At 71.0% G+C, this 57,285-nt stretch carries 50 protein-coding genes and 1 tRNA gene (1 of these 51 only partly in view); 18 read left to right on the top strand and 33 right to left on the bottom strand.

The genetic code is table 11. The features are described from left to right. The first annotated feature begins 286 nt into the window (after window positions 1-286). Window positions 287-1,615 (top strand): protein kinase, encoded by a 1,329-nt coding sequence (locus AB0I10_RS08460; RefSeq protein WP_363151565.1) that lies wholly within the window; start codon window positions 287-289, stop codon window positions 1,613-1,615. A gap of 248 nt (window positions 1,616-1,863) precedes the next feature. Here AB0I10_RS08460 and AB0I10_RS08455 read toward each other — a convergent pair whose 3' ends face one another. The 9 genes from AB0I10_RS08455 to AB0I10_RS08415 all read right to left on the bottom strand — a co-directional run bounded on the left by AB0I10_RS08455 (window position 1,864) and on the right by AB0I10_RS08415 (window position 14,735). Further along, a complete protein-coding gene (locus AB0I10_RS08455) occupies window positions 1,864-2,679 on the bottom strand; it encodes an RNA methyltransferase (protein WP_363151564.1) in 816 nt (271 codons plus the stop codon). A 53-nt stretch (window positions 2,680-2,732) separates the two neighbouring features. Then, entirely contained in the window at window positions 2,733-3,968 is a 1,236-nt protein-coding gene (cobA, locus tag AB0I10_RS08450; protein WP_363151563.1) for a uroporphyrinogen-III C-methyltransferase, read from the bottom strand. 194 nt (window positions 3,969-4,162) lie between these two features. Beyond that, window positions 4,163-8,473, bottom strand: a complete 4,311-nt coding sequence (cobT, locus tag AB0I10_RS08445; protein WP_363151562.1) for a nicotinate-nucleotide--dimethylbenzimidazole phosphoribosyltransferase — start codon at window positions 8,471-8,473, stop codon at window positions 4,163-4,165. A 238-nt stretch (window positions 8,474-8,711) separates the two neighbouring features. After that, entirely contained in the window at window positions 8,712-9,941 is a 1,230-nt protein-coding gene (gene cbiE, locus AB0I10_RS08440; protein WP_363151561.1) for a precorrin-6y C5,15-methyltransferase (decarboxylating) subunit CbiE, read from the bottom strand. 140 nt (window positions 9,942-10,081) lie between these two features. Beyond that, window positions 10,082-10,717, bottom strand: coding sequence for a GNAT family N-acetyltransferase (locus tag AB0I10_RS08435; RefSeq protein ID WP_363151560.1), 636 nt, complete (start codon window positions 10,715-10,717; stop codon window positions 10,082-10,084). 185 nt (window positions 10,718-10,902) lie between these two features. After that, the gene (locus AB0I10_RS08430; protein ID WP_363151559.1) at window positions 10,903-11,784 is read right to left on the bottom strand and encodes a MetQ/NlpA family ABC transporter substrate-binding protein; all 882 of its coding nucleotides are present in this window, start codon (window positions 11,782-11,784) and stop codon (window positions 10,903-10,905) included. 76 nt (window positions 11,785-11,860) lie between these two features. Next, complete coding sequence (locus AB0I10_RS08425) at window positions 11,861-12,604, bottom strand: methionine ABC transporter permease (RefSeq protein ID WP_363151558.1); 744 nt, start codon at window positions 12,602-12,604, stop codon at window positions 11,861-11,863. Then, window positions 12,601-13,713 (bottom strand): ATP-binding cassette domain-containing protein, encoded by a 1,113-nt coding sequence (locus tag AB0I10_RS08420; protein ID WP_363151557.1) that lies wholly within the window; start codon window positions 13,711-13,713, stop codon window positions 12,601-12,603. Before AB0I10_RS08420 ends, AB0I10_RS08425 begins: the two co-directional genes overlap by 4 nt. A 374-nt stretch (window positions 13,714-14,087) precedes the next feature. Beyond that, window positions 14,088-14,735: an HAD family hydrolase gene (locus tag AB0I10_RS08415; RefSeq protein WP_363151556.1), complete on the bottom strand. Its 648-nt coding sequence runs from the start codon at window positions 14,733-14,735 to the stop codon at window positions 14,088-14,090. A gap of 117 nt (window positions 14,736-14,852) precedes the next feature. Here AB0I10_RS08415 and AB0I10_RS08410 point away from each other — a divergent pair, with 117 nt between their 5' ends. After that, window positions 14,853-15,221, top strand: a complete 369-nt coding sequence (locus AB0I10_RS08410; protein WP_363151555.1) for a hypothetical protein — start codon at window positions 14,853-14,855, stop codon at window positions 15,219-15,221. 85 nt (window positions 15,222-15,306) lie between these two features. Continuing rightward, a complete protein-coding gene (locus AB0I10_RS08405) occupies window positions 15,307-15,711 on the top strand; it encodes a hypothetical protein (RefSeq protein ID WP_363151587.1) in 405 nt (134 codons plus the stop codon). A gap of 56 nt (window positions 15,712-15,767) precedes the next feature. On the opposite strand, the gene AB0I10_RS08400 is transcribed toward AB0I10_RS08405, so the two are convergent. Together AB0I10_RS08400 and AB0I10_RS08395 are read right to left on the bottom strand one after the other, a co-directional pair. Further along, window positions 15,768-16,286 (bottom strand): GNAT family N-acetyltransferase, encoded by a 519-nt coding sequence (locus AB0I10_RS08400; RefSeq protein WP_363151554.1) that lies wholly within the window; start codon window positions 16,284-16,286, stop codon window positions 15,768-15,770. Between the two features lie 206 nt (window positions 16,287-16,492). Further along, on the bottom strand, window positions 16,493-17,647 hold the full coding sequence (locus AB0I10_RS08395; RefSeq protein ID WP_363151553.1) for a glycerophosphodiester phosphodiesterase: 1,155 nt from the start codon (window positions 17,645-17,647) through the stop codon (window positions 16,493-16,495). A 349-nt stretch (window positions 17,648-17,996) separates the two neighbouring features. Between AB0I10_RS08395 and AB0I10_RS08390 the strand changes: the two genes are divergently transcribed. Beyond that, window positions 17,997-18,665 (top strand): lysophospholipid acyltransferase family protein, encoded by a 669-nt coding sequence (locus AB0I10_RS08390; RefSeq protein WP_363151586.1) that lies wholly within the window; start codon window positions 17,997-17,999, stop codon window positions 18,663-18,665. 64 nt (window positions 18,666-18,729) lie between these two features. Here the strand turns inward: AB0I10_RS08390 and AB0I10_RS08385 are convergent, their stop codons facing one another. The 6 genes from AB0I10_RS08385 to AB0I10_RS08360 form a co-directional block, all read right to left on the bottom strand. Continuing rightward, window positions 18,730-20,700, bottom strand: a complete 1,971-nt coding sequence (locus AB0I10_RS08385) for a bifunctional metallophosphatase/5'-nucleotidase (protein WP_363151552.1) — start codon at window positions 20,698-20,700, stop codon at window positions 18,730-18,732. Window positions 20,701-20,874: 174 nt separating this feature from the next. Further along, the gene (locus AB0I10_RS08380; RefSeq protein WP_363151551.1) at window positions 20,875-22,476 is read right to left on the bottom strand and encodes an MFS transporter; all 1,602 of its coding nucleotides are present in this window, start codon (window positions 22,474-22,476) and stop codon (window positions 20,875-20,877) included. Beyond that, window positions 22,473-23,024 (bottom strand): helix-turn-helix domain-containing protein, encoded by a 552-nt coding sequence (locus tag AB0I10_RS08375; protein WP_363151550.1) that lies wholly within the window; start codon window positions 23,022-23,024, stop codon window positions 22,473-22,475. Before AB0I10_RS08375 ends, AB0I10_RS08380 begins: the two co-directional genes overlap by 4 nt. 162 nt (window positions 23,025-23,186) lie before the next feature. Further along, window positions 23,187-24,617: an argininosuccinate lyase gene (argH, locus tag AB0I10_RS08370; RefSeq protein ID WP_363151549.1), complete on the bottom strand. Its 1,431-nt coding sequence runs from the start codon at window positions 24,615-24,617 to the stop codon at window positions 23,187-23,189. Between the two features lie 121 nt (window positions 24,618-24,738). Further along, window positions 24,739-25,932: an argininosuccinate synthase gene (locus AB0I10_RS08365; RefSeq protein WP_363151548.1), complete on the bottom strand. Its 1,194-nt coding sequence runs from the start codon at window positions 25,930-25,932 to the stop codon at window positions 24,739-24,741. Window positions 25,933-26,048: 116 nt separating this feature from the next. Next, on the bottom strand, window positions 26,049-26,426 hold the full coding sequence (locus AB0I10_RS08360; RefSeq protein ID WP_363151547.1) for a DUF488 family protein: 378 nt from the start codon (window positions 26,424-26,426) through the stop codon (window positions 26,049-26,051). 176 nt (window positions 26,427-26,602) lie between these two features. Here AB0I10_RS08360 and AB0I10_RS08355 point away from each other — a divergent pair. Further along, window positions 26,603-26,676: transfer RNA gene (locus tag AB0I10_RS08355), tRNA-Pro, on the top strand. A gap of 86 nt (window positions 26,677-26,762) precedes the next feature. On the opposite strand, the gene AB0I10_RS08350 is transcribed toward AB0I10_RS08355, so the two are convergent. Next, window positions 26,763-27,053, bottom strand: a complete 291-nt coding sequence (locus AB0I10_RS08350; RefSeq protein ID WP_363151546.1) for a hypothetical protein — start codon at window positions 27,051-27,053, stop codon at window positions 26,763-26,765. A 455-nt stretch (window positions 27,054-27,508) separates the two neighbouring features. Between AB0I10_RS08350 and AB0I10_RS08345 the strand changes: the two genes are divergently transcribed. After that, the gene (locus AB0I10_RS08345; protein WP_363151545.1) at window positions 27,509-28,237 is read left to right on the top strand and encodes a hypothetical protein; all 729 of its coding nucleotides are present in this window, start codon (window positions 27,509-27,511) and stop codon (window positions 28,235-28,237) included. Window positions 28,238-28,487: 250 nt separating this feature from the next. Here AB0I10_RS08345 and secD read toward each other — a convergent pair whose 3' ends face one another. The 7 genes from secD to argC all read right to left on the bottom strand — a co-directional run bounded on the left by secD (window position 28,488) and on the right by argC (window position 36,588). Beyond that, a complete protein-coding gene (secD, locus tag AB0I10_RS08340; protein WP_363151544.1) occupies window positions 28,488-30,887 on the bottom strand; it encodes a protein translocase subunit SecD in 2,400 nt (799 codons plus the stop codon). Between the two features lie 73 nt (window positions 30,888-30,960). After that, window positions 30,961-31,386 (bottom strand): hypothetical protein, encoded by a 426-nt coding sequence (locus AB0I10_RS08335; protein WP_363151543.1) that lies wholly within the window; start codon window positions 31,384-31,386, stop codon window positions 30,961-30,963. A 129-nt stretch (window positions 31,387-31,515) separates the two neighbouring features. Further along, entirely contained in the window at window positions 31,516-32,058 is a 543-nt protein-coding gene (locus AB0I10_RS08330) for an arginine repressor (RefSeq protein WP_363151542.1), read from the bottom strand. An 8-nt stretch (window positions 32,059-32,066) separates the two neighbouring features. Then, window positions 32,067-33,284 (bottom strand): acetylornithine transaminase, encoded by a 1,218-nt coding sequence (locus AB0I10_RS08325; protein WP_363151541.1) that lies wholly within the window; start codon window positions 33,282-33,284, stop codon window positions 32,067-32,069. Continuing rightward, window positions 33,281-34,210, bottom strand: a complete 930-nt coding sequence (gene argB, locus AB0I10_RS08320) for an acetylglutamate kinase (protein ID WP_363151540.1) — start codon at window positions 34,208-34,210, stop codon at window positions 33,281-33,283. Before argB ends, AB0I10_RS08325 begins: the two co-directional genes overlap by 4 nt. Window positions 34,211-34,283: 73 nt before the next feature. Further along, the gene (gene argJ, locus AB0I10_RS08315) at window positions 34,284-35,483 is read right to left on the bottom strand and encodes a bifunctional glutamate N-acetyltransferase/amino-acid acetyltransferase ArgJ (RefSeq protein WP_363151539.1); all 1,200 of its coding nucleotides are present in this window, start codon (window positions 35,481-35,483) and stop codon (window positions 34,284-34,286) included. A 76-nt stretch (window positions 35,484-35,559) separates the two neighbouring features. Beyond that, a complete protein-coding gene (gene argC / locus AB0I10_RS08310; protein WP_363151538.1) occupies window positions 35,560-36,588 on the bottom strand; it encodes an N-acetyl-gamma-glutamyl-phosphate reductase in 1,029 nt (342 codons plus the stop codon). 91 nt (window positions 36,589-36,679) lie between these two features. Between argC and AB0I10_RS08305 the strand changes: the two genes are divergently transcribed. The 3 genes from AB0I10_RS08305 to AB0I10_RS08295 all read left to right on the top strand — a co-directional run bounded on the left by AB0I10_RS08305 (window position 36,680) and on the right by AB0I10_RS08295 (window position 39,195). Next, complete coding sequence (locus AB0I10_RS08305; protein WP_363151537.1) at window positions 36,680-36,901, top strand: hypothetical protein; 222 nt, start codon at window positions 36,680-36,682, stop codon at window positions 36,899-36,901. Between the two features lie 304 nt (window positions 36,902-37,205). Continuing rightward, window positions 37,206-38,294, top strand: a complete 1,089-nt coding sequence (locus AB0I10_RS08300; protein WP_363151536.1) for a class I SAM-dependent methyltransferase — start codon at window positions 37,206-37,208, stop codon at window positions 38,292-38,294. Window positions 38,295-38,439: 145 nt separating this feature from the next. Then, window positions 38,440-39,195, top strand: a complete 756-nt coding sequence (locus tag AB0I10_RS08295; protein ID WP_363151535.1) for a helix-turn-helix transcriptional regulator — start codon at window positions 38,440-38,442, stop codon at window positions 39,193-39,195. Between the two features lie 12 nt (window positions 39,196-39,207). Here the strand turns inward: AB0I10_RS08295 and AB0I10_RS08290 are convergent, their stop codons facing one another. Further along, a complete protein-coding gene (locus AB0I10_RS08290; RefSeq protein ID WP_363151534.1) occupies window positions 39,208-39,753 on the bottom strand; it encodes a PadR family transcriptional regulator in 546 nt (181 codons plus the stop codon). Between the two features lie 127 nt (window positions 39,754-39,880). Between AB0I10_RS08290 and AB0I10_RS08285 the strand changes: the two genes are divergently transcribed. Then, window positions 39,881-40,834, top strand: coding sequence for an alpha/beta hydrolase (locus tag AB0I10_RS08285; RefSeq protein ID WP_363151533.1), 954 nt, complete (start codon window positions 39,881-39,883; stop codon window positions 40,832-40,834). 94 nt (window positions 40,835-40,928) lie between these two features. Continuing rightward, entirely contained in the window at window positions 40,929-41,381 is a 453-nt protein-coding gene (locus AB0I10_RS08280; RefSeq protein WP_363151532.1) for an SgcJ/EcaC family oxidoreductase, read from the top strand. A 559-nt stretch (window positions 41,382-41,940) separates the two neighbouring features. Here AB0I10_RS08280 and AB0I10_RS08275 read toward each other — a convergent pair. The 4 genes from AB0I10_RS08275 to AB0I10_RS08260 form a co-directional block, all read right to left on the bottom strand. Beyond that, window positions 41,941-42,720, bottom strand: coding sequence for a hypothetical protein (locus AB0I10_RS08275; RefSeq protein WP_363151531.1), 780 nt, complete (start codon window positions 42,718-42,720; stop codon window positions 41,941-41,943). Window positions 42,721-42,818: 98 nt separating this feature from the next. Further along, entirely contained in the window at window positions 42,819-43,388 is a 570-nt protein-coding gene (locus tag AB0I10_RS08270) for a histidine phosphatase family protein (RefSeq protein ID WP_363151530.1), read from the bottom strand. A 100-nt stretch (window positions 43,389-43,488) separates the two neighbouring features. After that, window positions 43,489-43,941, bottom strand: a complete 453-nt coding sequence (locus AB0I10_RS08265; RefSeq protein WP_363151529.1) for a GNAT family N-acetyltransferase — start codon at window positions 43,939-43,941, stop codon at window positions 43,489-43,491. 198 nt (window positions 43,942-44,139) lie between these two features. Beyond that, window positions 44,140-45,648 (bottom strand): PLP-dependent aminotransferase family protein, encoded by a 1,509-nt coding sequence (locus AB0I10_RS08260; protein ID WP_363151528.1) that lies wholly within the window; start codon window positions 45,646-45,648, stop codon window positions 44,140-44,142. Between AB0I10_RS08260 and AB0I10_RS08255 the strand changes: the two genes are divergently transcribed. Beyond that, on the top strand, window positions 45,647-46,609 hold the full coding sequence (locus tag AB0I10_RS08255) for a DMT family transporter (RefSeq protein WP_363151527.1): 963 nt from the start codon (window positions 45,647-45,649) through the stop codon (window positions 46,607-46,609). The genes AB0I10_RS08260 and AB0I10_RS08255 overlap by 2 nt on opposite strands. Before the next feature lie 258 nt (window positions 46,610-46,867). Next, complete coding sequence (locus AB0I10_RS08250; RefSeq protein ID WP_363151526.1) at window positions 46,868-47,077, top strand: DUF1918 domain-containing protein; 210 nt, start codon at window positions 46,868-46,870, stop codon at window positions 47,075-47,077. Window positions 47,078-47,134: 57 nt separating this feature from the next. Here AB0I10_RS08250 and AB0I10_RS08245 read toward each other — a convergent pair whose 3' ends face one another. Further along, window positions 47,135-48,385 carry a family 10 glycosylhydrolase gene (locus tag AB0I10_RS08245; protein WP_363151525.1) on the bottom strand — a complete coding sequence of 417 codons (1,251 nt, stop codon included), beginning with the start codon at window positions 48,383-48,385 and terminating at the stop codon, window positions 47,135-47,137. A 171-nt stretch (window positions 48,386-48,556) separates the two neighbouring features. Here AB0I10_RS08245 and AB0I10_RS08240 point away from each other — a divergent pair, with 171 nt between their 5' ends. From AB0I10_RS08240 to AB0I10_RS08225, 4 genes are all read left to right on the top strand, one after another. Next, window positions 48,557-49,414 (top strand): 3-hydroxybutyryl-CoA dehydrogenase, encoded by an 858-nt coding sequence (locus AB0I10_RS08240; protein WP_363151585.1) that lies wholly within the window; start codon window positions 48,557-48,559, stop codon window positions 49,412-49,414. A gap of 1,440 nt (window positions 49,415-50,854) precedes the next feature. Continuing rightward, complete coding sequence (locus tag AB0I10_RS08235) at window positions 50,855-51,286, top strand: hypothetical protein (RefSeq protein WP_363151524.1); 432 nt, start codon at window positions 50,855-50,857, stop codon at window positions 51,284-51,286. A gap of 351 nt (window positions 51,287-51,637) precedes the next feature. Next, a complete protein-coding gene (locus AB0I10_RS08230) occupies window positions 51,638-52,108 on the top strand; it encodes a hypothetical protein (protein WP_363151523.1) in 471 nt (156 codons plus the stop codon). 259 nt (window positions 52,109-52,367) lie between these two features. Further along, window positions 52,368-52,679, top strand: a complete 312-nt coding sequence (locus AB0I10_RS08225; protein ID WP_363151522.1) for a hypothetical protein — start codon at window positions 52,368-52,370, stop codon at window positions 52,677-52,679. Between the two features lie 298 nt (window positions 52,680-52,977). On the opposite strand, the gene AB0I10_RS08220 is transcribed toward AB0I10_RS08225, so the two are convergent. Together AB0I10_RS08220 and AB0I10_RS08215 are read right to left on the bottom strand one after the other, a co-directional pair. Then, entirely contained in the window at window positions 52,978-53,433 is a 456-nt protein-coding gene (locus AB0I10_RS08220; RefSeq protein ID WP_363151521.1) for a hypothetical protein, read from the bottom strand. Between the two features lie 146 nt (window positions 53,434-53,579). After that, the gene (locus AB0I10_RS08215) at window positions 53,580-54,269 is read right to left on the bottom strand and encodes a hypothetical protein (protein WP_363151520.1); all 690 of its coding nucleotides are present in this window, start codon (window positions 54,267-54,269) and stop codon (window positions 53,580-53,582) included. On the opposite strand from AB0I10_RS08215, the gene AB0I10_RS08210 reads away from it, so the two are divergent. Continuing rightward, window positions 54,262-57,285: the 5' end (the start) of a toxin glutamine deamidase domain-containing protein gene (locus AB0I10_RS08210; RefSeq protein WP_363151519.1), read on the top strand. 3,081 nt of this gene lie beyond the right edge of the window; the window shows 3,024 of its 6,105 coding nt (coding positions 1-3,024); the start codon lies at window positions 54,262-54,264; the stop codon falls past the right edge of the window. The two genes, AB0I10_RS08215 and AB0I10_RS08210, sit on opposite strands and share 8 nt — an antisense overlap.

The following is a 57,285-nucleotide window of genomic DNA, read 5'->3' as shown; positions in this document are numbered from 1 at the left end:
GCCTTAAGGTTCGGCCATTTCCCCGGCATCCATGACTATCCCTCCCCGATCATCTTTCATCGCGTCAATCTCCCTTCTGCGATGGTTCCTTGGGATCCCCCGCGGGAACTCGGGCCGCACGGCGGCCGATTCCCGTCCGCTCTTCGAGGGTGCCACCCGCCACTGACAATCCGGTCGGCGACGCATGCGCGGCCTATCAGCACAGCGAGCCGTCAATCCGTAAGCTGTGGCACGTCAGACGGTTGGCAGCGGAGTGGGGCCTCCCCACCGCAGGTAGGGGACGGACATGGCGATGATGCGGCTCCGGCGCGAGGACCCGCGTGTCGTCGGGTCGTTCCGGCTGCACCGCCGGCTCGGCGCGGGCGGGATGGGCGTGGTCTATCTCGGCTCGGACAAGCGCGGCCAGCGGGTGGCCCTCAAGGTGATCCGGCCGGATCTGGCGGAGGATCAGGAATTCCGCTCGCGGTTCGCACGCGAGGTGTCGGCGGCCCGGCGGATCCGCGGCGGCTGTACGGCCCGGCTGGTCGCGGCCGATCTCGACGCGGACCGCCCGTGGTTCGCCACCCAGTATGTTCCCGGCCCCTCGCTGCACGACAAGGTGAACGACGAAGGGCCGCTGTCCCCGGCGCAGGTCGCCTCCATCGGTGCCGCGCTCTCCGAAGGGCTGCTGGCCGTCCATGACGCAGGCGTCGTCCACCGCGACCTGAAGCCGTCCAACATCCTGCTGTCCCCCAAGGGGCCGCGGATCATCGACTTCGGTATCGCGTGGGCCACCGGCGCCAGCACGCTGACGCATGTCGGTACGGCCGTCGGCTCGCCGGGCTTTCTCGCGCCGGAGCAGGTGCGCGGGGCCGCGGTGACGCCGGCGACGGACATCTTCGCGCTGGGGGCCACCCTCGCCTACACCTGCACCGCGGACTCGCCGTTCGGGCAGGGAAGTTCGGAGGTCATGCTCTACCGGGTGGTGCACGAGGAGGCGCAGCTGGCCGGGGTGCCGGACGCGCTGGCGCCACTGCTCGCGTCGTGTCTGGCCAAGGACCCGGCGGACCGCCCGAGCACCCTGTCGCTGTCCTTGCGGCTCAAGGAGATCGCGGCCCGGGAGGCGCACGGCCTGTCCGGCGGCCCGCTGGAGAACGGCCCGGGCTCCGAGCCCGGTTGGGGGCGCGCGGAGCGCCGTCCGGTGGACCGACCGACCGGGCAGCGGGCCGAGGAGTACGCGCGGCAGCACACCGAGCGGCGGGCCACGGGCACTCCCGTGCCGCGTCCGCAGCCGGCCCGGCCCTCGTCGCCCCGGGAGGCGACGTCCCGGCCGGGCGGGCCCGCGTCGGCGCCGGGCACGAACTCACGGACCGGCGGGCGCAATTCGGGACGGGTCCCTGGGGCGCGGCCCGGCGGGCGGAACGGTTCGCGCTCCCCGGTGCGTACGACATCGGGCGGGCGCCGCCCCGGCCCCGACCGCCGGCTGCTGCGGCAGCGGGTCATCGTGTTCGTGGTGGTGACGCTGCTGGTGGCGCTGGGTATCGCGGCGGCCCAGGGCTGCCAGGGGCCGGCGCGGGGGCTGGGCGCGGAACGGCCGGTGCCCATCGCGCCGTACGGGAGCGTTTCTACGCCTTAGGGGGCGGGCGAACACATCCCGTAGGGGATGCACGCGCCCCCTGCGGGGCCACAACGCGGCGGTGCCGGGACGGTATTCCCGTGACTCACGACGCGAGCTCACAACGTTCGGCTCGCGACGTTGGCCTCACGACGTGAGCTCACAACGTTGGGCTCGCGACGTTGGGCTCACAACGTTCGGCTCGCGACTTTGGGCCTACGACGCTGGGCTCACGACGTGACCGACAAGATGCTGCCTGCAGTCCCTACCTAGGCGGGCCGGCCGGTTGCCACCGCGTAGAAGGCGACCGCGGCGGCCGCCCCCACGTTGAGCGAGTCCACGCCGTGCGCCATCGGGATACGGACCCATTCGTCGGCGGCCCGCAGGGCCCCGGTGGTCAGGCCGTCGCCCTCCGCGCCGAGCATCAGGGCGGCGCGCTCCAGGGTGTGCGGGGCCGCCTCGTCGATGGCGGTGGCCTTCTCCGACGGGGTCAGCGCGAGCAGCTTGAAGCCCGCCTCCCGTACGGCCGCCAGGTCCCGGGGCCAGCTCTCCAGGCGGGCGTACGGTACCGAGAACACCGCTCCCATGGAAACCTTCACCGAGCGGCGGTAGAGCGGGTCGGCGCAGTCCGGGGAGAGCAGTACCGCGTCCATGCCGAGGGCCGCGGCGCTGCGGAAGATCGCCCCGATGTTGGTGTGGTCGTTGACCGCTTCCATGACGACGATGCGGCGGGCGGTGGCGAGCAGCTCGGTGGGGTCGGGCAGCGGTTTGCGCTGCATGGAGGCCAGGGCGCCGCGGTGGACGTGGTAGCCCGTCACCCGCTCGGCGAGGTCCGGGCTGACCGCGTAGACCGGTGCCGGGACCTCGTCGATGACATCGCGCATGACGTCGACCCACTTGGCCGAGAGCAGCATGGAGCGCATCTCGTAGCCGGCCTGCCCGGCGCGCCGGATGACCTTCTCGCCCTCGGCGATGAAGAGCCCTTCGGCGGGCTCGCGGCGGCGCCGCAGCTCGACGTCGGTGAGGCCGGTGTAGTCGCGCAGGCGCGGGTCGTCCGGGTCATCGACGGTGATGATTTCTGCCACGGGGAGATAGTGCCTTGTCGGTGTCGAGGTTCCAATGCCGCGTACGGGATCGGCTACTTGGCGGTATCGGGGGCGGCGAGGCCGACGACGTCGCCGATGACGATGACCGCCGGGGGACGGACGCCCTCGGCCCGTACGGTCTCGCCAAGGGTCGCCAGGGTGGCGTCGACGCGGCGCTGGGCCGCGGTGGTGCCTTCCTGGATGACGGCGGCGGGGGTGTCGGCGGGGCGGCCGTGCTCGATGAGCTTGGCGGCGATGGCGGCGCTGTTCTCGACGCCCATCAGCACGACGAGGGTGCCGCGCAACTTGGCGAGCGACGGCCAGTCGACCAGCGAGCGCTCGTCGTCGGGGGCGACATGGCCGCTGACCACGGTGAACTCATGGGCGACGCCGCGGTGGGTGACGGGGATGCCCGCGGCGCCGGGGACCGAGATGGTGCTGGAGATGCCGGGGACGACGGTGCAGGGGATGCCGGCTTCGGCGAGCGCCTGGGCCTCTTCCATGCCGCGCCCGAACACGAACGGGTCGCCGCCCTTGAGGCGGACCACGGCCTTGCCGGCCTTGGCGTGCTCGATCAGGGCGTTGTTGATGGCTTCCTGCGCCATGAAGCGGCCGTAGGGGATCTTCGCGGCGTCGATGACCTCGACATGCGGCGGGAGTTCGGCGAGCAGATCGCGGGGGCCGAGCCGGTCCGCGATGACGACGTCCGCCTCGGCGAGGAGGCGGCGGCCGCGGACGGTGATCAGGTCGGGGTCGCCGGGGCCGCCGCCGACCAGGGCCACGCCCTTGGCCCGTGTGCGGTGGTGCGGGGCGGCGATGCTGCCGTCCCGCAGGCCCTCGACGATCGCATCCCGTACGGCGGCGGAGCGGCGCGGGTCACGGCCGGTGAGCACCGCGACGGTGACGCCCTCGCTGTGGCCGGTGGCCGGGGTCCAGGCGGTGGCCGCCTCGGCGTCGTCGGAGCGGACGCACCACACCCGGCGGTCCTCGGCCTCCTGGGACGCGGCGGCGTTGGCCTCCGGGTCGTCGGTGGAGATCAGCGCGTACCAGGCGTCGGCGAGGTCGCCCGGCTGGTAGCGGCGGCGCTCCCAGCGGATCTCGCCGGTGTCGGCCATCGCCTCGACGGAGGGGGTGGCGGACGGGGAGATCAGCAGGACGTCGGCGCCGGCGGCGATGAGCGCGGGGAGCCGGCGCTGGGCGACCTGGCCCGCCCCGAGGACGACCACGCGGCGGCCGGACAGCCGCAGTCCGACGGGGTAGGCGGCGTGTTCGGCAACGTGCTCAGCCATGGTGATACGGCTCCTTGTGCGGGTGGTGCGATTTCGGCGACGAGCTCAGCCGCTGCGGCTCTGGAGCGGCTGATGAGAGGTGGTACGCCCCGGGGCCCCTGGTGAGGGTTATGGCCCCGGCCCACAGCCTATGGGGCTGCGGGCCGGTGGTCATGTGGGGACGGCCACGTCCTGGCAGTCCCCGGTCAGCTCCGTCAGCTCTTCTCCGTCACTCCGGCGGAGTCGAAGGTGGCGACCTCGTGCATGGCGCGGGCGGCGCTCTGCACCACGGGGAGAGCGAGCAGCGCGCCGGTGCCCTCGCCCAGGCGCAGATCGAGGTCGACGAGAGGGCGCAGGCCCAGCTTGGTCAGCGCCGCGACATGGCCGGGCTCCGCGCTGCGGTGGCCGGCGATGCAGGCGGCCAGCGCCTCGGGGGCGATGGCGCGGGCCACCAGGGCGGCGGCACCGGCGCTGACGCCGTCGAGGATGACCGGTGTACGCAGCGAGGCGCCGCCGAGGATCAGGCCGACGAGCGCGGCGTGCTCCAGGCCGCCGACCGCGGCGAGCACGCCGACGGGGTCCGCCGGGTCGGGCTGGTGGAGTTCCAGGGCGCGGCGGACGACATCGACCTTGCGGGCGTGCGTCTCGTCGTTGATGCCGGTGCCGCGGCCGGTGACCTCGGTCGGGTCGGCGCCGGTGTAGACGGCGATCAGGGCGGCCGAGGTGGTGGTGTTGGCGATACCCATCTCGCCGGTGAGGAGCACCTTGTTGCCGGCTGCGACCAGGTCGCGGGCGGTCTCGATGCCGACCTCGATGGCCTTCAGCACGTCCTCTTGGGTCATCGCCGGGCCCGCGGTGAAGTCGTCGGTCCCGGGACGGACCTTGCGCGGCAGCAGACCCGGGGTGGCCGGGAGCTCGCCCGCCACGCCGACGTCCACGACGCAGACCTCTGCGCCGACCTGGTTGGCGAAGGCGTTGCAGACCGCTCCGCCGCCCAGGAAGTTGGCGACCATCTGGCCGGTGACCTCCTGGGGCCACGGGGTCACGCCCTGGGCGTGCACACCGTGGTCGCCCGCGAAGATCGCGACAGCGGCCGGCTCCGGGATCGGCGGCGGGCACTTGCGGGACAGCCCGGACAGCTGCGCGGAGATGATCTCCAGCATGCCCAGTGCCCCGGCGGGCTTGGTCATCCGCTTCTGCCGCTCCCAGGCTTCGCCGAGCGCCTTGGCGTCCAGCGGGCGGATGCCCTGGAGGGTCTCCTGGAGCAGGTCGTGCGGGTCCTCGCCGGGCAGCGCGCGGCGGCCGTACGTCTCCTCGTGGACGACCCAGGACAGCGGGCGCCGCTTGGACCAGCCGGCCTGCAGCAGCTCTGGCTCGTCCGGGAACTCGTCGACGTAGCCGACGCAGAGGTACGCCACGACCTCCAGGTGGTCGGGCAGGCCCAGCTCGCGGACCATCTCCCGCTCGTCGAAGAAGCTGACCCAGCCGACGCCCAGGCCCTCGGCGCGCGCGGCGAGCCAGAGGTTCTCGACCGCCAGCGCGGAGGAGTACGGGGCCATCTGCGGCTGGGTGTGGCGGCCGAGGGTGTGCCGGCCGCCACGGGTGGAGTCCGCGGTGACGACGATGTTCACCGGCGTTTCGAGGATCGCCTCGATCTTCAGCTCGCGGAACTGCTTGGCCCGCGCCTTGGGCAGCGACTTGGCGTACGCCTCGCGCTGCTGCATGGCGAGCTGGTGCATCTTCTCGCGGGTCTCGGCCGAGCGGATGACGACGAAGTCCCAGGGCTGGGAGTGGCCGACGCTGGGGGCGGTGTGTGCTGCCTCCAGGACGCGCAGCAGCACGTCGTGGGGGATCGGGTCGCCGCGGAAGCCGTTGCGGATGTCGCGGCGCTCGCGCATCACGCGGTGCACGGCGGCGCGCTCGGAGTCGTCGTATCCGGCGGCCGGGGCCTGGATCGGGACTCCGTCGGAGTCCGTGACGTTGTCCGCCATGGGGCCGTCCTGGTGCTGGGGGGTGGGGAGCACGGCGTGGACGGGGGCGCCGGCCTCGTCGGGTACGGCAGGGCCGGGTACGGCAGGGCCTGCGTCGTCGGCGCCGTCCTGCTGGGGAGCGGACTCCGGGCCGTGCTGGGGCGCTGCCTGGCGCTGATCATGCTCCTGGCCTGCGGCTTCTTGTCCCTCGGCGGCGTGGGCTACGGCCTCGGGGCTGTGGAGTTCAGGACCGTGGAGTTCAGGACCGTCGACTTCGTGACCGTCGGCATCGTGGCCGTCGGTCTCATGGCCTTCGCCGAGCTGGACGAGTTCCGCGCCGTCCTGCTGGGCGGCCGCCTCGGTGGATGCATCGTCGGTGGGGGCGCCTTCGGCCGGGGTCCCCGCCTGGAGCTGGTCGCTTCCGGTGGCCTGGTCGGCGTCGGGCCCGGCGGCCGCGGTCACGGTGACCGCCTGCTGGGAGTCGTCGTCCGCGGGGGGCTGCTCACCGTTGACGGCCTGGTCCGGGACGGGAGCGGGCACCGGCTGCGGTTCGGCGGCTGGTTCGGCCGCTGCGACGGTTTCGACGGCTTCGACGGCTTCGACGGGCGCGGCTTCCGCGGCGGGGGCGGTGCCCTGGGGTGCCTCGGCCGCTGCGTCGGCCGGGCCGGGCGGGTTGTCCGCCTCACCGGCTTCGTTGGGGCCGGACGGTACGGGCTGCTGCTCGGCCGGGGCGACCTGGTCCTGGGGAGCGGTCTCCGGGGCTGGGACCTCGCCGGTTGCGGCGGTCTGCTGCACGGCGGCGTCCACGGGGGCACCGGGCTGCGGCTGCCCGGCGTCCGGAACCTGCACCTCGGGGTGCTCTATGGCGGCCTGCGCCTCGGGGGCGTCGCCCTCGGCCGAGGGCATCGCGATGGGGCCCTGGGGTGCGGCGGCAGGCATCGGGATGGCGGCCGCCGGGACGCCCTCGGGTGCGGACGGTGCACCGCCCTGCGCCGCCGGGAGCTGCTGGCCTTCGACGGCCTCCAAGGGCTGGGCGGGCGGAACGGCCTCGGTGCCGGTCGGGGTGGCGTCGGCCGGGACGGGCTGAGCGGGGGCGACGAGCTGGGCGGCGGGGTCGACAGGCTGCGCCGGCTCCACGGCCTGCGGCGCCTGGTCGGCGACGACGAACGGCTCCGCCTGCGCTTCCGCGGGGGCCTCGGCAAGCTGGGCCTCGGCGGCCAGGACCTGATCCGCGAGCTGCTGCGGGGCGACGGCCTCGGGCCGCTGGGCGGGGACGGCAGCGTCCGGCGCGGGAGCCTGCGGTGCGGCTTCCGGTGCGACCTGTCCGTCCTGACCGGCCACGGCCACTTCCGGCAGCGCGTCCGAGACCATGTCCTGCGGCTGCTGAGGCTGCGCCTCCGCCGGAGCCTCGGCCTGCGTGGCCTGGGCTTCCTGGACGGGGGCTACGGCTACTGCGGCGGCCGCGACGGCCGCCGGGGCGCCCTGAGCCGGGATCGGCAGCGGCTGCCCGGCGGGCTGCGCTACGTCGTGCGGGACGGCAGCCACGTCTGCGACGGCACCCGTCTCCGCCACGGGCGCCCCTGCAGGATCGACCGTTTCTGCAACAGGGGCCGCCACCGCCTGTGCGGAGGCCTCGCCCCACGGCGGTACCTGCGATGGCACCTGCGACGGGATCTCACCGAGCTGCGGGCCCGGCAGCGGACCCTGGCCCGCGGCACCGTAGGACTGCTCGGCGTACACCTGCCCGCCGTAGGGCTGCTCGCCGTACGACGGCGCCGCGGGCGACTGCTCGGCGTACGCCACATCGACGAAGTTCTGCTCGGCGTACGGCTGCTGACCGGGCGCCGTCTGCGTGGCGACCGGCGGGGCTTCGGCCGGTGGGGTGGCCACCGGCTGCTCGGCCGGGGCGGGCGCGGGGGTGTCGGCGGGGGTGTCGAAGTACTCAGGGCCGGTGGCCACCGGCCCTGCGTGCCGCGCGGCGGTCTGCGGCGGCGTGCCCGCGGGGCCGCGGTCGGCGAGCGAGCGGACCACGCCGCCGGTCGCGTCCGGCACGGGCGGGCCCATGTGCAGGGGACGGCGCGTGGGCGCGGCCGGCGTCTGCTGGTGCGGTACCGCGGGCTGCGGGATGCGGACGGCGCTGAGATCGACCGAACCGGAATCCCGGCCGCCGCTCTCGTGGTCGCCGGCCTGCGGGGGCATCGGCTCGAAGCCGGCGGCTCCCGGGGCGGCGAACGGCGCGCCCTGCCCCGGTACGCCCGGCTGCGGCTGTGGGGCCGGGACCTGATGCTGGGTCTCGTGTGGCTGTGGGAGCGGCTGCTGCTCGCTCCAGGCGCCCTGGGCGCCCGGCATCAGCAGCAGATCGTCGTCCTCGGCGGCGCCGTCGGCCGGGTCGAGGTAGGGGTACGCGTCCGGAGCAGGGGCGATTCCTGGCTGCCCCTGCTGCTCCATCGGTCCGGCGTCAGCAGGGGAGGGAACGGCCGCCGGCTGCGGCTGCCCGGGATGTCCGCCTGCGTTCTCCGGCTGTCCCTCGCCCGGGACCTGGCCGGTGTCGGTCATGCGTACCCCTCGCCCATTTGGTAGTGCTCCTTCCAAACCGCTCGTGCGACGCGCTCGACCGGGGCGCGCCGACGCCCCGATAGCTAGAACGAGCGAGCACGCCTCGCGGCACGTCTGCTCTCCAGAGCTTCATTTTCGGCCAAAACCACGGCATTTTCCGGATATTGGCGTACGAAGCCGAACGCGGAACGGCGGCGCAACGATCCGCCAGCCTACCCTCCGCGGGTTGCCGTCCTGGTCACGGGTGAGGAACGCGATAGCCGCTCAGGAGAAAGACGACGGAACGCTCGCGTTCGACCCAGGCCGTGGTGTCCAGGTCGACGGACTGCAGCAGCGCGCACTCGACTTCGTAGCCGCCGTCGGCCAGCGCCCGGCCCACCGACTCGGCCTCGTCGCGGGTCGCCGCGTGGGTCACGATCCGCTCGGGGCGGCGGGCCGCGCAGGCGGTCACGACCGCCGCTCCCCCGCCGCCGACCCGCACCACGTCCGGCTCGGGCAGGTCTTCCAGGATCTGCGGCGCACGCCCGTGCACGGCCTGGAGTTGGACGCCGTGGCGGCGGGCGACCGCGGTGGTGCGCCCGCAGGCGTCCGCGTCCGCGTCCACCGCGATGACCGCGGCGCCGAACCGCGCGGCCTCCACGGCCGCGGCGCCGCTGCCGCAGCCGATGTCCCAGACCAGATCGCCCACCTGCGGCCCCATGCGGGCCAGTTGGGCCGTACGCAGCTGGACGGACTCGCCCTCGTCCAGGACGCCGCCGTACGCGCGGGCCGGAAGTCCCCAGCCGCGCGGGCCGGTCGGATGGCCCACCTCGTGGGCGGCGATCCAGCCGGTCCCCCGCGAGTGGACAGCCGCGGCGCCGCCGGGCGAACCGCCGATGACAATCACGACATTGGGGTCGCGCCAGACGTGGTCGGCGGCCTTGTCGGATGTGAGTACCGTCACCTGCTCCCGGTCGGTGCCGAGTTCCTCGCAGATGACGAAGGTGCGGTGGACGCCGCGCAGCAGCAGGGCGAGTTCGGTGGGCCCGGCGCCGGGCGAGGTGAGCACCGCGACCTTGGTGTGGGCGCGGCAGACGTTCACCGCGCGGCGCAGATCGCGGCTGTGGGCGACGACGATCTGGGCGTCGTCCCAGGGCATTCCGGCCCGTGCGAAGGCGGCCGCGACGGCCGAGACGGCCGGTACCACTTCCACCTCCAGGCCGAATTCGGGCGCCCGGAGGGTGCGTACGACGCCGAAGAAGCCGGGGTCGCCGTCGGCGAGGACGACCGCGGTGCCGCGGTGCTGGGCGATACGGCGGGCGGCGAGGGACAGGCTGCCGAGCCGGATGCGTTCGGCGTTCGGCGGGACCTCGGGCAGTGCCAGGTGGTGGGCGGCGCCGGCCACGAGCGTCGCGGCGCCCAGGGCGGAGCGGGCGGCGGCGGTCAGCGGCGAGCCGTCCCATCCGATCACCGTGACCCGGTCGGCCATGCTCGTCAGTCTCCTGGGGCTGCTGTGGATACGCGGGCGGGGTGCCGGCTCCGCGGGGCTGTGGCGGGGGTCCGCGCTGGTCGCGGAGGTGCCCGCAGGCCGAGACTACCCCGGGAGGTCCAGACCTGAGCGAGGCGTGTTCAGTTCCACTCGGGGTAGGCGAACCCGTTGGCGTCGGCCAGCCGGCCGGGGACCCCGTCGAGGTCCTCGGGCAGCAGGCTCCACACGATCAGATCCGTACGGATGTCCGTCCAGCCGCCGTCCTCCGTGCGGCTGCGGGCTATCCAGGCGTTGCGCAGCACGCCCTCGCTGATGCAGCCGATCTTCTGGGCGACCTGCTGGGCGGCGGTGTTGTCGGCGGCGGTGCGCAGCTCGATGCGTTCGAACTTCAGGTCGTGGAAGAGCCACTGTGCGACCGCGAGCACGGATTCGGAGGCGTAGCCCTCACCGCGGGCCCAGGGGGCGGTGACATAGCCGATCTCGGTGCTAAGCACCCGCCAGTCGGTGTGGTCGACGTGGATGGTGCCGACCAGGCGCTGGGTGAGGAATTCGGTGACGGCCAGGGCGATGCCGCGGCCTTCGGTGCGGACGGCGGCGGCCTTGCCGGTGGCCCAGGCGCGGGCGTCGGCGGTGGTGTAGGGGTGCGGCAGATCGGTCCAGGCGGTGACGAGTTCGTCGGTCATCATTTCCGCGAGGGCGGGCACATCGGCCTCTTCGAAGGGGCGCAGCACCAGCCGGTCCGTGCTGATGGAGATGTCCGGAAAGGTGGATGTCATGCCGCTGCTCCAACGCCGTTGACCATGGTGTGCCGGGACATCACGGGCCGTTTCTCCGTGAGTTCGCGGGCCGTCCGGCCCGTCTTGAATGCACCAGCATGCAGCATCTGCCTGCGGGTTCGCCACGCGATGGGCCCCGGCCGCGCGGTGCGCGGAGCCGGGGCCCATCAGGACAAAGGCGTGCGTCAGCTCTTGGCGGGGCCGAAGGCGGGGATGACGGAGCCGTCCTTGTACTTGTCCTGGAGGAACTTCTTGACCTCGTCGGAGTTCAGGAGCTTGGCGAGCTTCTTGATCCGCGGGTCGTTCTCGTTCCCCTTCTTGACGGCCAGGAAGTTGGCGTAGGGGTTGTCCTTCGCGTTCTCCAGGGCCAGCGCGTCGGTGGACGGCTTGAGCTTGGCGCCGATGGCGAAGTTGCCGTTGATGATCGCGGCGTCGACGTCGTCGATGCGCGGCGCGGTCTGCGCGGCCTCCAGCTCCGTGATCTTGATGCCCTTGTCGTCCTTGACGTCGGTCAGCTTGGCGTCGGAGCCGACGCCGGGCTTGAGGGTGATCACGCCGTTGTCGGCGAGCAGCTTGAGCGCCCGGCCCTCGTTGGAGGGGTCGTTGGGGACCGAGACGGTGCTGCCGGACTTGAGGTCGGAGAGCTTGTCGAGCTTCTTGGAGTAGAGGCCGAGCGGCTCGATGAGCACGTTCTGGACGGGCACGATGTGCGTGCCGTTCTGCTCGTTGAAGGTGTCGAGGAACGGCTTGTGCTGGAAGAAGTTGGCGTCGACCTGGCCGTCGTCCGTGACCTTGTTCGGGATCTTGTAGTCGGTGAACGGCTTGACGACCAGCTTCAGGCCTTCCTTTTCCGCCAGCTTGTTCTTGACGAAGTCGAGGATGGCGCCGTGCGGCGTGGGGCTGGCGGCGACGACGAGCGGGGCGTTCTTGTCCCCCTTGTCGCTGCTGGCGGTGGTGTCGGAGGGGGCGCTGCAGGCGCCGGCGCCGAGGGCGACGGCGGAGGCGGCGGCGACGGCCACGGAGATCTTGACGGTGTTGCGCACGAAGAGTGCCTCTTTCTTGTTCACACGGGCTGGTTGGCGCCGCGTGGTGGTATGCCCGGCAAAGGGTCCGGGCTTCTGTGGTGCGGGTGGGGTTCGGGGGTCAGGCGGCCTCGCTCGTGGCGACGGCCGGCTCCTCGGTCCGTGCGCGGCGCGTACCGCCGAGCACTCGACGTGCGGAGGAGCGGCCGCCGCGGCCGGCGAGCCGGCGGACGACGAGGTCGCCGAGCAGCTGCACGACGGTGACGAGGAGGATCAGCTCCACCACGGTGGTGATCATCAGCGAGGTCTCGTACTGCTGGTAGCCGTAGGTGTAGGCCAGGTTGCCGAGCCCACCGCCGCCGACCGCGCCGGCGATCGCGGAGTAGCCGATCAGCGTGATGACGGTGGTGGTGACGGCCGCGACCAGCGCGGGCAGCGCCTGCGGGAGCAGCACCTTGAAGACGATGGTCCAGGTGCCGCCGCCCATGGCCTGGGCGGCCTCGACGAGGCCGTGGTCGACCTCGCGCAGCGCGGCCTCCACGAGGCGGGCGAAGAACGGGATGGCGGCGATGGCGAGCGGGACGACGGCGCCGGTCGGGCCGATCGAGACGCCGACGATGAGGCGGGTGAAGGGGATCAGCACCACGATCAGGATCAGGAACGGGAAGGACCGTCCGATGTTCACGATCGCGCCGAGGACCTTGTTCACCACGACGTTCTGCAGCATGGCGCCGCGGTCGGTCAGATGCAGCAGCACGCCGACCGGGATGCCGATGAGTACGGCGTAGAACGCTGCCCACCACACCATGAAGAGGGTGTCGAGCGTGTTGTCGTACAGCAGCGGCTGCATCTCGGTCCAGCTCACTTGGCACCTTCCTTGAGCAGCGCGGCGGCGGGCGCCGGGATCGCTGTATCCGCTGTATCCGCTGACTCGGCTGTCTCGGATGTGTCGGCTGTGTCGGCTGTGTCGGCCACCTCTGCGACGTCGACCTGGAGTCCCTGCTCCCGCAGGAAGCCGATCGGCACCACGTTCTCCTCGAAGCGGCCGGGGAGTTCGATCCGCATCCGGCCGATCTGCTTGCCGCCGACGGTGTCCATGGCGGCACCGAGGATCGAGATGTCGACGTTGTAGGTGCGCGACAGCTCGGAGATCACCGGGCGGGTGGCGGCCTCACCGTGGAAGGTGATGTCGACGACGGTGTGGTCGTCGGACGAGGGCTCGCCGCCGACCGGGAACAGCTCCCTGGCCAGTTCGGAGCCGGGGGTGGCCAGCAGTTCGGCGACCGTGCCCTGCTCGACGACGCGGCCGTTCTTCATCAGCGCGGCCGAGTCGCAGATCGTCTTGACGACGTCCATCTCGTGCGTGATGAGGACGATGGTCAGGCCCAGCTGGCGGTTGAGGTCGCGCAGCAGCTGGAGGATCGAGCGGGTGGTCTCCGGGTCCAGGGCGCTGGTGGCCTCGTCGGAGAGCAGCACCTTGGGGTCGCCGGCCAGCGCGCGGGCGATGCCGACGCGCTGCTTCTGGCCGCCGGAGAGCTGCGCCGGGTACGCCTTGGCCTTGTCGGCGAGGCCGACCAGGTCCAGCAGCTCCAGGGCCTTGCGGGAGCGCTCGCGGCGGTCGACCTTGAGGATCTCCAGGGGCAGTTCGACGTTGTCCTGGACGGTGCGCGAGGACAGCAGGTTGAAGTGCTGGAAGACCATGCCGATATGGCTGCGGGCGGCGCGCAGGGCGGCGTTGGCGCGCTTCTGGTTGCCGGCCAGCGCGGTGAGGTCCTGGCCGGCGACGGTGACCGTGCCGGAGGTGGGGCGCTCCAGGAGGTTGAGGCAGCGGATCAAGGTGGATTTACCGGCACCGCTCTGGCCGATGACGCCGTACACCTCGCCCTCGCGGACGTGCAGATCGACGCCGTCCAGGGCGGTGACATCGCGGTCGCCTGAACGGTAGACCTTGGTCAGGCCCGTTGTGGTGATCACAGGGAATTCCGTCACTGTCGAGTGCTCGGCGGCTCGCCCGCCGGGCACGGGGCATTCTTGCGAGTGCGGCAGAGGGGAACGGGGAGCGGCGGCGGGCGCGGGGCCCGGCTCCGGGTTCCGGTGACGCGGGGCGGCCGACGGCGTCGGGGACGGCGCATGGCAGCGGGGTCTCGCTTCGGGGCGCGAGGCTCAGGCGGGGGCCCTCAGCAGTCACACATTCGACACATGCAACGAGCACCGGGCGTCGTGATCGCCTCGGTCGCAAGGGTGCGGCTGCTCGTCGTGGTCATGGCGGCAAGTAAACCAGACACGAGTACGGGCCGATCAAGCCTGTCCGAATAGCGGACATGACTGACCGACCCGTGGACGGATGCTCAGTCCGCGACGGTGATCTCCACCGTGCCGTCGATGGCCTGCGCGGATACCGCCGACAGATCCGGGACGACGACGTCCGCGGCCAGCTCCCCGGCAGGGTGCGTTGTGGTCAATGCCACGGTCGTCATCCCGGCCGCACGGCCGGCGGCCAGCCCGACCGGCGCGTCCTCGAACACGACGCAGCGGGCCGGGTCCACACCGAGCCGCGCGGCCGCCAGCAGGAACGGCTCCGGGTCGGGCTTGCCGCGGCTGATGTCATCGGCGGATATCAGGTGCTTCGGGTGCACCCCGGCCTCGGCCAGCCGGGCCTCGGCCAGCCGGCGGGTGGCGGAGGTGACCACGGCCCACCGCTCGGCGGGCAGGCTCGCCAGCAGCGCGTGGGTGCCGGGCAGCGCGGCCACCCCGCCCTCGACGTCCTCGACCTCCAGCTGCTCGATCCGGGCCAGCGCCTCCGGCACCCGGTCCGCGGGCACCAGATCGGCGACGATCTCGGCCGCCGGACGCCCGTGCAGCCCGACCCGGACGAAGTCCTCCGCGGTGACGCCGTACTCCTTCGCCCACCGGGTCCAGCAGCGGTCGACGGACTCGATGGAGGAGACGAGAGTGCCGTCATTGTCGAAAAGGAGCGCTGCAGCGGAGATCTTCATGTTTCACGAGGGTACGTGCCACGGCGGGGTCGGCCGCAGTCGCCCTCTGCGCGCCGATTAGCATCGCCCCATGCTCCACAACCCCACGGCGCGCGGCCCCGCCGCCCGGAGGTCCCGATGATCGACGCGCTGACGATCGCGGTCGCGGTCACCGCTCTCGCCCTGGCCTCATGGTGCGGTTTCGCCGCGTACCGCGACCAGCCGACGAAGGACTGGCACTTCATCGGCATGGCCGTCGTGTCACTGCTCGGCATCGTCCAACTGGTCATCGCCGTCGTGCAGTTGGCACGCGGACAATCGCCGGAGCAGGGCACCGCGATCTTTGTGGCCTATCTGCTCGGGGCGGCCGTGTGCGTGCCCGGGACCGGGTTCATGTCGCTCTCGGAGCGCACCCGCTGGGGTTCGGCCACCGTCGCGGCGGGCGCCGTGGTGCTGGCGGTGCTGGAAGTCCGGCTGTTCGACATCTGGGGAGGCGGCAGTGCCTGAGACCTCGGCGACCAATGCGGCGCCCGCACCGGCCGACCATGCCGCCGGCGCGGCACCGGCGAAGCTCCCCCAGAGCCCGAACGGCCTGGGAGGTACCCCCACCCTGGGGACCGGCCCCGGACGGCTGCTGGTCACCCTCTACGGCGTCTTCACCGTCGCGGCCGCGTCCCGCTCCGCCTTCCAGGTCATCGCGCAGTTCGACCTGGCCCCGCTGGCGTACAGCCTCTCGGCGGTCTCCGCGGTCGTCTACGGCTTCATCACGTTCTCGCTGGTACGGGGCGGCGAGGGCGCCCGCAAGGCCGCGATCGTCTGCTGCGCGCTGGAGCTTGTCGGCGTGCTGGGCATCGGCACCTGGACGCTGGCCGACAAGTCCGCGTTCCCCGACGCCACCGTCTGGTCGGACTACGGGATGGGCTATCTCTTCATCCCGATCCTCCTGCCCGTCACCGGGCTGATCTGGCTGCGCCGGGCCCGCACGACCGAAGGCTGACGATGCACGGGGTCCCCCGAAGCTCTTAGGGAGCAGGGGGACCCCCATCCTCTCCCCTACGCCCCGGTGACCGCCGCCACGGCGGCCGCGCCCTCTTCCAGCACAGCCTTTTCGAGCGTGATCAGGCTCAGTCTGCGGGTGAGCTGCTCGGTCCCGACCGGCGCGTAGCCACGGCTGCGGTACAGCCGAAGATTGCCCTCGCTGCGGTGGCCGGTGAAGAGCCGGTAGCGCTTGGCGGACCGTTCGGCCGCCAGCCGTCCCTCGACCGCGTCGAGCAGCCGTCCGCCCAGGCCGTGCCGCTGCATCCGCGGATGCACGATGAGCTTGGCGATCTCGCCGGTGCCGGCCGCGTCGACGGTGCCGCGCACCGCTCCGACCACCTCCTCGCCGAGCCTGGCCACCACGACACAGCCCTCACCCAGCTCGGCCCGCAGGGAGTCCAGGGTCTGGGTGAGCGGCTCGATGCCGTAGTCGTCGTACAGCGCGGCCTCCGTCTGGTAGCAGAGGTACTGGAGTTTGAGGATCTGCTCGGCGTCCTGGTCGGTCGCCGCAGAGATGGTCACGCTCGTGCCCATGCGCGTATGCCTCCCCTTGTCGGTTCGCTCGGTGCTTCCGGAGTCCCCGGAATTCGACAGCGGCAATCTCCGCGGCGGGTATTCCGCACACGCATTCCGGACAACGGGAACGGACCGACCCCAACCGCCCTTGTGACATTCCCAACTCGGGGGAATGCGGGGAGGTGGGGCCGGTCCGGGAGCCGGAAGCCGGGTGCGGCTACCGGTCAGTTCTTGCGGAAGTCCGCCGCGGCGAGCAGCGCGGTGTCCGGGTTGTCGGAGAAGATGCCGTCGATGCCGGTAGCGAAGTACGCCTTCAGGGCGCCGAAGACATCACCGTAGGCGTCGGGGTCCTTGCCGACCCGGAAGTCGAGCGGCAGGAAGCTGTTCTCGTTCCGCATGGTGTACGGGTGGACGGCCAGGCCCGCGGCGTGCGCGTCGCGGACGAGCGTGGTGGGCTCGCCGAGCTTGCCGCTCTCGTCCTGCGCTATGACCTGCGGCAGCCAGGGGCCGATGCCCTGGGCGAAGCCGGCGAGCCACCTGAGCCCCTCGGGCTTGAGCAGGTCGGCCGTGGTGCGCGGGTCACCGGACTCGACGAAGTCCCAGGGCCGGACGCTCGGCTCGTCGAGCAGGACGACCTTGGGGCAGTGCAGGCCCAGCTCGCCGAGCCGCTGGATGCTGCCGGGCTCGAAGGACTGCAGGAAGTTCGGGGAGCTCTTCCGGTGCCGGCCGTGGGCGCGCAGCGCCTTCGCCAGCCGCTCCTCCAGGCCGAGGCCGAGCTTGCGGAAGTAGGTGGGGTGCTTGGTCTCGATGTAGAGCCACACCGGGCGGCCGCGCTTCTTGCCCTCGCGCTCGGCCCACTGCAGGACCTCTTCGAAGGTGGGCACCTGCCAGCGGCCGTTGTAGAGGGTGTTGTGCTGGCGGACGTCGGGGATGCGCTCCTTGGCGCGCAGCGTCTTCAGCTCGGCGAGCGTGAAGTCCTCGGTGAACCAGCCAGTGAGGTCCTTGCCGTCCACGGTCTTGGTGGTCTTGCGGCCGGCGAACTCGGGGTGGTCGGAGACATCGGTGGTGGCGGTGATGTCGTTCTCGTGACGGCAGACCAGATGCCCGTCCTTGGTCGGGACGAGGTCCTGCTCGATGATGTCCGCGCCCATGTCGAGGGCGAGCTGGTAGGAGCCGAAGGTGTGCTCGGGGCGGTAGCCGCTGGCGCCTCGGTGCCCGACGACCAACGGGACCGGCAGCCCCCGGCCCGCGGCGCCGCGCGCACCGGCGCTCTCCTGGCTCGCGCTCGCCTGGCCGGCGCCGCCGAACACTGCCGCTCCCGCGCCGAGGGCCGCGGCTCCCAGCACCGTTCGCCGTCCCGGCTGCTGCCGCTTCTGCATACCCGCACTCCTTGTTCTGAGGGGTCGTACTGCGGAGGTGTTCCGCGAACTTCCAGGACGTACCGATACACCCGGCGACATTCCCGGGCACGCCATCGCATTCCTGAAGTTCCGGCTGCTCCCCACCTGTCCCGCACCTGTCAACGGGACGGACCAAATCGTATGCGTGGACGGATCCCGCCGGGGAGACGGCCGACGGCATCCGGGGGAACAAGGGGAAAATGCGTGTCAACTCTGCGTATCGACCTCGTGAACCCGATGTGCGCACGGGGGTAACCCGCGAGTATGGTCCTGGGCTGCAGAGTTCTGCGCTCGCTCGACCTTGACCAGCCACTACCCGGAGGACCCGTTGTCCCGCATTGTGCTGAAGGCGATTCTCGGATTCGTCATGCGTGTCCTTTTCCGCCCGACGGTTGAGGGCATGGAGCGCATTCCCGGCAGCGGACCGGTGATCCTGGCCGGCAACCACGTCACCTTCATCGACTCGCTGTTCATGGTGCTGTGCGTCAAGCGCCAGGTCTTCTACATCGGCAAGGACGAGTACGTCACGGGCAAGGGCGTCAAGGGCCGCCTGATGGCGTGGTTCTTCTCCACCGGCGGCATGATCCCGGTGGACCGGGACGGCGGCCACGGCGGCGTCGCGGCGCTGATGACCGGCCGCCGCGTCCTGGAGGAGGGCGAGGTCTTCGGGATCTACCCGGAGGGCACCCGCTCCCCCGACGGCCGGCTCTACCGCGGCCGTACGGGAGTCGCCCGCCTGGCCCTGATGACCGGCGCCCCCGTCGTCCCGTACGCGGTGATCGGCACCGACAAGGTCCAGCCGAACGGCAAGGGCATGCCGCGCATCGCCCCGGTGACCATCCGCTTCGGTGAGCCGCTGGACTTCTCCCGCTACGAGGGCATGGACCGCGACCGCTATGTCCTGCGGGCCGTCACCGACGAGGTGATGAGCGACGTCATGCGGCTGTCCGGCCAGGAGTACGTCGACGTGTATGCCACGAAGGCCCGGGCGGCCTGATTCCTTCCCCGTACGCCGGGCCCCATCCGCTCCTCGGATGGGGCCCGTTGCGTTGCTCCGGGGCTCAGCAGGGCACCCGGAAGCCGTTGAAGGCGCGCTGGCCTTCGGGCCCGCTGGTCGACGCCGTACGCAGCGCCGCCTCGGGCCGCGGCATCGCACTGCCGTCGGCCTGGAGCACCTGCGGGCGTTCCGTGACGGTACCGATCCGGGCGCCGGGCACCTCCGCGTTCTTGACCGTCACCCGGTCCAGCGGTGCGGGCGCCAGCCGCTGCCGGGCGCGGACGAAGGAGACGAAGCTCTCGAAGTCGCGGGCGTGCCGGACCGGTGTGGTGAATCCGTTGAAGGCGCTGTAGCCGTCCTGGTTGATCAGGGTGTACGAGGGTGCGGCGAGGCGGTAGCGGCGCTCCGGGTCGAGGGCGGTGCCGTTGATGTGCACGTCGGCGGGGGCGATGCGCCGGCCGACCGGTCCGGCCGCGTCGAAGGCGTAGCGGACGTTGGCGGAGACAGCCAGCGGCGCGAAGCCCAGACCGCCGCTTCGGGTCGGCGCCCACTGCTCCTCCAGCGCGTCGTGGATCTGTGCGCCGGTGACGGTGACCGTCATGACCGGGTCGCCGAAGCCGACGGAGTTCCAGGCCTGCCCGAGGGTCACGGTGCCGCCTGACGCCTCGTCACGAACCAGGTCCCCGGCGATGACGGCCTGTCCGACGCGTGGCACGACCGCGATGACGGCGAGTTCCGCGGTACCGCCGGTGCCGCTGTCCTGGTCGTCCATCGGGCCGGGCGGCTGCCCCGCCGCCCACAGCGCCCAGTCGGCCACGAGGTCGCCCATGGTGCTCTCGCCCGCGGCGTTGCGCCGCCGGGTGAAGGAGGCGGTCTGCTTGCCGATCGGGGTACGGGCGCGCCGGGCGCCGTGGCCCGCCCAGTAGTCGGCGATCGACCGCAGCCCCTTGTGGGGCGTCACATCCCGGGTGTTGGGGTGGTTGGTGGCGGTGGTCAGGGACCGGACCACGGAGCCGGTGTCGGGGTCGAGCCGAAGACTGATCTCGTTGACGAGCTGTCCGTAGCAGCCGGCTTCGACGAACGGGCGGGGGTTGCCGTCGGGGTCCGGCAGCATCATGGTGAAGGCGCGGTGCCAGTGTCCGGTGACGATGGCGTCGATGTCCGGGGAGACGCGCAGCGCCAGGTCGTAGGCGGGGCCCGACGGGTTGCTGCCGCTGGTGAAGTCGCTGCCGGCGACCGCGCCGTCGTGCATGCTCAGCACGATCGCGTTGACGCCGCGTGAGGTGAGTTCGGCGGCGCAGCGGTTGGCGGTCTCCAGCTCCTCCAGGGTGCGCAGGCCCGGGTGGTAGGAGCCGGGGAAGGACTCGGTGCCCATGGCGGTCAGATGGATGAAGCCGATCGGCAGCTCGCGGCCGCGGCCGTCGTCCACGTACGCGATGTTGTACGGCGGCAGAACGGTCTTGCCGGTCTCGTTCCACACCATGTTGGCGCTGTAGTAGGGGAAGTCGGCGCCGGGGAAGCGGCGGCCGGTGGAGTCCGTGAAGGAGTCGTCGCGACCGACGACGGGGAAGGAGACGCCCTGTTCCATGTGCGAGGTGAGGAACTTCACGGACCTGTCGAATTCATGGTTGCCGGCCGAGGCGAAGTCCAGGCCCATCGCGTTGAGCGCCTCGATGGTGGGCTCGTCGGCGAAGGAGGACACATCGAACTCCCAGCCGGAGAAGAGGTCTCCGGGCGCGAAGAACAGGGAGTTGCGGCGGCCGGCCCGCAGCCGCTCCAGATGCGCGGCCATATAGGCGACGCCGCCCACGGTGTACTTCCTGCCGCCCGCCCCGGTGATGACGGAGTTGCCTCCCGGGGCGCCCTGGAGGAAGCCGTGCAGATCGGTGATGCTGAGCAGCTGTACGTCGACGTACTCGTCGGCGGTGGCCGCGTCGCGGGCGTGGCCGGTGGCGTAGGCATCGCTGCCGATGGCGCTCGCGGTGGCCAGTGCCCCCGCCGTGGTGAGGAAGGACCGTCGTCCGATGTCGCGCACTGCGTCACTCTCCTGAGCGGGCCGGCCGTAGGGGACGACGGGAGAGTCAAACGGGTGCGCGACAGCTTGATCGACAGGACACGCCCTGAGAGGCTCGGCGGTCGGCCGCTGTCCCTCGTTCGCACGCGGGAGCGCCCCGCGATGTGGGCTGTACGGAGCGCCCCGCGGTACGGGCTATACGGTCCCTGACTCCCGCTCCGGCTCGGGTTCGGGCTCGGCCACCGTCGTCACCGGGCTGTACTCCAGCTTCTGGCCGCGCAGCAGGATCCATGCCGCCACCGAGGCGGCCAGCAGGATCGCCGCGGCCACGCCGGACGCGATGTCCAGCCCGTAGACGAAGGCGTCCTGAGCGGCCTTCATCAGCGCCGCGCCCTGGTCGGCCGGGAGTTCACCGGCCGCCTCGAAGGCGCCGCCCAGCGATTCGCGGGCGGCGTCGGCGGCGTCGGCGGGCACACCGGGCGGCGCCTCGAACCCGCGGTAGATGCCGGTGACGATGGAGCCGAGCAGGGCGATACCGAGCGCGGCGCCGAGCTCGTAGGCCGTCTCGGAGACCGCGGAGGCGGCGCCCGCCTCTTCCTTGGGGACGCTGGAGAGGATGACGTCGGCGGTGACGGTGAACGAGAAGCCGGCGCCGATGCCGACGACGAAGAGGATCACGGCCAGCGCGGCGGTCCCGGTGTCGGCGTGCAGGGTCGTACAGCCGACGAGCGAGAGCCCGACCACCGCGAGGCCGCCGGCCACCACGATCCGTACGGAGAGCCGCCGGGCGACATACCCGGCGGCCAGGCCCGCCCCCACCGCGCCGACCGCGGCCGGGAGTTCGGTGAGCCCGGCGTTCAGCGACGAGCGCATCTGCACCATCTGCAGGAACTGGGAGAGGAAGAAGACCAGCCCGGACAGTCCCAGGATGGTCAGCAGATCGGCCAGCACCGCCCCGGAGAAACCCCGGTGGTGGAAGAGCTTCATGTTCAGCAGTGGCGAGTCGAGGATGAGCTGGCGGCGGACGAACACGATCAGCGCGAGCACCCCGATGACGCCCGCCAGCCCGATGTCCCAGCGATAGCCGTGCGCCGACGCTTCCTTGATGGCGTAGACGACGCCGACGATGCCCACCAGGGACAGCAGCACGCTGGGGACGTCCCAGGGACCGGGATCCGGATTGCGGGACTCCGGGATCACCTTGGCGCCGACGACCACCAGCAGCGCCATCACCGGCAGATTGATCAGGAAGACCGAGCCCCACCAGAAGTGGCCCAGCAGAAAACCGCCGAGGACCGGGCCCACGGCGGTGCCGGCCGAGGCCATCGCACCCCAGATGCCGACGGCGAGGCTGCGTTCCTGCGGGTCGTGGAAGAGGTTGCGGATCAGCGCGAGGGTGGACGGCATCAGCGTCGCGCCGGCCACGCCGAGCAGGGCGCGGGCGACGATCATCATCTCCGGGCTGGTGGCGTAGGCGCACAGTACGGACATCGCGCCGAACGCGACGGAGCCGATCAGCAGCAGCTTCTTACGGCCGATCCGGTCACCGAGGCTGCCCATGGAGACCAGCAGTCCGGCGATGACGAAGGAGTAGATGTCACCGATCCACAGCAGCTGCGTCCCCGACGGGCGGAGATCCTCGCTGAGATAGGGGGTGGCGAGGCCGAGGACGGTGGCGTCGACGCCGACGAGCAGCACGGCGAGGACGAGGATGGAGAGCGCGAGCCAGCGGCCCGGGCGGGGCTGGTCGTCCACATGGGCCGAACCGGCCGGTCCTGACGCTATGGTCTCGCTCATTTCTCCATGCTCCGTCGGATGCCGCCGAGCAGCAGCTCGGCGATCGAGTGGTTGAGGTCGTTCCGGGCGACCCGCCCTTCGTGCACGGCCCAGGCGCCGGCGCCGATGAGGCCGTAGAACGCCTCGGTGAGCCAGGCGGAGCTGAGGTCGATACGGAAGTCGCCCTGTTCCTGGCCGCGGCGGAAGAGCGCGTTGATCCGGTCGTCCAGCCGAGCCCAGCCGGCGTTGATCTCGCCGCTCTCGAAGAGCTGGTTCTCGGTGAAGAGGAACGCCAGCACGCCGGCGACCGGTTCGGCCTCGGCGATCAGCCGGCGCAGCGCGTCGGCGGCGTCCCCGTCGTCGAGCCGGGCGGCGTCCATCGCCTGCGTGAACTGCTCGATGCCCAGGTCCTCCAAGGCCCGTATCAGCGCGTCCCGCCCGGCGAAGTGCCGGTGCAGGGTCGCCCGGCTGATGCCGGCGGCTCGGGCGATCTCGTCCATCGACGTCGTCGCCCGGCGGGTGAGCAGCGCGGCGGCTTCCTTGAGTACCTGTTCACGATCCACGGCCATGAGACAAAGACTAACCGAATGAGACATCGCTGTCTCATAATTTGCGGACGCCGAAGGCGGGGCAAGGGCGAGCGCCCCGTCATGACCGACTGGATCCGGCATCCGGGCACACGACTACGGCCTCCACCCGCCTGGGTGGAGGCCGTACGTCCGTACTCCGCGCTACTTCTTGGCCGACGCCCATTCCTGCTGCGTCACCAGGTCGGTCCGCACCTCGGCGAGCTGGACCGCCACCGCCGAGGGCGCGGTGCCGCCGCGGCCGCTGCGCGAGGCGAGCGCCCCGGGGACGTTGAGGACCGTACGGACCTCGGGGGTCAGATGCGGCGAGATCTTGGCGAACTGGTCATCGGTGAGCTGGTCCAGCTCGATGCCGTGCGCCTCGCACTCCTTGACGCACTCCCCCGCGACCTCGTGCGCCACCCGGAACGGCACACCCTGCTTGACCAGCCATTCCGCGATATCGGTGGCCAGCGAGAAGCCGGCCGGCGCCAGCTCCTCCATGCGCTCGCGGTGCACCGTGAGCGTGGCCATCATCCCGGTGAACGCCGGAAGCAGGACCTCCAGCTGGTCGCAGGAGTCGAAGACCGGCTCCTTGTCCTCCTGCAGATCGCGGTTGTACGCGAGCGGCAGCGCCTTGAGGGTCGCCATCAGGCCGGTCAGATTGCCGATCAGACGGCCGGACTTGCCACGCGCCAGCTCGGCGATGTCCGGGTTCTTCTTCTGCGGCATGATCGACGAGCCGGTGGAGAAGGCGTCGTGCAGGGTCACGAAGGAGAACTCCTTCGTGTTCCAGATGATGATTTCCTCGGCGATCCGGGAGAGATCGACGCCGATCATCGCCGTGATGAAGGCGAATTCGGCGACGAAGTCGCGCGAGGCCGTGCCGTCGATCGAGTTGCCCGAACTGCCGTGCTCGAAGCCGAGATCCGCGGCGACCGCCTCCGGGTCGAGCCCGAGAGACGATCCCGCGAGCGCTCCCGACCCGTACGGGGACACGGCCGTGCGCTCGTCCCACTGCCGCAGCCGCTCCGCGTTCCGGGACAGCGCCTGCACATGGGCGAGGACGTGGTGGGCGAAGAGCACCGGCTGGGCGTGCTGGAGGTGCGTACGCCCCGGCATCGCGACGTCCGGGTGCGCCTCGGCGAGGCCGACCAGCGCCTCCTGGAGGTCGGCGATCAGCCCGCCGATGATCCGCGCGTGGTCGCGCAGATACATCCGGAAGAGCGTGGCGACCTGGTCGTTACGGGACCGGCCGGCCCGCAGCTTGCCGCCGAGGTCCGGGCCGAGCCGCTCCAGCAGACCGCGCTCCAGGGCGGTGTGTACGTCCTCGTCGGCGATGGTGCCGATGAACGAGCCGTCGGCGACATCGGCTTCGAGCTGGTCGAGGCCGGCGAGCATCCGCTCCAGCTCGTCGGCGGTCAGCAGGCCCGCCTTGTGCAGGACGCGAGCGTGCGCGCGGGAGCCGGCGATGTCGTACGGGGCCAGTCGCCAGTCGAAGTGGACGGACGCCGACAGTTTGGCCAGGGCCTCGGCGGGACCGTCGGCGAAACGACCGCCCCAGAGCCGGACGTCGCCGGTGTTTCCGTTGCTCACTGTGCTCTGCTCCTCAAGGCTGCTGTGACGGCGCGGTCCGGGCGACACCGCCGGACCGGGCAGCCGCCTCCCTGCCGCGAGGGCGGGCGGGCGGCTGCCGTACGTGGGTAACGAGACGGGCTCAGGCCAGGTCGCGCTTGGACGCGATCTTGCTCGACATGCCGAAGAGCTCGATGAAGCCCTTCGAGAGGGACTGGTCGAACGTGTCGCCGGTGTCGTACGTCGCGAGGTTGAAGTCGTACAGCGACTGGTCCGACCTCCGCCCCGTGACGACCGCGCGACCACCGTGCAGCGTCATCCGGATGTCCCCGCTGACCTGCTGGTTGGCCTCGTTGATAAAGCCGTCCAGGGCCCGCTTGAGCGGCGAGAACCACAGGCCGTCGTAGACCAGCTCGCCCCAGCGCTGCTCGACCTGCCGCTTGTAGCGGGCCAGTTCGCGCTCGACGGTGACGTTCTCCAGCTCCTGGTGCGCGGTGATCAGCGCGATGGCGCCCGGCGCCTCGTACACCTCACGGGACTTGATGCCGACGAGCCGGTCCTCGACCATGTCGATCCGCCCGATGCCCTGCGCGCCGGCCCGCTCGTTGAGCTGCTGGATCGCCTGGAGCACGGTGACGGGCTTGCCGTCGATGGCGACCGGCACACCTTCGTTGAAGGTGATGATGACCTCGTCGGCCTCGCGCTCGGTGGCCGGGTTCTGGGTGTACTCGTACACGTCCTCGATCGGCGCGTTCCAGATGTCCTCCAGGAAGCCGGTCTCCACGGCCCGCCCGAAGACGTTCTGGTCGATGGAGTACGGCGACTTCTTGGTGGTCGCGATCGGGAGGTTCTTCTCCTCGCAGAAGGCGATGGCCTTGTCCCGGGTCATCGCGTAGTCCCGGACCGGGGCGATGCACTGAAGGTCGGGGGCGAGGGAGGAGATGCCGGCCTCGAAGCGGACCTGGTCGTTGCCCTTGCCGGTGCAGCCGTGGGCGACGGTGGAGGCGCCGTGCTTCTTGGCGGCGGCGACCAGGTGCTTGACGATGGTCGGCCGGGAGAGCGCGGAGACCAGCGGGTAGCGGTCCATGTAGAGGGCGTTGGCCTTGATCGCCGGGAGGCAGTACTCGTCGGCGAATTCGTCCTTGGCGTCCGCGACCTCCGCCTCGACGGCGCCACAGGCGAGCGCACGCTTACGGATGACGTCCAGGTCCTCGCCTCCCTGACCGACGTCCACGGCAACGGCGATGACCTCGGCGCCCGTCTCCTCGGCGATCCAGCCGATGCAGACAGAGGTGTCCAGGCCGCCTGAGTAGGCGAGTACGACGCGCTCGGTCACGGGTTTCTCCTCACGGTGCATACGCTGATAGGTATAAGTATGCATTCCACCGTATGTTTCGTCAACGCCTCCTCGAAAGCGCAGGTCAACGGCGCTTCAACGGAGCGGTACGGGCCTCAGGGCGCCTCACACAGGACCTCGGCAAGCACCGCCGCATGGCTCCGCGCCGCATCCTTCGTCGCGGTCAGCAGCGTCAGCGGGCCCTCCCCCGCCAGCTCCCGCAGATGCCGCAGCGCCGCCTGCGCCGGGTCCCGCGCCAACTCGTCCCGATAGCTCTCCGCGAACCGCTCGAAAAGCTCGCCCCGGTGGCCGTACCAGCGGCGCAGCTCCGTCGAAGGGGCCGCGTCCTTGCACCATTCGGTGAGCAGCGCGTCGGCCTTCGACAGGCCGCGCGGCCACAGCCGGTCGATCAGCACCCGGGCGCCGTCCGACGGCTCGGCGGGGTCGTACACCCGGCGCACCCGGATATCGGCATGCGGGGACTTTCCGGCCATAACCTCATCGAAGCACGGAAGCCCGGCTCCCGCCGGAGGGCCGGAAGCCTGCCCGGATACCGCCCGGACACCGCCCGGATACGGCCCTCAGGGGACCCGCTTTGGATTCATGGCCCCGGACAGGGTATTTTTCTTCTGCACGCCCCGGCCGGGAACTTTCCGGCCGGTTCGAGCACCGGGACGTGGCGCAGCTTGGTAGCGCACTTGACTGGGGGTCAAGGGGTCGCAGGTTCAAATCCTGTCGTCCCGACGGTGCAGTAAGGGCTTCGGCCCAGATGAGGGGCCCTGTCTCACTTCGGTGAGGCAGGGCCCTTGATCGTTTCCGGGGCGGTCGTGTCACATTTGGTCACAGTCCCTATGGACCGCCCAGGCGGAGACCACGGTGCCGGGGACGCCATTGTTGGCCATCCAGGACAGCACCGCGTGGCGAGCGTCGTAGAGGCGGATCCTGCGGACGCCGGCTTGTGCCATCAGCTTGTGCGCAACGCGTCGCAGCTTGTCGGTCTTAAACAGCCGTCCCAACTCGTCCACGACAACGTAGCCGGAGAGCTCGTACGCCTCCCCGGCAGCGAGTCTCTCCCTGGCCTGGCAAGCGTGGAGGGCGAGAAGCGCTGTCTCAAAGGGCAAGGGGAGGCTTTGGTCGGTGCGCTGCATCGTGTTGGGAGCAGGCATCCACAGGCTTGCGTCGAATCGGGTAGCAGTCCGGCTGCCCCCAACGCCCGATAGTGGATGTCCCGCGTCGGGCCCCGGCACGAGGCAGGTGGGTAAAGCCTCAGGGCCAGCCATCCGGCGAGGCCGCTGTGGCGTACCCGTGTGGGGTCGCATAGATCCACTAAACAGGCGCTTCGCGCCAGATGACCAAAAGATCCGCCATCACCCGACGAGTGCTTCCTAGAGCCTCTGGTGGCCCGCAGGGGCATCCCGCCGACACCATCTCCGAAGCCTTCCCTGCTGCCTGATCGTTCCTCCGTTCAGCCTATCCACGGGTCGCTGGGGTTCTCGCGCGAACCTAGCGTTTTCCACTAGGGCTGGCCTGTGGCGTGTGCCGTTGACTGCCTGGGCCTTCGGTAGGGAGGGGCACAATGAGCGGGGTGCCGAAGACGGGTAGTAAGCAAGAACCTGTCCCGACACCCGAAGAGATCCAGGCCAGAATCGGAAAGCGCCTGGACGACGTTGCCAAGATCCTGGCCGGCGCCCTGGTCGCCGTTGCCGGAATCATGACCACGCTCGGCCTGAGCAGCGACATCGTGTTCGTGGCTCTCAACAACGAGTCGTGGCCCATTTATGTGGCCTCGCTCTGCGCCATCCTCGCCATCGTGTGCAGCATCGTGGCTCTGCTCGTCCACCCCACACGGCGGGGCAACCTGTGGGAGACCGTGGTGCTCATTCTCGGGGTGATCTTCTACATGGTGGCTTTGAGCGTGGCGGTGATCGGCGCGGCCAAGGCTGCCGGGGGCAACGGGCGACCGACCATCACCAACATCAAAGTCGACGGCCCTCGGTCCAACCTGAAAGTGAGTTTCGATGTTCACGCTGACGGCGTCGAGACGTGGGCCGGCATCGAAGTGTTCGTAACCGTTGTAAAGACCGACTTGGACGAGTCTGTCCATGGCTCGGTCGACGACTACTCAAGTGAGCTCAGGCCCAACGACAAGGGCGTGGTCGAGCAGCGGGTCAGTATCCCGATGTCGCTGCCGCCACAAGCCGCAGGCATCAGCATCATGGCCCTGAACGCCGGCGACGGCACTCAGGATCGGTGTGGCTCGCGCACACAGCGGGGGCCGACGTGTGCGAGGTTCCGGATTCCCTAAGACCGGGCTTCGGGGGCTCCCAGCCCTAAGACCCCCACCGTGTCACCGACGTGTCACACACTCGGCGTGACACAACCGAACGCACGCCTCTGACCTGGACGTCTCCCGGACCCTCTGGACTGGCTGAACGGTACGGACTGGCTTTCAGTCACTGGGGGTCAAGGGGTCGCAGGTTCAAATCCTGTCGTCCCGACGGTGTGAGAAGCCCGCAGGCCAGGAGATGAATCTCCTGGCCTGCGGGCTTTTTCCGTCAGACCCTGGCGCCGTTGTCGGCGGCCCGCCGACGCCCTGGGCGCCGGCCGCCGTGTACGGCCGCCGACCGGCCCGGCCCCTTGGTGGCGGGCCTCGGCGGCGGGACAGTGCCGCGTGCCTCCAGTTCGATGGCCAGCGGCAGCGCGGTGAACATCGAGGAGTATGTGCCGACGGCGATGCCTATCAGCAGCGCCACCGCGAAGTCCGCCAGCGAGTCGCCGCCCAGCACGGCGAGCGCCGCCAGGATGAAGACCGCGCCGATGCCGGTGTTGACGGTGCGCGGCACGGTCTGTACCAGCGCGGCGTCGGCGACCCGCTCGAAGGGCCTGTGGCGGGCCGCGGCCCACAGCTCGCGGACCCGGTCGAAGACCACGACGGAGTCGTTGACGGAGTAGCCGATGACGGTCAGCAGGGCCGCGAGGAACACCCCGTCGACCGGCTTCCCGAGCCAGGCGAAGACGCCGACGAGGATCAGGACGTCATGCGCCATCGCGGCGACCGCGGCGACGCCGAACGTCCACCGGAACCGGACGGCGAGATACGCCATCTGCGCGGCGAGCGCCACGCCGAGCGCGATCAGGGCGTTGCGTCGCAGCTCATCACCGAGGCTGGGCCCGATCAGCTCGTCGCGTACCTTCTCCGCCCCGCCGCCGAGCTGCTCGACGACCGCGCTCACCTCGTGCTCCTCGTCCGCCGAGAGCCGCTCGGTGCGTACCGACAGTCCGTCGTCGCCCGAGGTGCTGACCACCGCGCGCGGGAAACCGGCGTCGTCCAGTGCGGTACGGGCCCGGTCGGCGTCGACGGGCGCGGTGGTGGCGTACTCGACCAGCCGGCCGCCGGTGAACTCCACCCCGAAGTCGAGTCCGCGGACGGCGATCCCGCAGGTGGCGATGGCCAACGCGACGGCGGACAGCGCCAGCCAGCGGCGCCGGCGGCGCATCGGGCGCGGATCGCGGCGGGTGAGCCAGCTGCGGACCCGGCCCTGGCCGGCGAGGCCGGTGAGCCGTGGGCGGCGTTCCAGCGACCGCCGGGAAACGGCGAACTCGGCCAGCGCCCGGGTGATGACCAGCGCGCTGACCATCGAGGCGAGCACGCCGATGGAGAGCGTCACACCGAAGCCGCGGACCGGCCCCGAGGCGAAGAAGAACAGCAGTCCCGCGGCGAGCAGGGTGGTGATGTTGGAGTCGGCGATGGCACTGAAGGCGTTGCGGAAACCACTGGTCAGCGCGGTGCGCAGGGTCCTGGGCCGGCCGGTGCCGGCGCGGCTCCCACCGCCGGCCGCGTACTCCTCACGGGCGCGTTCGAAGACCAGCACATTGGCGTCCACGGCCATACCGATGGCGAGGACGAAACCGGCCAGCCCGGGGAGGGTGAGGGTGGCGCCGACGGCCAGCAGCGCGGCGTAGGAGATGAGCGCGTAGCCGGCCAGTGCGAGGGCGGCGAGGGCGCCCAGCAGGCGGTAGACGACGGTGATGAACACGGCGGTCAGCCCGATGCCGATGACCGCGGCCTGGGCGCTGGAGGCGATGGCGGCGGCGCCCAGCGTCGGGCCGACGGTCCGCTGTTCGACGATCTCCACCGGCACGGGCAGCGCGCCGCCGTTCACCAGGAGCGCCAGCTCACGCGCCTCCTCCTGGCCGAAGTCGCCGGTGATCCGTGTGGTGCCGCCGGTGATTCCGGTGCCGCAGGCCACCGAGCTGTCGACCTGCGGTGACGAGATGATCTTCTCGTCCAGCACGATGGCCGCCCGGCGGGTCGGGTCGCCGGCCGGCGCACAGGCCGCCTTGCCGGTCAGCCGGGCCCAGGACCGCTCCCCCGGGCCGCGCAGATCGAGTCCCACGAACCAGCCGGCGCCGCTCTCGGCGTCGAGCTGCGCCTCGGCGCCCTCGACCTCGGCACCGGTCAGCGCGGGCGGCCCGAGCCGCAGCCGGGTACCGGAGGCGTCGGGGAGGATCTTGTGGGCCTTGGGGGACTCGGTGGACTCGGGGGAATCAGTGTGCTGGGGGGACTTGGCTTCCGGGCCCGTCCGGGAGCCGGTGGCGGGCTGGGTGCCGAGGACGGGGTGGACGGTCAACTGGGCGGTGCGGCCGAGGACCTTGGCGGCCTCATCGGGGTCCTGCAGGCCGGGGAGTTCCACGACGATGCGACGCTCGCCCGAGCGGGCGATGTTCGGTTCGGCGACGCCGAGGGCGTCCACGCGGCGGCGCAGCACCTCCAGCGTGCGGTCGGTGGCGTCCTGGTCGGCCTTGGCGGTGGGGGAATCGCGGGTCTCCACGACGATCTGCGTACCGCCGCGCAGATCGAGGCCCAGCCGCACGGGCTGGGTCACGGCGAGATAGACGGACAGGGCGAGGAACGCGAGCGCGAGCAGCGCCCGCACCCTTGTGGCGCGGGTCATCAAAATGCCTCCAACAGGCCCACCGCGGCCGTCAGTCGGGGCACGCGGTGGAGAAGAACGACGGTGGCGTCGGTTACCTGTCGGAGTGGGGCGGGGCGCGGTCCAGGCACCGTCCGGCGTACGCGAGACGGTCGGCGGAGGCGGCTCGGAGCTGCGGGGTCCAGGCACCGGCCCGGAGCCGGGGCTCGTGGCGGTGCGGAGGCGGTGTGCCGGGCGCCGGGTGGGTGGAGTGGTGCGGGTCGTCACCGGAGGTACCGGCCAGGCGTGGCGGGGTGGAGCGGGTGTGGACGTGCGGGTGGGCGGATGGGTGCGCGTCCTGGACGGCGTGCGCGGTGACCGCCGGGGCGGTGGCGCCGACGGCGGTGGCGGGCGCGAGCATCCCGCCGAAGAGGAGCACCGCGACGGCGAGCAGCGTCCGTAGCGCGTGGCCCGGGGCCGGGCGGTACGCAGCGGGGCGGGCAGGGACAGGGGCAGGCAGCCGTACCGTCCGCCGCGCCATGTCCCCACCTCCCCCCGCGAGTTCGTCCCCCGCCCCGGCTGACCCGTCACGGCTCGATCGCGCCCACCCGGATCACGCAGTGCGTGACTTCCGGACTGTACTCCAGGCGGCCGTGTATGCCGTCCGTCCTCAGTGTGCCTTCTGTGCCAGCCGCAGGAGGTGATCGGCCAGTGCCTGGCCGCCCGCCGGGTCGCGGCTGATCAGCATCAGGGTGTCATCGCCCGCGATGGTGCCGAGGATGTCGTGGAGTTCGGCCTGGTCGATGGCCGAGGCCAGGAACTGGGCGGCGCCGGGCGGGGTGCGCAGGACGACGAGATTGGCGGAGGCCTCGGCGGAGATCAGGAGTTCGCCGGAGAGGCGGCGCATCCGCTCCTCCTTGGCCGACTCGCCCAGCGGCGCGCGCGGCTTGCGGTCGCCGCCCTCGCTGGGCACCGCGTAGATCAGCTCGCCACCCGTGTTGCGGATCTTCACCGCGCCCAGCTCGTCCAGGTCCCGGGAGAGCGTCGCCTGGGTGACGGACAGCCCGTCGTCGGCGAGCAGCTTCGCGAGCTGGCTCTGGGAGCGGACCGGCTGCCGGTTGAGGATGTCCACGATCCGGCGGTGGCGTGCGGTGCGGGTCTGCGGCACGGCCTGGCCGCCGTTCACCGTCTCGTTGTCCTGCGCCTCGGTCATCGTTGTCGTCAGTCTCCGGATCGTTGTTCCCCGTGGGCCCCTTCGAGGGCCGTGTCCAGGACTGCGGGGAGCCTCCGGAGGAACGTGTCCGCCTCGTCGTCCGAGACGATCAGCGGTGGGGCGAGCCGGATGACGTCCGGCGCGACCGCGTTCACCAGGAGACCCGCGTCCTGAGCCGCCTGCTGCGCCTTCGGCGCGAGGGGCTCGGTCAAGACGATACCCAGGAGCAGCCCCGCACCGCGGACCTGGCCGACCAACGGGTGCCCGAGCGCCTCGATCCCGGCCCGCAGCCGCTCGCCCACCCGCTTGACGTGGTCGAGGATGCCGTCCGCCTCGATGGTGTCGAGGACGGCGAGGGCGCCGGCGCAGACGACCGGGTTGCCGCTGAAGGTCGAGCCGTGCGAACCGGGGGTGAGGAGGTCGGCGGCGGGGCCGAAGGCGAGGGTGGCGCCGATGGGCAGGCCGCCGCCCAGGCCCTTGGCGAGGGTGATGATGTCCGCCTCGACGCCCTGCGCCAGGGACTCCAGCCAGTGGCCGGTCCTGCCGATGCCGGTCTGGATCTCGTCGAGGACGAGCAGCGTGCCGGTGGCGGCGGTGATCTCCCGGGCGGCCTGGAGGTAGCCGGGCGGCGGCACGACGACGCCGTTCTCGCCCTGGACGGGCTCCAGGATGACGAAGGCGGTGTCGGTGGTGACGGCGGCGCGCAGGGCCTCGGCATCGCCGTACGGGACATAGTCGACGTCGCCGGGCAGCGGGGCGAACGGGGCCTGCTTGGCGGGCTGACCGGTGAGCGCGAGGGCGCCCATGGTGCGGCCGTGGAAGCCGCCGGCCGTGGAGACCATGTGCGTACGCCCGGTCAGCCGGCCGATCTTGAAGGCGGCTTCGTTGGCCTCGGCGCCGGAGTTGGAGAAGTAGACCCGGCCGGGGCGTCCGGCCAGCGCGAGCAGCCGCTCGGCCAGGGCCACCGTGGGCTCGGCGACGAAGAAGTTGGAGACATGGCCGAGGGTGGCGACCTGGTCGGAGACGGCGCGGACGACCGCGGGGTGTGCGTGGCCGAGCGCGTTGACCGCGATGCCGCCGAGGAAGTCGAGGTACTCGTTGCCGTCGGCGTCCCAGACCTTGGCTCCCTCGCCGCGTACGAGGGGGATGCGGGGGGTGCCGAAGTTGTCCATCATGGCGCCCTGCCAGCGCCGGGTGAGACCCGCGTTGTTCAGCGGCTCGTTCATGTCGCCCCCTCGATCGTGTTCGTGTCCGGCACGACCATCGTGCCGATTCCCTCGTCGGTGAAGATCTCCAGCAGGATCGAGTGCTGGACCCGCCCGTCGATGACCCGGGCGGTGTGCACACCGTTGCGGACGGCGTGCAGACAGCCCCGCATCTTGGGGACCATGCCGCTGGCCAGGTCGGGCAGCAGCTTCTCCAGTTCGGTGGCGGTGAGGCGGGAGATCACCTCGTCGCTGTTGGGCCAGTCCTCGTAGAGGCCCTCGACGTCGGTGAGCACCATCAGCGTCTCGGCGCCCAGCGCGGCGGCCAGCGCGGCCGCGGCGGTGTCGGCGTTGACGTTGAAGATGCCGGATGCGCCGGATGCGGTGTCCTCGTCGTCGCTGCTGCGGGCGATGGAGGAGATGACCGGGATGCGGCCGTCGTCCAGCAGCGCCTGGACCGCGCCGGGGTCGATCGCGGTGATCTCGCCGACCCGGCCGATGTCCACCCGCTCACCGTCGATCTCGGCGTAGTGCTTGGTCGCGGTCATCAGGTGGGCGTCCTCACCGGTCATGCCGACGGCGAGCGGGCCGTGCTCGTTGAGCAGTCCGACCAGTTCCCGCTGCACCTGGCCGGCCAGCACCATCCGTACGACGTTCATCGCCTCGGGCGTGGTGACCCGCAGCCCGCCCTTGAACTCCGACTCCAGCCCCAGCAGGTCCAGCTGGGCGCTGATCTGCGGACCGCCGCCGTGCACGACGACCGGCCGCAGCCCGGCGTGCCGCAGGAAGACCACGTCCTGCGCGAAGGCCTTCTTGAGGTCCTCGTCGACCATCGCGTTGCCGCCGAACTTGATGACGACGGTCTTGCCGTGATGACGGGTCAGCCAGGGCAGCGCCTCGATGAGGGTGCGGGCCTTGGGGAGCGCGGTGTGCTTGCGGGTACTCATGCGGCGGCCTCGCTTCGCGCGGCGGGCTGTGAGCACAGCACGCACCTGTGAATGATGAGCTCGCTTCGCTCGCTCATGACGAATACGCGCTGTTCTCGTGGACGTAATCGGCGGTGAGGTCGTTGGCCCAGATGACCGCGGACTCGGTGCCGGCGGCGAGGTCGGCGGTGATCCGCACCTCCCGGTAGCGCATGTCGACCAGGTCCCGGTCCTCACCCACGGAGCCGTTCTTGCAGACCCAGACGTCGTTGATGGCGACGTTGAGCTGGTCGGGCTCGAAGACGGCGGAGGTGGTGCCGATCGCGGAGAGCACCCGGCCCCAGTTGGGGTCCTCGCCGTGGATGGCGCACTTGAGGAGGTTGTTCCGGGCGATGGAGCGGCCGACCTCGACGGCGTCGTCCTCACTGGCGGCGTTGATCACCTCGATGCGGATGTCCTTGCTGGCGCCCTCGGCGTCCCCGATCAGCTGCCGGGCGAGGTCGTCGCAGACCGTGCGGACGGCTTCGGCGAAGGCGTCCTTCTCCGGCACCACACCGGAGGCGCCCGACGCGAGCAGCAGCACGGTGTCGTTGGTGGACATACAGCCGTCGGAGTCGACCCGGTCGAAGGTGGTACGGGTCGCGGCCCGCAGCGCCGTGTCGAGGTCGGCGGACGGCAGATCGGCGTCGGTGGTCAGCACCACGAGCATGGTGGCCAGGCCCGGTGCGAGCATGCCCGCGCCCTTGGCCATGCCGCCGACGGTCCAACCTCCCCCGGCCTCCGGCCGGTCGGTGCCCCCAACGGTGACCTGCGCCGTCTTGTGCACGCTGTCGGTGGTCTTGATGGCGATGGCGGCCTTTTCGCCACCGTGCTCGGTCAGTTCGGCGGCGGCCTGCTCGACTCCGGGCAGCAGCTTGTCCATCGGGAGCCGGATACCGATCAGCCCCGTGGAGGCGACCGCCACCTCGCCGGCGCTGTGCCCTTCGAGCACCTCGGCGACCTTCTCCGCGGTGGCGTGGGTGTCCTGGAAGCCGAGCGGGCCCGTACAGGCGTTTGCACCACCGGAGTTGAGGATCACCGCGGAGACCCGGCCACCCATGAGGACCTGTTCGGACCAGACGACCGGGGCGGCCTTGACGCGGTTGGACGTGAAGACGCCGGCGGCGGCCAGTCGGGGCCCGTTGTTGACCACGAGGGCCAGGTCCGGGTTGCCGCCGCTGCCGTTAGCCAGAGGGGCCTTGATCCCGGCGGCGATACCCGACGCCGTGAATCCCTTTGCTGCCGTCACACTCATGCTGTGGCCTCGCTCCGCTCGGCGCGACCGCATTCGCGTCGCACGCACCCTTCCATGGTTCCCTCGCTGCGCTCGCTCACGGCGCGACTCCGATCGTCGAAAGTCCGGTGGTCTCGTCGAGACCGAGGGCGATGTTCATGCTCTGCACCGCGCCGCCCGCGGTGCCCTTCGTGAGGTTGTCGATGGCGCTGATCGCGATGATCCGGCCGGCGGCCTCGTCGTACGCGACCTGGATCTGCGCGGAGTTCGCTCCGTACACGGACGCGGTCGCGGGCCACCGGCCCTCGGGCAGCAGCCGTACGAACGGCTCGTCGGCCAGCGCCTTCTCGTATGCGGTACGGACCTCCGTCGCGGTCGTCCCCGGCCTGGCCTTCGCGCTGCACGTGGCGAGGATGCCGCGCGACATGGGGGCGAGGGTCGGGGTGAAGGAGACCGCCACCCGCTCGCCCGCCACCGCGCTCAGGTTCTGGATCATCTCGGGGGTGTGCCGGTGCCCGCCGCCGACGCCGTACGGGCTCATCGAGCCCATCACCTCGGACCCCAGCAGATGCGGTTTGAGCGCCTTGCCCGCCCCGGACGTGCCGGTGGCCGCGACGACCACGGCCTCGGGCTCGGCGAGGCCGGCCGCGTACGCGGGGAAGAGCGCGAGCGAGACGGCGGTGGGGTAGCAGCCCGGGACCGCGATGCGCTTGGCCCCCTGGAGCGCGGCACGGGCCCCGGGCAGCTCCGGGAGGCCGTACGGCCAGGTGCCCGCGTGAGCGGAGCCGTAGAACGTCTCCCAGTCCGCGGCGTCCTGGAGCCGGAAGTCGGCGCCGCAGTCGACGACGAGCACATCGGGCCCGAGCTCCTCGGCGACGGCCGCGGACTGTCCGTGCGGCAGCGCGAGAAAAACGACGTCGTGTCCGGCCAGCACCTCGGCCGAGGTGGGCTGGAGCTCCCGGTCGGCCAGCGGGAGCAGATGCGGCTGCAGGGCTCCGAGGCGCTGTCCGGCGTTGGAGTACCCGGTCACCGCGCCGATCTCCACCTCCGGGTGCCCCAGAAGCAGACGCAGCACTTCACCCCCTGCGTACCCGCTCGCACCGGCCACTGCTGCTCGTACCGTCATGGACCCTCCTCATCGATGGCATGACTATACGGAAGAAGGTAGTTTTATGCAACGGCTGGTTTGCCGGTGCGGTGGGCGCATACTGGCGCTAATGACAAAGCGAGCGGTTTCCAGACGCCACCTGCCCACCAGCCCCTTCAAGAGTCCGGTCGCGCCACCCAACAAGCACTTCACCGTGGGTAGCCGGGTCTCCCACGACGTGTACGGCCTCGGCCGGGTCACCGCCATCGAGGAAGGCATCGCGGTGCTTGTCGACTTCGGTTCGATGCAGCAGCGGATCACAAGCCCGTACAGCAAGATGACCAGCCTCTAGACGCCACGCCCTCCCCCGGCCCCGGGCTTCCGGGAACCCACATCCGCTGTCCAGGCAGCGGCTGCGGCCACCGCTGCCCGGGGGCCGCCCCTCACGCCTTTCACCCCGTCGGCTCCACCGCGCCGCGACCCCACCGCGCCGCGACTCAGGCGTGCCGCGGCACCTCGTGCGCATCACGAGCGTTGTCGCATCCCTGTGCCTCAAGTGTCGGACATCTCCTTACACGTGCCCCATACGGCGAATCCCGTATGGCGGAAGCCCGGCCCGCGCTGGTGCAGTAGGAGGAGGACGAGGAGGTGAGGGCATGGCGACTTCCGCGGACGTCCAACACGGCGCAGACCTGGACCAGGACCGGGTGAGGGATTTCCTGGAACGGGTGATCACCGACGGCGGAGCCGCGGCCGCCGGACTGTGCACCTCACTCGGCGACCGGCTCGGCCTCTACGCGGCCATGGCCGGCGCCGGTCCGCTCACCTCCGCACAGCTCGCCGTCCGGACCGGGCTCGTCGAGCGTTACGTACGGGAATGGCTGGCCGCCCAGGTGGCCGGCGAGTATGTGACGTACGCGCCCGACACCGACACCTACCTGCTGCCCGACGAGCACGCCGCCGTACTGGCGGACCCCGAACAGCCCAGCTACGCCGCCGGTTTCTACACGATGCTGCAGGCCCTCTACGCCACCGAGGACGCCCTGATGGACGCGTTCCGCACCGGCGACGGTGTGGGGTGGGAGGAACACGGACCGGCGCTGTTCGCCGGCACCGCGAAGTTCTTCCGGCCCGGCTATACGGCCGCGCTGGTACCGGAGTGGCTGGCCGCGCTGGACGGTGTGGTGGAGAAGCTGGAGCGCGGCGCGCGCGTCGCGGACATCGGGTGCGGCTACGGCTACTCCACGATGCTCATGGCGCAGGCGTTCCCCGCATCGGACTTCCACGGCTTCGACTTCCACCGCCCCTCCGTCGAAGCAGCCCGCGATATCGCGGCCGAGCAGGGGCTGAGCGCCCGGGCCCGGTTCCACGTGGCGACCGCACAGGACTTCCCGGGCAAGGACTACGACCTGATCACCTTCTTCGACTGCCTGCACGACACCGGCGATCCACTCGGCGCCCTCCGCTGCGCCGAGCGGGCCCTGGCCGACGACGGCACCTGCTTGATCGTCGAACCCAACGCCTCAGCGGACGTCCAGGAGAACGCCAATCCGATCGGCCGTGCACTGACCTCCGCTTCCGTCGTCGTCTGCCTGCCCGCCGCGCTGGCCCAGCACGGCCCGCAGGCGCTGGGAAACCACGCGGGCGAGGAGGCCATGAAAGACCTCGCGGAACAGGCCGGGCTGCACCGCTGGCGGCTCGCCGCCGAGAGCCCGGTCAACCGCGTCTATGACGTCGGCCGTTAACGCGACCGACGCGCCCGGCCGGTCTTCCCCCGGCCGGCCGGGTGTCCCCCTTGGTCCGCGGCCTTGTGGGGCGGGACCGTTTGGGCCGGGGACCGGGGGCCGGGTGTCCCTTGACTCGCCCTGACCCGCTGGCCACGCTGGAAACATGAGTGCGGCCGCGGAGGTCGGCCTGCGACGCATTCTCGCCGTCGTTGACCTCCTGATCGACGCCGTCGACGAGGACACTCTCGTGCCGGCGCTGCTTCCCTTGCTGCTGCGCGCCCTGCCGAGCGACACCATCGTCTGGTCGCCCCGGCCTGACCCGGTCCACCCGCTGCTCACCCTGCCGTCGGACCTGCTCAGCCAGGACCTGCTGGAAGCGTTCACGCGCGAGTCGCCGGACGACTGCCTCGTCGCGCACACCACCGTCGGCAGCGGCGTGCCGATGCGCCGCTCGACGCTGCAGACCCGGAGCGAGTACCACTCACTGGCCGTGTACGCCGACGTGTACCGGCCGGTCGGCGCCGAGCAGCAGCTCGCGATGTCGTTCCCCGCGGGCTACGCGGCCGGGGTGCCGCGGAGCGTCTGTGTCGCGCTGGGGCGCAGCGGCAGCGACTTCACCGAAGACGACGTGGCGGCGGCGGAGCTGCTGCGCACCCGGCTCAGCCGCGTCCTGCACCGGCTCGCCCCGCCAACACCCGTTCCCAGAACGGAACTTGAGCTGGTCACCCGTCGCGAATCCGCCGTTCTCGCGCTGCTCGCCCACGGTCTGACGAACCAGCAGATCGCGCACCGGCTGTCGATCAGCCCGCGCACGGTCGACAAGCACCTGGAGCACGCGTACGCGAAGCTCCGGGTCGGCGGGCGGGTCGAGGCGGCGAATGCCTGGCTGACGCGCGGGGTGCCGGCGCGGCTGGCGTGACCGCCCGGCCCTTCAGTCGTCGAGCCGCTCCGGGTCGGCGGCCAGGGATTCCCAGAAGTCGACATAGGTCTGCTCGTGCAGCACACCGAGCCTCAGCAGGCGCGCGCGGGCCGATTGCCGGGAGTCCTCTGCCGGTTCGAGCTCGGCACGCAGCGACTGGTAGTGCGTCAGCCATTTGCGGTGCTGGGCGGCCTGTTGGGTGGCCAGGGCCACGATGTCCGCCGGGGCACCGAGGTCGGCGAAGAAGAGTTTCAGCTGAGCCGGGTCGCGGGTTTCCGGTTCGCCGGTGTCCGGGTCGGCCACCCAGCGCTCCAGAGCCGTACGACCGTCGTCGGTGAGATGGAAGATCCGTCGGCGGCGGCCTCCCGCTTCGGCCTCCTCCCGGAGGAGGCCGGCCTGCGCCAGTTCCGGCGGAATCCGGTAGAGCTGCGCATGCAGGATCGGCCAGAAGGGCTGGATGTCGTCCTCGACCCGCGCCTTCAGCTCGTACGGCGTCATGGGGCCGTGCCGGGCGATCAGACCGAGCACGACATACCTCGCCGGGCTGTACTCCGCCATCCCCGCTCCCTCCCCTTGACACCATCTCAATGAGACCATATCTTCCATCCCGTTGAGACCATATCAATGAGATGATTCAGCAGTGGACGATCCCGGACGGGATCTCCGGAGGGGGATGGTGAGCGGCGTGATCGCGCACGAGAAGGTTCATCCGGAACTGGCCGAAACCCTGGCCGCCATGACGGAGCGGCCCACGAACCCGTACACCGACATCGAGGCGACGCGCGCGGGCTTCAAGGCATTTCTGGGAGCGCGGATTCCCGGCAACGACCCCCGGGTGACCATCGAGCACACGGCCATTCCCGGGCCGGACGGCAACACACTCGACGCGCAGGTGCTGCGCCCTGCCGGAGCCGAAGGCGTCCTGCCGGGCGTGCTCTACCTCCACGGGGGCGGGTTCGCGTACGGGGAGCTGGACGGGCCCAGCCCGATGGCGCGCGACGCCTGTGTGGCGGCCGGTGCGGTCGTGGTCAATGTGCACTACCGGCTGGCTCCCGAACACCGGTATCCGGCAGGCGTCGAGGACTGCTACGCCGCCTTGGAGTGGATGGCCGCGACCGCCGGTGAACTCGGCATCGACGCCGGGCGGATGGCGGTCACCGGAGCGTCGGCGGGCGGCTGCCTGAGCGCCGCCGTGTGCCTGATGGCCCGTGACCGCCAGGGGCCACGGATCGCTTTCCAGGCACTGCTGATCCCCTGCCTGGACGACCGGGCGCGGACCGCCTCGATGGTGCGGATCGACGACCCGCGGATCACCAACGGCGCCGGGGTCCGGCACACCTGGGACAACTACCTGGGCGCCGACCGGGGCCCGGACGTCCCCGCGTACGCGGCGCCCGCGCGCGCCACCGACCTCTCCGGGCTTCCGCCCGCGTACGTCCTCACCTGCGGACTCGACCCGCTGCGGGACGAAGGGCTCGACTACGCCCGCCGGTTGGCGGAGGCGGATGTGCCGGTCGAGGTCAAGGACGTCCCCGGCGCCTGGCATCTGTTCGAGGCGTACGCACCCGAGACGGCCCTGGCCCGGCGCACCACGGATCACTGGCTGGCGGCGCTCCGCGTCGCGTTGGCGGAGGACTGACCGGCGGGCGGCCGATGAGTTCCGGCGGCCGTCGGCGTCTACCCGTGTGAACACGGACGTGGGCGCTGCGGCGCCGGTCAACGGGAGGTTTGCCATGACCACCGATACCGAGCGGAAATCGGACGAGGCCCGGATCCGTGCGCTCCTGGAGGACCGCGCGGCAGCGACGACGGCGCGCGACGCGCGCCGGTTTCTCGGCTACTGCACACCGGATGCCGTGCAGTTCGACCTCGCCCCTCCCTTGCAGCTCAGGGGCTCGGAGGCGCTGGACCAAGGGGCCGTGGAAGCCTGGTACGCGACCTGGGACGGCGCCATCGAGATATCGCTCAGCCAGGTCGAGATCACGGTCGGCGACGATGTCGCGTTCAGCCACAGCATCAACCGGATGCACGGGACGAAGGCGGACGGCCACGAGGTGGAGCTGTGGAGCCGGGCGACCGTCGGCCTGCGCAAGATCGACGGCACCTGGAAGATCACGCATACCCATGACTCGGTGCCGTTCCTGATGGACGGGTCGGGGCTGGCGGCCCTCGATCTGAAGCCGTAGGGCGCCGAACCCCAGGGCGCCCGTGCTCCCGGCCGGCCGCGCGATCCCTTGGGCGCCGACACGGCCCGCCAGTGCCTCGACGCGGGCCTCGTCGACGAGGTTCTGGTGCGTGTGGCGCGGGGCGGGCACGCGCGGCTACAGCGTGAAGTCGCCAGACCTGTCGGGTCGGCCGGGCCCTCGCCGTCCCCGTCGGCCGCAAGGGTGAACGTGCCGCCGCGGGCGGACGGATCCCAGCCCCGCGTGAGCGCGTACTCGATCACCGTCCGCACATCACGCGGCGTGGGGTACACATCGTCCGTGCACGCTCCCCACGGCCCCGGCGGACTCGCCGACACCAGCAGGGCGTCGAGGACCCGGCCGTTCTTTCCGCCGCTGCCCCACACACGGAGCCGGACGATCCGCTTGCAGTCCGACGTGTCGTGCCGGATGCCTGCCGTCGCGGTCCACTTGAATTCCTGTGCGTCGAAACGCAGAGTCCGCAGTCGGTACTTCACGGACCTCACCTCCCCCTGGTTGTCTCACCCCAAGCCAGGGCCTGTCCTGGCGGGCCCCTCCGACATCAGCCGCCGCGGGTCCGGCGGCGGTGGATGACGACTGCCCAGCCGACCGCGCCGGCCAGCAGTGTGCCGCCGAGCACCGTGATGCCGGTGTTCAGACCGGAGCCGGAACCTCCACCGAGGCCGGTGTTCGAACCGCCTCCGGGGACGACCTGTTCGGAGTCCCCCGCCGTGCGCGACTCGCCCGCGGCCGTCCCCGAAACGGTCAGGGTGCCGGTGAACTTGTGCTGACCGTCGCCGTGCTCCCTGCCCTCCTCGGCACCGTGTTCCGTGCCCTGTTCTGCGCCCTGTTCTGCACCCTCATCCGCCCCCTGTTCTGCATCCTTACCCGTGCCCTGCTGTACGCCCTGTTCTGCGCCGTATGCCTGGGCGCCCTCGTCCGCCGGTTTCTCGCTCGATTCCTCGCCGGGCCGGTCGGGAGCGGCGGCGCCGCAGGTGACGGTGACCTTGTACGTACCGGGCTTGGTGGTCTGCGGCACGGTGCCGGTACCGCCGACCTGGTTGTTCAGCATGGACAGCGGCAGCGTCGGGATGCTCCCGCCCTCGAAGCTGGCCTCGCCGGACTCACCTGTGCAGTTGCCGCCGTCGAAGACGGAGAAGTCGCCGCCGGGCGCCACCGCATCGGGCTGGATGATCACCTGTTTCGGGTCGCCGGAGGCGGTGTCCGTCACGGTGGCGGTCGCGGTGGCGGCGCCGGACAGCGTGACGGATGCCGCCAGGGCGCCGGCCACCGAGGCGTATCGAAGGGCAGGGCTCGTCTGCATCACGTGGCGTATCTGCATACACCGAGCGAAACGCCCGGGCCCGGCGCCCGCACCTCCGGCTGGGCTTTACGGGTGGCGGGAGCCGACCGCCCCGTCCGGAGCCCCCGGAGCCCGGCTCACCCCTCCAGCTGGAGGCTCCACGCGCCGGACCGCCTGGTCAGGGTGGTCACGGACAGCGGCTGGACGTCGATACGCCAGTACGTGTGCGGCGGCGCCTGGAGCGCATAGACCAGGGCGGCACGGACGACCCCGGGGTCGGCAACGGCCAGCAGTCCGGCGCCCTCGTTGGCGGGCCGGGTGTCCAGCCAGCCGCCGACGCGGGTGATGAAGGCCATCAACGGCTCCCCGCCGTGCGGCGCGGAGCGGGGGTCGGCGAGCCAGGCGTCCACCGCCCGCGGCTCGGCGGCGGCCACCTCGCCCAGCGTCCGGCCCCGCCAGCGCCCCATGTCGCAGTCCCGCAGCGCCGGCTGGGCCAGCGGGGTGAGACCGAGGGCGTCCCCGGTCTCCCGGCAGCGCGCGGACGGCGAGCGGTAGCGCAGCTCGGCGGCGGCGAGCCGGCACAGGACGGGGGCGGCGCGCTCGGCCTCGTGCCATCCGGCGGCGTCGAGCGGGCGGTCGTCGTCGAACCGCGTCTCAAGCAGCGAGGAGCTGCGGGCGGCGGCGAGCAGCTTGAGGCGAACATTCATTCGCTGATGGTAAGAGGACGGCCGCTCCGATCAACCCCTCTCATCGGATGAGGAAGAAAGGGCGGGAGTGGAGGGAATGACTGGAATCGGCGCGGACGGGTCAGATGTCGATAGGGCCCGGATCGATCAGCCCCAAGGTCATCCACTGTTCCGGCGACACCAGGCTCCGGAAGCCGACCTTCTCGTAGACACCGTGGGCGTCCTTGGTGGCGAGCGTGATCCGGCTCAGCCCACAGGGCGTCATATGGTCGGCGATGGCCTCGACGAGAGCGGTGCCCAGACCCTTGCCCCGGTCGTCGCGGGCGACATACACATCGCAGAGCCAGGCAAAGGTGGCGCGGTCGGTGACCACCCGGGCATAGGCCGCCTGGCGTCCCGAACCGGTCGCGTACAGGCCGAAGTTGAGTGAGCCCGCGACGGCGCGGTCGTGCAGTTCACGGGGGCGGTCCAGAGCCCAGTAGGCGTCGGTGGACAGCCAGTGGTGGACGAGGTCCGCGTCCAGGCGGGCCGGGTCGGTGGAGATCTCGTAGCCGTCGAGGGCGTGATCGTTCATGCCGCGAGGTTCGCAGAAGGGCGGGGCCGGCGTCGAACCGTGTGGCGAGTGACGGCCGGTGGCCCGGGTGGCGGGGTGGCCCGTTCGAGGCCGACCCGCCCCCGTCGGAACTGCCGGTACGGAGTGAGCACAAGTCCATAGGAACCGTCGGCCTGCGGGAACCCCCGGCCCGTCGGAATGCTCAGTCCACAGGAAGCGTCAGCCCGTCGGAACCGCCAGCTCCTCGCACGCCGCGCGGAGCCTGCGGACACCTTCGGTGACTGCGCCCGCACTGGCCGCGGCCGCGAAGCTCAGGCGCAGATGCGGGGCGGGCGGCTCGGCGGCGAAATAGGGGCGGCCGGCCGCGACCGCGACGCCCGCGCGGAGTGCCGCGCCGGTCAGCGCCTCCTCGTCCGTACCGTCCGGCAGCCGCAGCCAGAGGTGATAGCCGCCCGGCGGGACGAAGAGCCCGCCCTCCTGGGGACGGCCCAGGCCGTGCGCCTCACCCTGCCCGGACCCCTGTCCGACGAGGGCGGGCAGCTGCCGGTGCAGGGCGGTGGCCAGGGCGTCCCTGCGTACGGTCAACTCGGCGGAGATCAGGCGCAGATGGCGGGTCCAGGCGGGCGAGCCGACGAGTTCCAGAGCGGTTTCCTGGAGCGGGCCGGGCACGAAGAAGCTGTCGACGACCTGGATGGCACGCAGCCGGTCGCGGACCGGGCCCCGGGCGGCCAACGCGCCCACCCGCAGGCTGGGCGAGGTGGCCTTGGTCAGGGAGCAGACATGTACGACGGTGCCGTCCTGGTCGTCCGCCATCAGGGTCGGCGGCAGCGCGGGCGCGTCGTCGTGGACCAGCCGCCGGGCGAAGTCGTCCTCGACGACGAACGCGCCGGCCGCGCGCGCCACCCGCAGCACCTCGCGCCGCCGCTCCCCGGCGAGCACCGCGCCCGTCGGGTTCTGGAACAGCGGCTGGCTCACGAAGACCCGCGCGCCGCTGGCCCGGAAGGCGTCGGCAAGCAGATCGGTGCGTACGCCGTCCGCGTCCATCGGTACGGGTACCGGGCGCAGGCCGGAGGCGCGGGCGGCGGCCAGCATGCCCGGGTACGTCGGGGACTCGACGAGCACCGGCGCGCCGGGCGGGGCCAGCGCGCGCAGCGCGGCGGTCAGCGCGCTCTGACCGCCGGCGGTGACCAGGACGTCGCTTGCGGCGAGCGCACCGCCGGGGCCGCTGATCTCCCGCGCGAACCAGGCGCGCAGCTCCGGTACGCCTTCGACCGGGGGCCGGCCCCAGGCGCCCGGCCGCCGCCCGGCGCGCGCGAGCGCCGCGGCGAGGGCGCGTTCGGGCTGGAGATCGGAGTGCAGATAGCCGCCGTTGAGTTCGATGACGCCGGGGGCGGGGGCGGCGAGGGTCGCCAGCACGCCCGATGCGTCGACGCTGCGCGGCACATGGTCGCCGGCCGCTTCGGCGCTGAGCGCGATCTCCTGCCAGGAGGTGTCGACCGGCCGAGGCGCCTCGCCGCGCGGCTCGGCCCGGAAGGCCCCGGCGCCGGGCCGGGTGACGACCAGCCCCTCGGCGGCCAGCTCGGCGAGCGCCCGGGAAACCGTCACCGGGCTCACACGGTGCCGCTCCACGAGGGCACGGCTCGACGGCAGCTTCTCTCCCGGAGAGTAGCGGTTCAGTCCATTACGAAGAATCGCGGCCAGTTCGGCGACACTGCTACGCTCTTGCATGAGAGACAACGATAGCGCTATCGCACCGGCTGCGATAGCAGTCATCGCCCCGGCCGCGTCCCCGAGCCCCTCCGCTCCCGCCTCCCCGGCCGCCCCCAGCACCCCCTTCGCCCGTGGCGCGCTCCTCGCAGCGCTCGGCGTCGCCGTGTTCTCGCTGACCTTTCCCGCGACCGCCTGGGCACTGGAGGGCATGGGCCCCTGGACGGTGGTGACGCTCCGCAGCGTGCTGGCCGCGGCGCTCGCCGGCGGCTGCCTGGTCGCGTTCCGGGTCCGTGTCCCCGAGCGGCGCCACTGGGCGGGAATCGCGGTGGTGGCGGGCGGCGTCGTACTCGGCTTCCCGCTGCTGACCACCCTCGCCCTGCAGACCTCCACCACCTCGCACGCGGCCGTCGTGGTCGGCCTGCTGCCGCTGACGACCGCCACCTTCTCGGCCGTACGGACCGGCGCCCGCCCGTCCCGCGCCTTCTGGATCGCCTCGCTGGCCGGCGCCGTCGTCGTCATCGGCTTCGCGGTGCAGCAGAGCGGCGGGACGATGAGTTCCGGCGATCTGTTCCTGTTCGGGTCGCTGTTGGTGTGCGCGGCCGGTTACGCCGAGGGCGGCCGGCTGGCCCGCCATCTGCCGGGGTGGCAGGTGATCGGCTGGGCGCTGGTGCTGGCCCTGCCGCTGACGCTGGCGGGCGCGGCCGTCGCGCTGTCCACCGAGCCGCTGCACCTCACGGCGCACTCGGTCAGCGGGCTGCTGTGGCTGGCGACCGGCTCGACGTTCCTCGGCATGGTGGCCTGGTACCGGGGGATGGCGGCCATCGGCGTCGCCAAGGCCAGCCAGCTCCAGCTCGCCCAGCCGCTGCTGACGTTGGTGTGGTCGGTACTGCTGCTCGGCGAGCACCTGCCGCCGGCCGCACCCGTCGCGGCGCTGGCGGTCCTGGTGTGCATCGCCGTCACCCAGCGGACGCGCGGCTGACGGGCGGCTGACCGACGGCTGACGGACGCGGCATCCCCGCGCACCAGGCCCTCGCCGCGATCGCGCCACGGCCGGCTCCCGCCCGGTCCGATCCGCACCGGATGCGACATCGGCCCCCGGACGTAAACTTGCCGCGACGGCACGTATGCCGTCCGGGCCGTCCCACTGGCCCGCAAACCGTAGGCCGTTCCACCGCTCGGCCGCCGCGCTGTCGGCCGTCCGGGTCACACGGCCGCCCGAAGCGGGAGGACACCCCTGATGCACGCAAGCAAGGGCGACCGGCTCGTGGTGCACGGCAGGACCGTCGGGCAGAAGGACCACGCCGTCGAGATCATCGAGGTGCTGGGGGAGCACGGCGATCCGCCTTACCGCGTCCGCGCCGAGGACGGGCATGAGTCGATCATGTCTCCCGGTCCCGACTCGGTCGTCCAGCACCACAAGTCCACTCGTAGCCGCACCATCCGGTAGCGGACCCGTCGTCACCGACCCACCCCACCGGACTCCCCCTGGCCGGGACCCGTGCCACTACGGCCGCGCCACGCCGCCGTAGTGGTCGCGTACGACCCGGGCCATGGCGCCCGACCGATCCTCGGCGACCTCCTTCGCCGAGAAGAAGACATGCCCGCCGACCTGCGGGAAGTCGCGGGCGAAGGTCAGATGGCGGGAGAGTTCGGCGGGATCCTGCCAGGCGGCCGGCTGCGCCGGGTCGCCCGCCTTGTAGAGCGCCTCGCCGATATGGAGGTCCACGCCGGTGCCCGACACGGTCCGCGACCACCAGGGCACCAGCTCCGCGTAGTCGGCGGCTGCGAAACCGATGTGCCAGTAGACCTGCGGCACGATGTAGTCGATCCAGCCCTCGCACACCCAGCGGCGGGTGTCGGCGTACAGATCGTCGTAGGTCTGTGTCCCGGCCCGGGTACCGGAGCCCTCCGGGTCGGTCGCGCGATTGCGCCAGACGGCGAACGGGCTGACGCCGAACCGCACCCGGCGCCCGGTACCGGCGATCCGCCGCCCCATCTCCCGCACCAGCCGGTCGATGTTGTCCCGCCGCCAGTCGGCGCGGTCCGCGAAGTCCGCGCCGTACGCCGCATACGCCGCGTCGTCGTCGAAGGTCTGGCCCGCGACCGGATACGGATAGAAATAGTCGTCGAAGTGCACCCCGTCGACGGGATAGCGCCGTACCGCATCCAGCATCGCGTCCTCGACGAAGCGGCGGACCTGCGGCAGCCCGGGGTTGTAGTAGAGCTTTCCGCCGTATGGGAGCACCCAGGAGGGGTGCCGGCGTGCGGGGTGGTACGGCACCAGCCGGGAGGGGTCGGTGTGGTTCGCCACCCGGTACGGGTTGAACCAGGCGTGCAGCTCAAGGCCGCGCCGGTGCGCCTCGCGGACCGCGAAGCCGAGCGGGTCCCAGCCGGGGTGCCTGCCCTGCTCGCCGGTGAGGTACTGCGCCCAGGGCTCGTACGGGGAGGGCCACAGGGCGTCGGCGGTGGGCCGGACCTGGAAGAACACCGTGTTCAGCCGGCGTGCTGCGGCCGTGTCGAGGTGGGCCAGCAGTTCGTTCTGCTGCTGGGCGGGGTCCAACCCCGGGGCGGAGGGCCAGTCGCGGTTGGCGACCGTCGCCAGCCACATGCCCCGCAGCTCGCGCCGAGGCGGACGGTGATCACTCACCCGGTCCCCGACCGTGGCGCCCGCCGGGCCGGCTGCGCCCGTTCCGCACAACGACGAGGCCGCGCCGAGCGCGACCACCGTGAACCCGCGCCGTGTGATCCGCCTCATGTAATGCCCCCAACATGTCCGGTTCGTCCCGTACTCAGGGCTCAGGATGCCCGCCCCGACGCCCGGAGCACAGCACCGTGCGGAGTAACGTCGGGGCCGAGGCGGGCGCCGGACCCTTACGGCACACCGCCGGTCCTGAAGATCAGCGAAAGGTACGAGGTGACGGACACAATCACCGACATCGCACGCGTCGGAGTGGTGGGCTGCGGCCAGATGGGCGCGGGCATCGCCGAGGTGTGCGCCCGCTCCGGGCTGGACGTCATGGTCGCCGAGACCACCGGCGAAGCCCTGGAGCTGGGCCGTACCCGCTTGACCAACTCCCTCGGCAAGGCCGCCGAACGCGGCAAGATCACTGCCGCGGAACGCGACGCGACGCTCGGCCGGCTCAGCTTCACCACCGACCTCGGGGAATTCGCCGACCGCGACCTCGTCATCGAGGCCGTGGTGGAGAACGAGCAGGTCAAGACCGAGATCTTCCAGGTCCTCGACCAGGTGATCACCCGCCCGGACGCGATCCTGGCGTCCAACACCTCGTCGATCCCGCTGGTGAAGCTGGCAGTCGCGACCTCGCGCCCCGACCAGGTCATCGGCATCCACTTCTTCAACCCGGCCCCCGTGCAGAAGCTGGTCGAGCTGATCCCCGCGCTGACCACCGGCGAGGACACCATCAAGCGCGCCGAGGCACTGGTGCAGGACGTGCTGGGCAAGCACGCGATCCGCGCGCAGGACCGCTCCGGCTTCGTGGTCAACGCGCTCCTCATCCCGTATCTGCTCTCCGCGATCCGGATGTTCGAGTCGGGCATGGCCAGCCGTGAAGACATCGACAACGGCATGGAGCTGGGCTGCGCCCACCCGATGGGCCCGCTCAAGCTGTCCGACCTGATCGGCCTGGACACCGTCGCCTCGGTCGCCGCCTCGATGTACGAGGAGTACAAGGAGCCGCTGTACGCCGCTCCGCCGCTGCTCCAGCGGATGGTGGACGCGGGGCGGATGGGCCGCAAGTCGGGGTCGGGGTTCTACTCCTACTAGGGAGTGCAGGGACGCCGCCAAGTGGCGCTGTTCCAGGGCTGGTTCACCCGGAGCGGCGCCTGGCGGCGGTGCCGCGGTCGGGTAGCTCTCGCGGTGCCCGCCAGGTCCTCATCCGCATCCTCACCCGGCCAACGGGGAATGCGCGGGGACCCGGCCTGCTTCACGGGTGACAGGCTCCGAACCTGAGACCTACGCATTACGAGGTGGTGCAAGATCGTGACGGGTGATGATCCGTGATCAGGCTCGGCCCGGTCTTGCCTGGTCAGAGACTTGTCGGACTCGCCGGCGTGGTGCCCGATCCATCGGGAATGCGGCGAACAGCCCCACCACGGGAAGCGACATCCGCTCGGTGGCCGCCTGCGCGGCCCCGTCGGCCTCCGAGATCCTGCGCCGCCGTATGGCCCACGCCTTCGCCCCGAGCGAGCCACGGATCTTGGTGCCCTCGCTGCCCAAAATATTCAACGTCGAGGCGAGCTCCATGAGGCCTTGACACCGCCAACGGGCCCTGAATTTCGCGGCATTGGCCCGATCATCTGCCGGTGACAGTAGCCTCCGGCTGCCCGCCCCGACCCTCCAGCCACGCCAGAACCGGCATCGCGTCACGCACCACCGCCCACTCCGCGTCGCTCATGTCCGATGGATACCGTCGCACCCTCTCCGGCCGGTCGGCCGCGTTCCCGAACCGGTGCGCGAGACAACCGCACGCCGACGGCGCCCTGTTGAACCCTGAGGGCGAAACCGCGTACAGCCGCATCAACAGGGCCGCCGGTCTCACGAGTTGGCATCCCAATCCTCGTGCTGCACCAGAGGCCCTGCCTTCATGCACCCACCCGCGAAGATCACTCGACCAGGCACCCTGCTCGATCAGAACCGACCTCGTGATCGATAGGAATACGGCTTCTCAAGGGCATCACCCTGAAGTGAAGGGCATTGCGACACGGCTTGATCAGGTCCAGCACACGGGTCCGGGCCTTGTATTCGGCACCAGTTCCTGGTTGTGCCCCATTGGCCAAGGTTGTGTGGAGAACGGAATGTGGGCGGGTACGAGGCCGACACCGGATCGGGACAGGACTGGGACGGGAGAGGTGCGGGAGCACGGCGAGCGGTGCGCGGATGCGCCCGGGTTGACGGTCCGAACGGTCGGCTGGCTAGGGTCTGTCCGATGGGTCAGGGTCGGAAAGGCCGCGGCGTCTGGTGGTGGGGGCACCTCCCGTGCCCGTTCAGGGCTACGGTGGAGCATCGCAAGGCGCCGGAGCGGCCCGATAGCGGAGCTATTGGGACGTTTCGGCAACGCCGCGAGGTTCCGTGCCAGACGCCACGGGCCCGGCCATGACCCATCGGACAGGCCCTAGGCTCGTCAACAGTTGTAGCAGGCTGTAGCGAGTGCGAAAGCCGCGTTCGGTGCGCGCGAACGGCCCTCTGGGCTCGATGGGGGTTCTCATGACCAACAGGCCGGGAAGCGGACCGGGACCGGGCGAGCGGGAGATCGACGACTCCGAGCTGAGGGACGTCGCGCAGGACCCAGAGCAGGCTCACAGCCTCCACAAGGCGCTGCGCACTCTGGCCAACAACCCCAATGTGAGCGGACCGCTCCAGGAGATGGCCCAAGGCATCCTGTCGGGACGTATGGGAATGGCCGACGCCATCAAGAACGAGCGCTACATGGACGCGCTGGGCGACCGCATGACCGAGATCCGCCGCGCCGCCGAGTCGCAGACCATGGAGGACCGCGAGGCCGAGCGCGAGAAGCGCGAGCAGTGGGAGCGCAAGCGGGACGAGGAAGAGCAGCAGGAGCGCGCCGAGCACGACGGTCCTTCGACCAACCTGGTCACGGGGCCGAAGAAGCGGGGGCGGGGTGGACACCGGGGTTGAGCCCGGGGCCGGATACGGACCAAGGGCCCGTGCCCACGGAGGCTCGGGCCGTCTCGCCGGCGCACCGCCTACCGGCGAAGGATGGGGAGGCCCTCGAAATGGCCCGCCCCTTCTTCGGTCCTACCGGGCGACGGCGCCCAGACGCCGTTGCGGGTGCCGAGTTCGACATCGGCTACCCCGAACACGGCGAATGCTTTGTCTCGGAAGGTGTATCGGCCGGACGCCCCCGGGACAGCACTGTGACACCCAGGGGTTGAGGGCTTGTCAGTGCCTCTGGGTACGCTGGCACAGACATGAAACGGACGTGAACCGGCAGCTCGATGACGCCGGTTGGTGAACGGGGGCGCAGTCATGGGCGACGGGTTCAAGAGCAATCCGGAGATGCTGAAGGCCGAGGGGAAGAGCTTCTCCGAGATCGGCAGGGATTTCTACCAGGCGACCGCCAAGCTGAAGAACGGCCTGGCCGCGCAGGGTGACGGTGGAGGCGGCGGAGGCGAAGCGCCGAAGGAGACGACGTTCTCAAGTGTCGCCCAGGACGCCTGGAAGGGCCTGACCACCTTCAGCGACAAGGCAGGCACCCCACCGTGGGGTGACGACGAGCTCGGCGAGAAGTTCGGCGTGGTCTACGAAGGCCTGCGCGACGGCATGACGGACTCGATGGAGCACCTTGCCACCAAGCTCAACGAAATCGGCAAGGCGTTGGAGCGGATGGCGAAGAACCACGAGGAGAACGAGGACTTCAACAACGCTCTGATCAAGGAGCACAAACCGGAGAACCAGTTCGGCGGCGATTTTCAGATTCTGAAGTCCACGAGCAAGTGACACGGCCCGCACCATGGGGGCGTGTGGCGACCGTACAGCGGGGTTGCAGGGCCGCCACAGCAGCACGGTCGCGGCAGCCAGGGTCGAGAGTTTGCGCCGTATCGGTTTCGGCGTCGGCTCGGCTCCGGCTCGACGTTTCGACGTTGGGACATTTCGACGTTTCGACGTTTCGACGGCCAACTGCCCCGCGCCAAGCCCGAGTTCAACCGCATGACCGCGCCTGACCCACAGCCGCCCCTTCACTGATAGGAGAGAGTCCGTGTCGCATCCCGACGCGCCAGAACCGGTACAGCCCATCCCCGCCACTGCCGAAGAGGCATTGGCTGCCGCTCGCGCCCGATTCGAAGTACTGGATCTGGAAGGAAACCCGGCACCGTTGTACGTGGCGGAGTTCGACATCGGCTTCCTCGTACACGCCGTCATGCCCCCACCCCCGCCCGGCACTCAGGCGCCGTTGGGTGGCAGTCACATGGTGATCTCCAAAAGCGACGGAGCCGTCACCTATGTCCCCAACTTTCCGCCGGACTCCGCGATCGAGCTGTACCGCAGCCTGCGCCGGTCCAATGGCTAGGGCTGCCGCCTGAGGGCTGGACGGCTTTGGACCGGATGTCTGCTGCAGCACTGTGACACAACAGAGTTGAGGGACCACAAGGGCCTTTGGGTAGGCTCTGGCATGGGCATGGCTCTGCGCCGACGCAAGCCGGTTGAGCACTCACGAGGCTCCGAATGGCGCCTCCGGCAGCACCAGAGAAGCAGGGCCCTTCCGCCGGCGGTGAGGCGGATGGGGTCGGTCGGCCCACAGGGCCGGGACGACACGAATTACATGGGCGACAACGGGGGTCTTCGTCATGGCTTTGATGCTGCCGAACTCACTTGAGTGGGTTCTCGAGATGTGTGGCTTCGAATGGCCCACAGGCAACGAAGACAAGATGATGGAGTGCGCCAACACCTGGCGCCAGTTCGCCGCTGATGTGGAGGCCCTCCAGGCCCGTGGCACGAGCGCCGCCGGCAACGTCCTCGCCGAGAGCGCCGGCGACTCCATCGAGGGCTTCAACAAGACCTGGGAGAAGTTCTCCGGAGGCTCGGGCTACTTCGACGACGCCCGCCAGGGTGCCGAGCTGATCGCCATGTGCATGGACGCCGCGGCGATGCTCATCATCGGGCTGAAAGTGGCGGTGATCGCCCAGTTGATCATCCTGGCGATCGAGATCATCGCAGCCCAGGCCGCCGCTCCATTCACCCTGGGTCTGTCCGAGCTCGGCGCGATGGGCGCGGCCGCCGCCACGCGGATGATCCTGCGCAAACTCCTCAAGGAGATAGCCCAACAGATCTTGCAGGCGGTGTTGGAGACCGCCAAGGAACCCTTTGTCTCCGCTCTGGAAGCCATGGTCTCCGACCTGGTCGCCCAGACCGTCGAGCAGAACTTCGGCAAGCAGTCGGGCTACGACCTGGGCCGCACCGCCAAGAAGGGTTACGAAGAGGGCAAGGAGGCCCTAAAGAATTCCGGTTCCACCTTCGGCGAGTCCCTGCGCGACGGCGCCGGCTCCCGCGCGGGGCGTGGCGCCCGCGACGGACTGACCAACAGCGGAAACGACGGCGGCGACGGCTCGTCGGACTCCGGCAACGACAGCTCGTCGAACTCCAACGATTCGTCGTCGAACGACAGCAGTTCCAACGACTCTTCGTCCAACGATTCGCCGTCGAACGATTCCTCGTCGTCGAACAACAACTCGTCGTCCAACGACAGCAGTTCGTCCAACAACTCCCCCAGCTCCTCCAGCTCCTCCAATTCGTCGAGCTCACCGAGCTCGTCCAACTCGTCATCGAACGACAGCAGTTCGTCGAGCAACTCCCCGAGTTCCAGTAGTTCGCCGAGTTCGAGCAGCGGCGACTCCGGGCGCAGGGCACCGGATATCGGCGGTCCGTCGTCCTCGTCTCCGTCGAGCGGTTCGGACAGCTCTTCGTCGAGCCCGTCCTCGTCGTCGAGCCCGTCCTCGTCGTCCGATGGCCCGTCGGCTTCGAGTTCGCCCTCCTCTTCCTCGAGTACGCCGTCCAACAGCAGCACGGACAGCACCGGCAGCCCGGACTCGTCGAACCCCTCGTCGTCCTCGCCCTCACCAAGCCGTGGCTCCGACTCGCCCAGCCCCTTCGACGTGGGCACCCAGGCCTACAACGAGAGCATCGGTCGTCCTCTGGGCGACGACTCGTCCACCCCTGACCCGTCTCCGGACTCGTCCGCGCCGTCCAACACGACGAGGCCGGACGTCGAGGGCGGACCGGTCCCCGACACCACCCCTGACTCCGCCCGTCCGGACAGCACACCGGACGCCCCGCCGAGCACGGCACCGGGCAACGAGCCGTCCATGCCCTCCAACTCCTCGCCCATCGAGGCCCCGGGCACCACGCCGGATGTCGATGGCTCCCCGGCGCCGGACAACACCCCGGACAGCGCTCGCCCGAGCCGCCCGGAAGGCGTCGACGTCCACACCCCGGAGCAGGGCACGTCGATCCCGGACCCGCGCAACACCGAGCCCGCGCCCATGCCGTCCCCGCCGCCGGAGACAGACCGCCCCGAGGCCGCACCGGCCCCGGCTCCCGACAACTCCCGCCCCGAACCGGGCGTGCACCAGGTCGACCGCGACTCGGTCACCACCATGCCCGCACCGGCCCAGGGCCCCATGCCGGGCGACTCCAACGACGGCAACAACAACGACAACCAGAACCAGGGCAGCGGCCGCGGATCCATGCCGAGCGGCGCCATGCCCGGCAACACGCCCACCGCACACCCCAGCCCCGGTCAGGGCCACGCGCCGACACCGTCAACACCGACCCCGCAAAACCCGGACGACGAAAACATGGGCCTCATGGGCGACGTCGCCACGGCGGCGCCCCCGGCCCCCGGTACGCAGCCCGGTGAGGCGGGCATCCCGCAGCAGGCGGCCCCGTCGTCCGCGACGCCCTCAACGTCGGCCCCGGGTGCCATGCCACCACCGGCGGCCGGCCCCATCCCGACGCAGGCGCCGGCGGCAGGCAGCCCCACGACGACACCGCGGGCCACCACGCCCAGCGCCACGACGCCGCGTACGGAACAGCCGAGCACCAGGCCCACGACGCCGTCGCGGGACACCCAGCAGAACCGTCCCGCATCGCCGCCGCGCACCGAGACGCCGCGCAGCGAGACACCGAGCCGGCCGACCACGCCGCCGCGCACTGACACACCGCGTACCGAAACGCCCAGCCGCCCCACCACACCACCACGCACTGACACGCCGCGTGCCGAGACTCCGCGCACCGAGACACCTGGGCGCCCGACCACGCCGCCCCGGGGCGAGCAGCCGACGAACCGTCCGACGGACAACCGTCCCACGAACCAGCAGTCACCGGCCGAGTCCCCCACTCCCACACCGAACGACCAGGGGATGCCGGCACCGAACAACCAACAGCCGGACAACCAACAGCCAGACCATCAGCAGCCGGACGCCACCAACCAGACGCCCGAGCAGAACCAGCAGCAGCCCCCCGCTGACGACAGCGCGCCCGAGCAACCCACGGCGCCTCCGCCTCCGCCCCAAGCGGACAACCTTTCGGACATCCGTAACGACCTGAACATCCCGCACGAAGGCCTGACCACACCCGACCCCGCCCACCAGCAGGACCTCGAGAACGCCCACCCGAGGAACCCCGACGGCACCCCGCAGGTGTACGCGGACCCGCGGCAAGGAAACTGGGCCGGTCTGCAGAACGACGGCGGCGTGGGGGTGCCGGGCCGGTCCAACAACTGCGCCGACTGCACCCGCTCGTTCCTCGAGACCTGGTTCGGCCGCCCGACGGTGTCCGCCCCGCGCACTTTGGACCAAAATGCGGACGGCAGCCTGAACACCTTCTCCGCGGAGCGCGATTCGGTCGACAACCAGACGCGTTGGGCCGGCGCACCCAGCACGTACGCGGGCAACGACCATCCCAACCCGTACGCACGTATCACCCACGAGCTGTCGCAGGCCGGGCATGGCTCAGCAGCCATGATCGGCGTCAGCTGGCCCGGCGGTGGCGGCCATGCCTTCGCCGCGGTCAACCACAACGGCCAGGTCCTGTTCGTCGACGCGCAAACAGGCCTCGTCAGCGAGAATCCGATTCACCTGGGCGCCCAAGAGGTCTTCTACACCCCGCTGGACGCCAATCGGAATCCGATCACTCCGTACTTCCTGACCCCGTCGACGCCTCAACCGTCCACTCAGAACACTCCGGACACCAACAACAGCTCGGGCCCGGACTCGTCGACGGATCAGTCAACACCCGACGCTCAGTCGGACGGATCTTCCAACACCTCGCCGTCCACTGACGAGGCGCCCTCCGACAACGACCACTCGACCGCAGAACAGAACGCGAACGACGGCAGCACCGACACGGCAACGCCGTCGACGACCCCGGAATCCTTCGCAACGCCGGAGACGACGCCGGCCCCCGAAACGACGCCGACCCCGGAGACGACGTCACCGCAGAACGAGGCCATCTCTCCGGACACGAACACCACCCAGGAGTCCAACCCGGACCAGGTATCCGTGACCGCCCCGGACACGGACTCCACCACGGACCGGGACTCGGAAACGACCCAGGACTCGGACGCGACGGACCAGGACGGCCCGCAGCCCGACACCGATCAGGACACGCAGGACAGCCAGGAATCCCAATCCGCGCAGGACTCCCTGGATTCCCAGGACTCCCCGGACACCGACGAGGTTCAGAACCCCCAAGACACCGACCAGCAACCGGAGTCGACGGAACCGGTCTTCCCGTCCACCGCAACGCGCCCCTCCGGCCCGCCGGACGGCTACGACGACCCCACCGACGCCGACAACCGCGCGCAGCAGGAAGGATTCCCACGCAACGAGGACGGCTCGTTCCAGCGGGCCCCTGACCCGCGCGAAGGCACCTGGCTCGACGACATCCGCGGCCAGAACCCGGACGAGTCCGGTCGCGACGTCAACTGCCCCGACGGGGCACTGGCGTTCGCCGATTCGTACGCGGGCAGCCCCACGGTCGCCGCCCGCCGCAGCCCGAACGAGGACGGCACCCCCGCCGATACCCCCGAGCCGGGCGGCCGCGACCGTATCGAGAACGCCCTGGGCGCCCAGTTCGACGACTTCGGCGACGGCCGCGACGCGTACAACAACCTGGAG

The sequence above is a fragment of the Streptomyces sp. NPDC050636 genome (genome assembly GCF_040654775.1).
Taxonomy (GTDB): Bacteria; Actinomycetota; Actinomycetes; order Streptomycetales; family Streptomycetaceae; genus Streptomyces.
The sequence above is the reverse complement of the archived record's forward strand: the minus strand, read 5'-3'. Positions and strand labels throughout refer to the sequence as shown.

Bases quoted from the DNA above. Each gene is read 5' to 3' on its own strand.
- AB0I10_RS08460 (WP_363151565.1), top strand. From the start codon at position 287: ATGGCGATGATGCGGCTCCGGCGCGAGGACCCGCGTGTCGTCGGGTCG.
- cobA (WP_363151563.1), bottom strand. From the start codon at position 3,968: ATGGCTGAGCACGTTGCCGAACACGCCGCCTACCCCGTCGGACTGCGG.
- cobT (WP_363151562.1), bottom strand. From the start codon at position 8,473: ATGACCGACACCGGCCAGGTCCCGGGCGAGGGACAGCCGGAGAACGCA.
- cbiE (WP_363151561.1), bottom strand. From the start codon at position 9,941: ATGGCCGACCGGGTCACGGTGATCGGATGGGACGGCTCGCCGCTGACC.
- AB0I10_RS08435 (WP_363151560.1), bottom strand. From the start codon at position 10,717: ATGACATCCACCTTTCCGGACATCTCCATCAGCACGGACCGGCTGGTG.
- AB0I10_RS08415 (WP_363151556.1), bottom strand. From the start codon at position 14,735: ATGAAGATCTCCGCTGCAGCGCTCCTTTTCGACAATGACGGCACTCTC.
- AB0I10_RS08410 (WP_363151555.1), top strand. From the start codon at position 14,853: ATGATCGACGCGCTGACGATCGCGGTCGCGGTCACCGCTCTCGCCCTG.
- AB0I10_RS08400 (WP_363151554.1), bottom strand. From the start codon at position 16,286: ATGGGCACGAGCGTGACCATCTCTGCGGCGACCGACCAGGACGCCGAG.
- AB0I10_RS08395 (WP_363151553.1), bottom strand. From the start codon at position 17,647: ATGCAGAAGCGGCAGCAGCCGGGACGGCGAACGGTGCTGGGAGCCGCG.
- AB0I10_RS08380 (WP_363151551.1), bottom strand. From the start codon at position 22,476: ATGAGCGAGACCATAGCGTCAGGACCGGCCGGTTCGGCCCATGTGGAC.
- AB0I10_RS08375 (WP_363151550.1), bottom strand. From the start codon at position 23,024: ATGGCCGTGGATCGTGAACAGGTACTCAAGGAAGCCGCCGCGCTGCTC.
- AB0I10_RS08360 (WP_363151547.1), bottom strand. From the start codon at position 26,426: ATGGCCGGAAAGTCCCCGCATGCCGATATCCGGGTGCGCCGGGTGTAC.
- AB0I10_RS08345 (WP_363151545.1), top strand. From the start codon at position 27,509: ATGAGCGGGGTGCCGAAGACGGGTAGTAAGCAAGAACCTGTCCCGACA.
- secD (WP_363151544.1), bottom strand. From the start codon at position 30,887: ATGACCCGCGCCACAAGGGTGCGGGCGCTGCTCGCGCTCGCGTTCCTC.
- AB0I10_RS08335 (WP_363151543.1), bottom strand. From the start codon at position 31,386: ATGGCGCGGCGGACGGTACGGCTGCCTGCCCCTGTCCCTGCCCGCCCC.
- AB0I10_RS08330 (WP_363151542.1), bottom strand. From the start codon at position 32,058: ATGACCGAGGCGCAGGACAACGAGACGGTGAACGGCGGCCAGGCCGTG.
- AB0I10_RS08325 (WP_363151541.1), bottom strand. From the start codon at position 33,284: ATGAACGAGCCGCTGAACAACGCGGGTCTCACCCGGCGCTGGCAGGGC.
- argB (WP_363151540.1), bottom strand. From the start codon at position 34,210: ATGAGTACCCGCAAGCACACCGCGCTCCCCAAGGCCCGCACCCTCATC.
- argJ (WP_363151539.1), bottom strand. From the start codon at position 35,483: ATGAGTGTGACGGCAGCAAAGGGATTCACGGCGTCGGGTATCGCCGCC.
- argC (WP_363151538.1), bottom strand. From the start codon at position 36,588: ATGACGGTACGAGCAGCAGTGGCCGGTGCGAGCGGGTACGCAGGGGGT.
- AB0I10_RS08305 (WP_363151537.1), top strand. From the start codon at position 36,680: ATGACAAAGCGAGCGGTTTCCAGACGCCACCTGCCCACCAGCCCCTTC.
- AB0I10_RS08300 (WP_363151536.1), top strand. From the start codon at position 37,206: ATGGCGACTTCCGCGGACGTCCAACACGGCGCAGACCTGGACCAGGAC.
- AB0I10_RS08295 (WP_363151535.1), top strand. From the start codon at position 38,440: ATGAGTGCGGCCGCGGAGGTCGGCCTGCGACGCATTCTCGCCGTCGTT.
- AB0I10_RS08290 (WP_363151534.1), bottom strand. From the start codon at position 39,753: ATGGCGGAGTACAGCCCGGCGAGGTATGTCGTGCTCGGTCTGATCGCC.
- AB0I10_RS08280 (WP_363151532.1), top strand. From the start codon at position 40,929: ATGACCACCGATACCGAGCGGAAATCGGACGAGGCCCGGATCCGTGCG.
- AB0I10_RS08275 (WP_363151531.1), bottom strand. From the start codon at position 42,720: ATGCAGATACGCCACGTGATGCAGACGAGCCCTGCCCTTCGATACGCC.
- AB0I10_RS08270 (WP_363151530.1), bottom strand. From the start codon at position 43,388: ATGAATGTTCGCCTCAAGCTGCTCGCCGCCGCCCGCAGCTCCTCGCTG.
- AB0I10_RS08265 (WP_363151529.1), bottom strand. From the start codon at position 43,941: ATGAACGATCACGCCCTCGACGGCTACGAGATCTCCACCGACCCGGCC.
- AB0I10_RS08255 (WP_363151527.1), top strand. From the start codon at position 45,647: ATGAGAGACAACGATAGCGCTATCGCACCGGCTGCGATAGCAGTCATC.
- AB0I10_RS08260 (WP_363151528.1), bottom strand. From the start codon at position 45,648: ATGCAAGAGCGTAGCAGTGTCGCCGAACTGGCCGCGATTCTTCGTAAT.
- AB0I10_RS08250 (WP_363151526.1), top strand. From the start codon at position 46,868: ATGCACGCAAGCAAGGGCGACCGGCTCGTGGTGCACGGCAGGACCGTC.
- AB0I10_RS08245 (WP_363151525.1), bottom strand. From the start codon at position 48,385: ATGAGGCGGATCACACGGCGCGGGTTCACGGTGGTCGCGCTCGGCGCG.
- AB0I10_RS08235 (WP_363151524.1), top strand. From the start codon at position 50,855: ATGACCAACAGGCCGGGAAGCGGACCGGGACCGGGCGAGCGGGAGATC.
- AB0I10_RS08230 (WP_363151523.1), top strand. From the start codon at position 51,638: ATGGGCGACGGGTTCAAGAGCAATCCGGAGATGCTGAAGGCCGAGGGG.